Below are 46,371 nucleotides of genomic sequence, written 5' to 3'. Positions count from 1 at the left end.
TATCCASMAGTATTAAAACTTTCTTTAAAAAATCCGGTGCATTTTTTAGCATTAGGGTTTGGTAGTGGTTTAGCAGCTAAAGCCCCTGGCACGTTTGGTACGCTTGCAGCTGTTCCATTGGTTTATTTAATGGGGCACTTAAGTTTAACGCCTTTTATCATTATTACTGTAATTAGTACCCTTGTTGGTTTTTATATTTGTGATAAAGCGGCAAAGGACATGGGCGTACATGATCATGGCGCAATCGTTTGGGATGAAGTGGCAGGACTGATGATTACCATGATTGCAGCCCCAGCTGGCTTGATCTGGTTAGTGATTGGTTTTGTATTATTTCGCTTCTTCGACATTCTAAAACCATGGCCTATCCGTTGGTTAGATGCCAAAGTTCACGGTGGTTTTGGCATTATGATTGACGATGTGCTTGCTGGCATCTTTGCGTTAGTGTGTTTACAAGCTATTTATTATTTTGTGTAAACAGAAATGGAATCAACTGTGGCTAACGCAATAGCTATGCAGTGAACTACATAAAAATGCCCACCTTAAAGTGGGCTTTTTTATGAGCTAAAGGTGAGCGTTTCTAGATAGTTGTTTCTAGATAGTGGTTGGTAATAGGTGCTGTTAATAGATGCTAATAACTAATAATATTTTGACTCTGTTTATGTCATTTTTAATGAAAGACCTAATGAGTAAAAATTAGTGTAAAAGTTCTCTAGCATTCGCCAAGGTATTTTCAGTAATAACGTCACCTGCGAGAAGCCTTGCTAGCTCACTAATACGTTGCTCTTTATCGAGAGGCTTCATTTGGGTTTCAGTGCCGCCACTTTTGGTAAATTTATTCACCAACATATGCTGATGTCCGTTACCTGCAACTTGCGGTAAGTGAGTTACACAAATAACTTGCGTTGATTCTCCTAAGCTTCTCAACATTCGGCCAACCACAGCGGCTGTAGGGCCTGATATGCCCACATCAACTTCATCGAATATCAGTGTCGGGGTGGAAACCTTTTTAGCGGTTATAACCTGTATTCCCAAACCTATACGCGACAACTCTCCTCCTGAAGCAACTTTGGCGATGGGCTGTAATGGCTGGCCTGGATTAGTGGTAACCTGAAACTCTATTTGGTCACTTCCCACCAATGACTGTATGTCAGGGTTAAAATTAACAGCAATGCTGAATTTTCCTTTTGGCATGTTCAGCTCATGAATCGATTGAGTCACCAGTTTATTTAATTCTTTAGCATATCGCTGACGACTTTGACTTAGCTTTTGTGCGCTAGCAATATAAGCCAGTTTGCTATCGTCGACCTGTTGCTGGATTTCATCAAGACGAGTAGCATCGCTGCTTAATGCTGACAGTTCTGTTTTAAGCTGTTGGTGATGCTCCGTTAAGTTTTCTGTTTGGACGTGATGTTTACGGGCCAATTGCATTGCTTTTGAAATACGCTGCTCGAGATAAGCAAAATGTTCTGGGTCGAGCTCTATTCTGCTGAGGTAGTCTTGAACTTCACTACTACTTTCTTGGACCTGTATTAAGGCTTCATTGAGCATTTCTGCAATGTTTTTAAGGCTAGGGTCAAAGCTTTGTAAATTATCTGCAAATCCCACTGCTCGGTTAAGTAGTGACTCAACATTATGTTCATCATCTTCGCTTAGGAGCTGTAAGGTATTTTGACAACTTTCAATTAAGTCAGTGCCGTTAGCAAGGCGTTTATGCTCTTGCTCAATTTGTTCAAACTCACCAGGTAAAAGTGCGAATTCGTCTAACTCTTCAACTTGATACTGAACCAGCTGCTTTCTTGCAATACGTTCTTGTTGGTTCTGCTGTAATTGCTTAAGTTCATTTTCTATATTTTTACAGCGTTGATAGCTTTTACTTACGCTATCAAGCAACAGTTTATGGTTTGCATAGCTGTCGAGTAAGGTAAGTTGATGCTCACTTTTAAGCATTGCATGGTGCGCATGTTGACCATGTATGCCAACAAATAATTGCCCCAATGCTTTTAATTGAGAAAGTGGGACAGGATTACCGTTAATGTAGGCGCGCGAGCGACCATCAGCACTAATGGTTCGACGTAAAATACATTCTTCTTCAACATCAAGATCATTATCTTCAAGCCAACGCTTGGCGAAAGGAACATCATCTAGAGTAAAACGAGCGCTTACCTCTGCTTTGCTAGCACCGGGTCTTACCGTATTAGCATCTGCACGATTCCCAAGGCAGAGACCTAGTGCGTCTATTGCGATGGATTTACCTGCGCCTGTTTCTCCAGTAATACTGGTCATGCCGGCTTTAAAATCGAGCTCTAGAAAACGTACAATCGCGAAATTATTAATGCTTAATTGGCAAAGCATAATCAATCCTTGTGTGAATAATCATCAAACCACTGTATCTACAAACAGTGTACACTGTTTTTTTATACAGTAAAGTACTGGTTGAAGATTTTTGCTTGTCGAATATTTAAACGCTGAATCAGCTTTTAAAAGCTTGTTTAACTTAAGCCATGCAGTAGTTTTTCAATAATAGGCAAGGTAATAAAAGTGGCAATGGTACTGATAAGAATGCATTTAGCACTGGCTAAAGCATAGGTTTGATAACGCTGAGCAAGTAAGTAAACACTTGCCGCAGAAGGAAGTGCAGCAAGAATAACCCCCATCATTAGAAGTTCAGTGTCGACATTGAAATACCGTAACAAGCAATAGGCGATAACCGGCTGGAATACCAGTTTTAAGGTATTGAGCACGGTCATTTCGATAGCGATATGACGTCTCGGTATTGCTGGTTCTGTACTGCCGTGCATGGCTTTAGCTAATACCATACCAATTGCGAACAGGGCACAAGGGCTCGATGTGTTGCCAATAAGTCGCATCATCATGCTAAGACTATCTGGTATGGGAAGCTTAACCGTGGAGGCTGCAACCCCTAGGGCGCAACCAATAACAATTGGGTTACTGATGAGTGCATTGAGCATAATAATCACAGGATGATGTTTTTGCTGTTTATTAATGGCTAATTCCATACTGACCATCGCAAAGGCGAACATCACAATAGATAATAAACTGGCAATGGCCGCCGCAGTCACTGCGTGATTATTATCAGGGTATAGCATCATCATCAAGGGGATCCCAATAAAGGCTGTATTACCAAAACTGGTATTAAGCCCCCTGATAGCAGCTAAAGCGGGTTGCTTTTTATCAGCTGATAACGAAATGATAGCTGTGACAAAATAGGTTACCACCATGGCAAGGCCAAATGAGAAAATAAACCCCCATTGTAAGATTTCATCAATGTCTGTTTCGGCTAAGGCAATAAACAGTATTGCAGGGAAGGCAACGTAGTAGACATATTCATTAAGGGTAAAGTCAGTATCATGTGGCAAAACTTTAAGCTTTTGTATAACAAAGCCTAAAAGCATGATTCCGAAAACGGCAATAAGAGGGGTAAGAATACTGGGCATCCCTCAATCCTTGTTAATGAGTAAAGTGATAATGATAGGCGCTAGTTGCGAGTGTTTTAGCGATTAAAGCATAAAATACTCAATCTTAAAATTCTAAATATCAAGATGAATTAATAGATTACAAGCTTCAATAGCTTGTAGGTAATACAAGAAATTTTGGGTTGTAAATTGAATGAGTCATAGCCCTTAATTTCGGCTCTATTAATGAGTCTACTTTAAATAACGTAAAAGAAAATGCGATTAAGGTCTTACTTTAGATGATAAATACATGGAAAGATTAAAGGGAGTGTTGCTGGAAACACTCCCACAATTATCTCAGGTTTAACAGAGTAACCGGAGCTATTTACTGAGCGCTAATGCCAATATTAGAAACACCAGCATCGATGATTTCTTTACGAAGCTCTTTAATGAACTCTGCAGAAATCTTAGGATTACTTTCGATAATATCGAGCAGCATACCTTGAAGTTCTTTTTCTTCCTTCATCACTGGATGATTGAAAACAAACTCTTCAACGACTTCTTCATTCAGTTCGTCTTGCAATTCTTCTACGCTAATGGCTTCAATGTAATTGGCGACGGTACTTGAAGACAGTTTACTGATATTAGTAATGTCTTCTTCTATTTTGCCTTGAATGCCACCCAAAAGCGTTGTTAATGCAACAGCTGCATCCATTGCAGGGTAAACACCGTATGCTTCAAACTCACTTGGATCTGGCGTGTTGTCTTCAAGACGCTGTAAGTGAATGTCGTAGTTAAACTTAAGTTTTTTGTCGTACTGGGACTGCCAAAGTAAGTCCAATACCGTGCTTAACATTTTTGGCTCGCCAAATTCGCATACTTCTGAAAACAATTGGTAGTTAGGTAGCATGCGCTGGCAAAGTGCGGTCGCAAATAATTGCTTTTGAGGTAAAGATAACGCTTTCAAACGTTTAAAAAAGCCGGGTTTATTACTCATGGGGAACATCCGCTGATAACTGTGATATCACTTGATTTGCAGCTGATTCTACCTTAGTTAGCTCATCAAGTAACTCTAGTATTTCTGGTTCTAGATCATCAAGGCTAATTTTTTTCTTCAGGGCTGACTCTATCTCTTGGCAAAGCTTTTGGGTATTTGGCACTCCGCAGTAGCAACTCGCGCCATGAAGTTTATGGACTGTCTGCAACATTAGATCGCTATCGGCCTCTTTCATTGCGGTTTCTATATTGCTGACACTCTCAGGTAATGAAGTCACCAACATTTGCAGCATTTCGATCGCTAAATCAGGTTTTTGATTCGTTTGAGCCAAACATAATTCCCAATTGAGTGTGTGCATATCAAAATGGGTAAATTTAGGTTTACTTATCCAGCGGTTGATGACGCCCTTTAGAGCGGCTTCGTCAATTGGTTTTGGCAAGTAGCCATCCATGCCGCTGCCTAATATCAATTCGCGCTCTTCTGCAATAGCGTGAGCGGTGACAGCAATGATAGGAGTGTTTCGATTGAGTGATTCTTGGCGAATTAGCTTAGTGGCTTTAATTCCATCAGTGCCAGGCATTTGAATATCCATAAAGATGACATCAAAGGCTTGTTGCTTGGCGTATTTAACTGCATCGTCGCCATTGTTGACAGAAATGACATTGACCACAATCTCTTTTAACAGAGTGTCGATAAGTTTTAGGTTAGCTAAGTTGTCATCTACAGCCAACACACTTAGATTCTTGCGCTCATAAACCACCTCTTGGCTTTGCTCTGTTAGCAACGCCGTTTGGGTTGGTGGATGGATAAGTTGATTCGCTAAATCGTAGTCACTGATTGGCATACTCATCAATATGTCAGTATTTGGACGTAAAGCTTTATTGAGAATCTCTTGTTGCTCAATGCAGTCATGCAATAGTACTAAACAAGCGGTTTTCTCTCTGGCGATTTTCAAAAACTCGAGCAACTGTTTATCATCGTTAAAACCGTGACAGCTGATGAGGATATAATCATAGTGTATTTGGCTTGATGAAAGCGTCGATTCAAGATGATTTACTTTACCTACCGAGGTTAAGTGCAGCCCCCAGGCTTCAAAGCGGCGATTAAAGGTATCACGTGTTAATTCACGAGTTTCAAACAGTAATAGGGTCTTATCTCTTAATGTTTCAAGATGCAGCACCTCACCAATATGAAATTGACTTAATTCTAGCGGCAGCATAAACCAGAACGTTGAGCCTTTATTGGGAGTCGATGTAAAACCAATTTGTCCGCCCATCTGATTAATTAGGCGTTTAGTAATCACTAACCCAAGCCCAGTTCCGCCAAAGCGTCGCGAGATTGAAGAGTCTGCTTGGCCAAATGCTTGGAATAAATATTCTTGCTGACTTTCGTCAATGCCAATACCTGTATCAATCACTTCACAGCGCAAAGTAATGTTTTCATCTTTTTGACCAACAAGGTGAATTTTTAATACCACGCTGCCATGGTCGGTAAATTTAATCGCATTACCGATAAGGTTTGTCATGATTTGACCAACTCGCATAGCATCACCGCTAACACTTTCTGGCACGTTATCATCGATATCAATGACTAATTCGATGTTTTTCTGTTGGGCACTGCCTGAAACAATACTGACGGTTTCTGAAATAGTTTCTCTCAGTGCAAATGGCATTTTCTCAAGCACCATTTTGCCTGCTTCAAGTTTAGAGAAGTCGAGAATATCGTTAATGATACCGAGTAAGTTACTGGCACTGCGTTCAATGGTTTTAATGTAATCAAGCTGACTTGAATGCAAAGGCGTTTTAATTAATTGCCTCGAGAAACCGATAACACCATTCAGAGGAGTTCTCAGTTCATGGGACATATTAGCTAAGAATTCAGATTTAATTCTGCTGGCTTCTAGAGCACGCTTTTTGGCTAAATCTAATTCAACGTTTTGAATTTCAATTTGCTCTAAGGTTTCCCGCAAATCTGAAGTGGCTTGGTCGATGTTTTGCTGCATTTCATCATGGTATTCAGACAATGAGCTCGCCATGGCATTAATACCACGTTTCAATAAATCCAGTTCACCGATGAGTTGTCCATCTAATCTGGTATCAAGCTTACCTTCACGGATTTTTGCCACCACCCGGACCATTTCGGTAATGGGGTAGTTAACGTGTTTTACCAGTCTAAAAGTAAAAAATAGGTTTAATTGCACACCAATCAGCACTATCACAAATGCTGCAATAGCAGCGCGATGCTGCTCTAGTAAGGCATTTTCTTTATTCAGTAGAATAGAAATATAGCCAAGAATTTGCTGGCCTTCTGCATTTGTCAGCGCTGGCGCTGCTGTTTGTGCGGGCGAGGCGCTGGCAATGTAATTATTATTGCGCTGAGCAATACCGGTATGAGAAATGATAGGCACGCGGATCACCATAGTGTCGTCTATGGTTTCAAATTGGCTGCCAACCAGGGACTCAAGTGCTCTGGTATAGCGCATGCTTTCAAAATCTTTGTGGTAATGGGAGGTGACAAACAATTGGTTATCGATGTCGAAAATCGCAATAGAGTGGATTAATGCAGAATGATTAAGTTGAGATGCTGCTAATAAGCGTTTACTGGCTTCTCTATCTTCGGTGCCCAAACCAAATTCACTCGCAATGGCTAAAGGTTCAACAATACTGCGACCTTGTGCAATTAAGGTTTCTTCAAGTTCATAAAAACGGTTTATGGTGAAGTAACTTCCAAGTAGAATACCCACCATGACAGTAGGTGCTAACGCAAGTACCAGCACCCAGGAACGGAGGCTGTATTTGGTCATGTTGTTAGCATTATTCATCGTGAAGTTATTATTCCTAAAGACTTTTATCAATTATGTTGTCTAGACTGCCAGAAACACAGCACTCTTGACCAGTAATTTATTCAAAACCAGAGGCCAAAATGGCGCAATTTTTTAAAGCAAAACCAAACAAGACTAAGCAGTTATCCGCAAAGTTGAGTTTAACGGTATCACAACTCGATCACCTAGGTGCAGGTATTGCACAGCATAACGGGAAAGTCGTGTTTGTACCGGGTGCGCTCCCTGGTGAAACGGTGACAGCTCAACTCACAGAACAAAAAAAGAAATATGCTAAAGCCAAACTGATAAAAGTTGACCAGCCCACAGTCAGTCGTGTTAACGCCCAATGTCCGCATTATCATCAATGTGGTGGCTGTGATTTACAGCATATGAGCATTGAAGCTCAACGCGAACATAAACAATCCGCTCTAACCAATTTAATCAGCAAGCTGGCTACCAAAGTTGATGAATCGATTTTGACAGAAGCGGTTACAGGCAATGAGTGGCATTACCGCCGCCGTGCTCGCTTAGCCACCTTGTTTGATAAAAAGTCGAAAACCTTACAATTAGGGTTTCGAGCGGCTAACAGTAGCGATATTGTGCAAATCAAACAATGTGATGTATTGGCAAAATCATTGTCGGTACTTATCACGCCTTTCACTGAGCTACTTAACCAGTTGCAAGCTAAAACTACTTTAGGTCATTTGGAACTCACTGAAGCTGAAAATGGGCTGTTTGCAGTACTGAGAATAACCAAGCAACTTAAGCAGGGCGATCAGCATTTATTAGTTAGCTTTGCCCGAAGCCATAATATTAATTTGCTAGTTCAAGACAATGACAGTGCAATTCATTCATTACATTCTACAACTGACGCTAGTGAACACACAGATATCAAACTACCGCAATATAGTTTAGCTGATGGCCAAGTTGATTGCCGCTTTAGCCCAGGCAATTTTGTTCAGGTCAATGCTGATATTAATGAGCGTATGGTGGCGCAAGCGATAGAGTGGCTCGAGCCACAAGAGAACGAGCGGATATTAGACCTATTTTGTGGTGTCGGTAACTTTAGTTTACCCCTTGCCACCCAAGCGGCAGATGTTATTGGTGTTGAAGGGGTGCCAGAAATGGTCGCTCAAGCGAAACAAAATGCTTTAGATAATAATCTTACTAACCTAAGTTTCTTTCATGCAGATCTTAGTGCGGATTTATCAGAAGCCAAATGGCTTGGACGTATTGATAAGTTATTACTTGATCCAGCTAGAGCAGGTGCGTTTGAAAGTTTACAGTGGCTTTCAAAAATGAAGCCTAAAAAAGTGGTTTATGTGTCGTGTAACCCTGCAAGTTTAGCGCGAGACAGCCAAGTGTTAATCGAGCAGGGCTATAAATTAAAGCAGCTCACTATGCTAGATATGTTTCCTCAAACTCATCATATTGAGGCAATGGCATTATTTGAAACAAAGTGATGCTTAATTAGTGGACACAATGTTGCCGATAGAACATTAGTTACCAATCTGATGCTTTATTATTGATAACTGATATACGTTATCCTTGTTTAATCTAAAATTTGATGGAAAATTAAACCGTTTTCGATTTTTTAAGTAAGAATTTGTAAAATGATTAATATTAATTTGACATAGATTACTGAACATTCAAGATGATTCTTTTGTAATAACGCAGAGCGCATCTGCAATAGCCTTTTTATCGAAAATATAATCAGGCTTGTTTTACTGGTAGCAAATAAGTACCAATAAGGAAGTTAATTATGGTCTCAGTCCGAGAAGCACATTTTAATTCAGCCGATTTTAATATCGACGAATGGGTGACCCGTTATCTTGATAACGAAGAGGAAGCCCAAATGTTGCTGGATCTTATTAAACAGTTAGATGCGCTGCCAACTCCGACTCCAGATGTTCATCGCGGTTTATTAGACCGTGCACGTGAAATGGTGGAAATTCTTGCCCCATTGAATATGGATATCGAAACCCTCCAAGCCTCTTTATTATTTATCGTGCACGATGAAGGCATTTTGTCGATTGAAGATATCGAAGAAAAATTTGGTAAAAGCTTAAGCAAGCTGGTGGCAAGTGTCGTTACGATGGAAGCCATTGGTGCATTGAAGGTTAGTCAGGACTCACGTACTGCCGAGCCGCAAATTGATAATATCCGTAAAATGCTGCTTGCGATGGTGGAAGATGTTCGTGCAGTGGTGATTAAACTTGCAGAACGCTTACGCTTATTACGCGAGATTAAAAACGTTGATGAAGAAACCCGAGTATTGGTTGCCCGTGAAGTTGCTGACATCTACGCGCCATTGGCAAACAGACTCGGTATTGGCCAGCTTAAATGGGAATTAGAAGACATTTCATTTAGGTATCTTCATCCTGTCGTATACAAAGATATTGCGAAACAATTAGACGGTAAACGCGTCGACAGAGAAGTGTTTGTCGATAAGTTTGTGACTCAACTGCAAGAAAGATTAGATGCCGATCAGATAAGAGCCAAAGTGTATGGTCGCCCTAAGCACATTTATAGTATCTGGCGTAAAATGAAAGGCAAAGATCTTAAGTTCGATGAACTGTTTGATGTACGTGCCGTGCGTATTGTCACTGATCGCTTGCAAGACTGTTACGGGGCTTTAGGGGTAGTGCACACGCTTTGGCATCATATTCCACGTGAGTTTGATGATTATGTCGCTAACCCTAAACCTAATGGTTACCAATCAATTCATACTGTTGTGGTAGGCCCTGAAGGTAAAACGGTCGAAATTCAAATCCGTACTGAAGCCATGCATCAAGATGCTGAGCTCGGCGTCGCAGCACATTGGAAGTACAAAGAAGGTACGGCTGGTGGCAAGCAAAGCGGCTATGAAGAGAAAATAAACTGGCTGCGTAAGATTTTATTATGGCAAGAAGATGTGGCTGAAACTGGCAACCTTGTTGAGGAAGTGCGCAGTCAGGTTTTCGAAGACCGAGCATATGTATTTACTCCTAATGGCGAAGTCGTTGATTTACCACTAGGTTCAACCGTACTGGATTTCGCCTATTATATTCACTCTCATGTGGGACATAAGTGTATTGGTGCTAAAGTGGATGGTCGTATTGTGCCCTTTACTTACCAAGTTGAAACGGGCGAGCGAATTGAGATTATTACTTCAAAGCATCCTAATCCGAAACGCGACTGGTTAAACCCAAACTTAGGCTACATCAAATCGTCTCGTTCACGCTCTAAAATCCAACATTGGTTCAAGCAGCAAGACCGTGACAAAAACATGGTTGCTGGCAAAGAATTACTTGAAGCTGAACTCGCTCGTGTATCGCTAAAAATTAAAGATGCTCAAGTGGCTGTTGAACGATTCAACATGAACTCAATGGACGACATGTTAGCCGCAATTGGTGGCGGCGATCTTCGCTTAAACCAAGTTGTGAACTATGTCGAAACGAGCTTGCGCAAAGAGCCAAGTTCAGAGCAAGAAATCGTTGAAGAAATCATTAAACGTTCGCACACAAAACCTGCTCGAAAAGGTAAAGGGCAAGTGGAAGTCAATGGCGTTGGTAATTTACTGAGTCATATTGCCAGTTGTTGTAAACCTGTCCCAGGTGATGAAATATTTGGTTATATCACCATGGGCCGCGGCGTTTCCGTTCATCGCAGCGATTGTGCTCAAGTAAAAGAGTTAATGCGCGCTCATCCAGAAAGAAGTGTTGAAGTGGTGTGGGGCGAGAATTACTCTGGTGGTTATCGGATTAAGGTTCAGGTCAGTGCCCATGACCGCAGCGGTTTATTAAGAGATGTGACCACAGTACTGGCTGCGGAGAAATCTAATGTGATGGCGATGAGCTCAACATCAGATGAAAAGAATCAAACTGCTGCAGTAGACCTTGAATTAGAGCTTTATAATCTTGATGGCTTATCACGTATTCTCGTTAAACTTGGCCAGATTGAAGGCGTGATTGAAGCAAGACGCTTATAACGCTTAACAAATAAGTTAATGTGAATTGATAGATGTGGTAAATCGCTAGGGCCTGTTGATCTTTGCTGGTTAAGTTTTGTTCGAAATAAAAGCGTTTTAATCGAGGCGGATGAGTTGATGCCTAGCCATCTAAGCACCTTTTATTCACAAAGATGCATCCAACAAAGAGTAAAACGCTTTTAGTCGACCCTTTGGGCAGCGTTTGTTGGTCATTTTTACTGCGTTATCGACTTTTTATGTAGAATAACTACACCACAAAGTCTCTGCCTTGTATAAATGGCCAACAACTCGCTGCAAAAACAACCTTGAAAGATCAACTGGCCCTAGATTTTCCACCTTTTTGTTTAGTCCCTAATAATTTGGATGTTTTTCATGTCTAAAGACCCATCTCAAACTCATAATGTTATTCAGCCATTATTAACGATTATGGAGAAATTGCGCGATCCAGAAACGGGTTGTCCGTGGGATAAACAACAAAGCTTCGCGACGATAGTGCCATTTACATTAGAAGAAGCCTATGAGGTAGCTGACGCGATAGAGCAGGCTGATTTTGAGTCTCTGCCTGATGAGCTAGGAGACTTATTATTTCAAGTGGTGTTTTATTGCCAATTAGCGAAAGAGCAGGGCATGTTTGACTTTGAAGTCGTTGTGGAGAAAATCTGTGACAAACTGACTCGCCGCCACCCTCATGTTTTTCCAACTAATGATGCCAAGTCACCACTAGCTGATGCGCAAAAGGTTAAACAATCGTGGGATGCTATCAAACAAACAGAAAGGGAACAGAAACAACAGTTTTCATTGCTCGATGATATTCCTGTGGCGTTACCTGCTTTAAACCGAGCCATTAAAATTCAAAAAAGAGTCGCTAAGGTCGGGTTTGACTGGCCTGATTTAGCGCCAGTTGTAGCAAAGGTCCATGAAGAAATTGATGAAGTGATGGAAGAAGCGCAGCACTTAAAAGCGCAGCCAGAAATTTATCATGAGCGAGTTGTCGATGAGATGGGGGACTTGCTATTTGCGGTTGCGAATATGGCAAGACATTTGGGTGTTGAACCAGAACAAGCTTTAAGACAGGCGAATCAGAAATTTGAGCGACGTTTTAGAGGGGTGGAAAACTGTGCTAAGCAAAGTGGTAAGGCCATGAATGAACATTCCTTAGAGGAGTTAGATGCTTATTGGGGTCAAGTTAAGCAACAGGAAAAGACATAAAGCAGCTAAGCTGTATTTAAGCTTAGGTTCAATTAAGATTAGGTTTAATTAAACTCTGGTTCAATTAAGCTTTAGCCGATGCATAAGCGCCAGCTATCTAGGGTAATTCTACTTTGCCGTTATGGTTTTAAAACACATGGAATGAAGCTGTTGGCTTAGTAAACATTATTATCGTAATTTAATGAGTTTATTGTTTGTTGTTATCGAGCTATTTTGGTAGAATGTCGCCCCGTCCTAGTGCTTTCTTACAAGCACGTATTTTTCAAACTCACATTCTCAGGTTCAGCATGACTACAAGGTATATCTTCGTAACTGGTGGCGTTGTTTCTTCACTAGGTAAAGGCATTGCAGCAGCATCTCTAGCAGCAATTTTAGAGGCGCGTGGCCTCAATGTAACCATTATGAAACTGGACCCATATATTAACGTTGATCCAGGAACCATGAGCCCAACTCAACATGGTGAAGTATTCGTTACTGAAGATGGTGCTGAAACTGATTTAGATTTAGGTCATTACGAACGTTTTATTCGTACCAAAATGAACCGTCGTAATAACTTCACAACCGGTCGTATTTACGAGCAAGTGCTACGTAAAGAACGTCGTGGTGATTATTTAGGCGCAACCATTCAGGTCATCCCGCATATTACTAATGCGATTAAAGAGAAAGTACTTGAAGGTGGTGAAGGTCATGACGTTGCTATCGTAGAGATTGGTGGCACAGTGGGTGATATCGAATCACTGCCATTCTTAGAATCAATTCGTCAATTAAGTGCTGAGCTAGGACGTGACCGCACTTTATTCATGCATTTGACTTTAGTGCCATTCTTAGGCGCTGCTGGCGAAATTAAAACAAAACCAACACAACACTCTGTAAAAGAGCTTCGCTCAATTGGTATCGCGCCAGACGTATTGGTTTGTCGTGGTGATCGCGCAATTCCTGCAAACGAAAAAGCGAAAATTTCGCTGTTCTGTAATGTAGAAGAAAAAGCGGTTATTTCATTAAAAGATGTTGATAGCATCTATAAAATCCCAGCTTTACTTCGTTCACAAGGCCTTGATGAATTAGTTATCAAGCGTTTTGGGATCGATTGTAAAGAAGCTGATTTATCAGAGTGGGAAAACGTTATTTACCAAGAAGCTAATCCAACAGGTGAAATCACCATTGGTATGGTGGGTAAATACATTGAACTGCCTGACGCATATAAATCAGTTAATGAAGCATTAAAGCATGCAGGCCTTAAAAATCGCGTTACTGTAAACATTCAATATGTTGATTCGCAAACTGTTGAAGCAAAAGGCGAAGAGGTCTTAACTGGCTTAGACGGAATTTTGGTTCCAGGTGGTTTCGGTGAGCGTGGCGTTGAAGGAAAAATTTATGCTGCGCAATACGCACGTGAAAACAACATTCCTTACTTCGGTATTTGTTTAGGTATGCAAGTGGCTCTTATCGAGTTCGCTCGTAATGTTGCTAAGCTTGAAGAAGCTCATTCAACTGAGTTCAACTCTGAAACACAGCATCCTGTAATTGGCTTGATCACTGAGTGGATCAATGAAGAAGGTAACGTTGAGACTCGTCATGAAGAGTCTGATTTAGGCGGTACAATGCGCTTAGGTGCTCAGCTATGTCATTTAGCTGAAGGCACGAAAGCTGCTGCAGCATACAAGGCTAACACTTGTGTTGAGCGTCATCGCCATCGTTTTGAAGTGAACAACAACTACGTAGAACGTTTAGAGAAAGCTGGCTTGGTATTTAGTGGCCTGTCATCTGACCGTAAATTAGTTGAAATGATTGAGCTACCAAATCATCCTTGGTTTGTTGCTGGTCAATTCCACCCTGAGTTCACCTCAACACCACGTGATGGGCACCCACTATTTGAAGGGTTTGTAGCTGCCGCTGCTGCTCATCAAAAAGGTGATGCTAGCTAAGAATAACGAAAGCCATTGATGAACCCATCAATGGCTTTTTTTTCATAGTGTATTCCAAGTTGTCACTTTGATAGTTGAAGCGTCAAGATAATAGGTCTATGCTATGCTTCAAATTGATAGTTAATTACCAAACTGAAAGTCAAATACCAATAATCAATCTTCAATAGTAGAAATGTTGCTGATTAATGGTATTGGTTTTCTATTTTAATTTTATCTTACATTTATCGAGGAAGTTATGGCTAACATTATTAATGTCATTGGTCGCGAAATCATGGATTCACGCGGTAACCCAACAGTTGAAGCTGAAGTCCATCTTGCTGATGGTTCTTTCGGTATGGCTGCTGCTCCTTCAGGTGCTTCTACTGGTTCGCGTGAAGCTTTAGAATTACGTGACGGTGACAAAGCTCGTTACTTAGGTAAAGGCGTATTAAAAGCCGTTGAAGCTGTTAATGGTCCAATTGCGCAGGCGCTAAAAGGTAAAGATGCATTGGCTCAAGCTGAACTTGACCAAATCATGATTGACCTAGATGGCACAGAAAACAAAGCCAAGTTTGGCGCAAACGCTATTCTTGCTGTTTCTTTAGCTGCCGCTAAAGCTGCTGCTGCATCAAAGAAAGTGCCTTTATACACTCACATCGCTGACCTAAACGGTACACCTGGTGTTTACTCTATGCCGCTTCCAATGATGAACATCATCAATGGTGGCGAACATGCAGATAACTCTGTAGATATTCAAGAGTTTATGATCCAACCTGTTGGTGCTGCTAACTTCCGTGAAGGCCTACGTATGGGCGCTGAAGTATTCCATAGCCTTGCTAAAGTGCTTAAAGCTGCTGGTCATTCTACTGCAGTGGGTGATGAAGGTGGTTTTGCACCAAACCTTGAATCTAACGAAGCGGCACTTGCTGCAATCAAAGACGCTGTTGCAAACGCGGGCTACGAGTTAGGTAAAGATATTACATTAGCGATGGATTGCGCTGCATCTGAGTTTTATGACAAAGAGGCAAACATCTACGACCTTAAGGGTGAAGGTAAGAAATTCACTTCAGAAGAATTTAACTACTTCTTACAAGATCTGACTAAGCAATATCCAATCGTATCTATCGAAGACGGTCTTGATGAGTCTGATTGGGATGGTTTTGCTCACCAAACTAAACTAATGGGCGACCAAATTCAGTTAGTGGGTGACGATTTATTCGTAACAAACACTAAGATCCTTAAGCGTGGTATCGACAATGGGATTGCTAACTCAATCCTAATTAAGTTTAACCAAATCGGTTCTTTAACTGAGACTTTAGCTGCAATTAAAATGGCTAAAGATGCAGGTTTCACTGTTGTTATCTCTCACCGTAGCGGCGAGACTGAAGATGCAACTATTGCTGACTTAGCTGTTGGTACTGCTGCTGGCCAAATCAAAACGGGTTCTTTAAGCCGTTCTGACCGTGTTGCTAAGTACAACCAACTACTTCGTATTGAAGAAGCATTAGGTGAAAAAGCACCGTATAACGGTCTTAAAGAAGTGAAAGGCCAAGGTTAATCTTTGCTAAATCTTAAAAAGGCCACCACTAGGTGGCCTTTTTTGTTGTACTATAGCGTTACTAATATTAATAATTATCGCTGATAACCGATTTATGAAACGACTTTTACTATTACTGTTTATCTTAGTAGGCTTGTTGCAGTATCGACTTTGGTTAGGCGAGAACAATCTTTCCCAGTATATGAATCTGCAAAAGCAGATTGCCAGCCAGCAAGAAAGCAATAACAAACTCATCGCTCGCAACCAAGTACTTAAAGCTGAAATCATCGATTTAAAAAGTGGTACAGAAGCCATTGAAGAGCGTGCCCGTAATGAATTGGGTATGGTTAAAGAAGGTGAGACCTTTTATCGCGTCGTTGGCAATAATCCTCGTAACAATTCTACATTTGGTCAGTAATCATTATGAATTCAGAAAAGCAATCTGTTGTCGCGATTGTGCCAGCAGCTGGTATTGGCGCCAGAATGGGCGCAGCTATTCCTAAGCAATATCTTATGCTAGGTGAACAAACTATTCTTGCGCATACATTGGATAGCTTAATCACGCATCCAGACATCAGCCAAGTTATTGTGGCTTTGCACCCTGAAGATGAGTTTTTTGCTAAATTAACTCAAGCCAATCACGAAAAAATAGTGACAGTAATAGGTGGAAATGAGCGTGCTGATTCAGTCCTCGCAGCATTGAATACCTTAGATGATGACATCACTGAAATAACGAGCAAGCACACGACTTGGGCGTTAGTCCATGATGCAGCCAGACCATGTCTCACTCAAACTGATATTGATAAATTACTCAAGTCCCGTGAAATACACCCTCAAGGTGCAATTTTGGCTATGCCAGTAAGAGACACAATGAAAAGAAGTGTTGTTGCAAGTGCTGAAAACAAGGCTGGTTCTGGAGAGAAAATTGCTGAAACCGTATGTAGAGATAATCTATGGCATGCGTTAACGCCGCAATTATTTCCAAGTCAGCAACTTAAACGGAATTTGTCTTTAGCCCTTAAAGAAGGTGCCAATATTACTGACGAAGCCAGTGCTATGGAGTGGGCGGATGTAAATCCTGGGTTAGTTTCTGGCAGAGCTGATAATATCAAAGTGACTCACCCTGATGATTTACAGTTAGCTAAATTGTTTTTGACTAACATTCAGTCGCTTTAATTAAATAAGGCTGATTAAAAAGAGTTAATCATTAAAATATTTATTAATAACAGTCATATAATAAACGGTAATCTACAATAATGAATATACGTATTGGTCATGGTTTTGATGTACATAAGTTTGGCGGCGACAAACCGCTAATTTTAGGTGGAGTTACTGTACCTTATGAGACAGGTTTGATTGCACATTCAGACGGTGATGTAGTGCTACATGCTGTTTCAGATGCGATTTTAGGTGCGATGGCTTTAGGAGATATTGGTAAGCATTTCCCTGATACTGATGCTGAATTTGCTGGAGCAGACAGCAGAGTATTACTAAGACACTGCTTTAAACTTGCGACTGAAAAGCACTTTGTCATTGGTAACCTTGATGTGACTGTTATAGCTCAAGCACCCAAAATGTTACCGCATATACAAGCGATAAGAGAATGCTTAGCTCAAGATTTAGAAACATCAATTGATAATATCAATGTCAAAGCCACCACAACTGAGAAGTTAGGTTTTACAGGACGTAAAGAAGGTATTGCCGTCGAATCTGTGGTGTTGATGACTAAGTCTGTATAAAACCAATTTTAAACCGTTTGCCATTATAAACCCGATTTTTGAGAATATGACATGAGTTCGCTACATTACCTTTTTGATAAACCCACTTGCACCGCTGACTTACGCACTTTTAATAGTGATTTTATCGTGAAGGAAATGCTGCCTTTCAGCCCAACTGGCGAAGGTGAGCATCACATGATCCATGTTCGTAAAGAAGGCCTTAATACCAATCAAGTGGCTGAGATACTAGCTAAGTTTGCCAAAGTACATCAAAAGGAAGTGACATACGCTGGTCAAAAAGATAGAAATGCAGTGACTGAGCAATGGTTTGGTGTGCGTATACCTGGTAAAGAAACACCTGATTGGCAATCACTATCAACTTCAGATGTGGAGGGTGAGACGGCAAATCAATCGCGGCTAACGATTCTTTCAAGTCAGCGCCATAGTAAAAAATTACGCATTGGCGCATTGTTAGGTAATTGCTTTGAGCTGACATTACGTAATGTGTCTGATAAACAAACCCTTGAAAAACGCATCCAACAAGTCATGGAAACGGGTGTTCCCAATTATTTTGGTGAGCAGCGTTTTGGTCATCAAGGAAAAAACTTGATTTTCGGTCAGCAAATGCTCGCTGGCAAAAAGGTTAAAGATCGTAAAAAACGCAGCATGTATTTGTCTGCTGTAAGATCAAATGTGTTTAATCAAGCGGTATCATATCGATTAAACCACCACAGCGTAGCGCCTTTGACTGGCGATTGTGTGATGCTAACAGGTAGCAAAAGCTTTTTTGTCACTGAAAAATGGGATCCTGCAACGCTTAAGCGTTTAGCTGATAACGATATTCAATTATCCGCACCTTTATGGGGACGTGGCGCGATCCTTCCTCAGGCAGATGCTGCCTTGGTTGAGCAAACCGCATTGTCCAATTTAACGACGGATTTAGCTGGGCTTGAGCAGGCAGGGTTGGAGCAAGAACGTCGTCCGCTGCTGTTAAAGCCACAAGCCATGAAATATCGATTTGAACAAGATAGTTTAATTATTGAATTTATGTTGCCTGCAGGAAGCTATGCGACATCAGTGCTTAGAGAGTTACTAGACTATCAAGATGTACAAGAAGTAAAACGTCTACAAATGGTGGCAGAACAAAACGCACTTGCGCAGCAAAAAGCCCTAGCATGCTCAGCAGCTTCAGTTTCTGCCCCAGAAACTGAAGAACAATCAACACAAGATGGTAAACAAGAGCCTTCATCATGATTAATATATTAGTTAGTAATGATGATGGTGTGACAGCGCCAGGTATTAAAGCGTTGGCTGAAGAGTTAAACCAAATTGCCAATATAAAAGTCGTTGCGCCAGACCGAAATTGTTCAGCCGCAAGTAACTCTTTAACCTTGACTAACCCATTAAGAATTAATAGGTTAGATAACGGATATATTGCCGTCAATGGCACACCTTCAGATTGCGTTCATTTAGCTATTAGAGAGTTGTGTGAAGATGAACCCGATATTGTCGTTTCTGGCATTAATGCCGGTGCGAATATGGGCGATGATACTTTGTATTCTGGCACTGTTGCCGCAGCGACAGAGGGACGATTTCTTGGTTTACCAGCAATTGCGGTCTCTCTTGTTGGCAAAGAACTCAAACATTACCGAACAGCCGCTGTATATGCTGCCAAAATCGTGCAAGGGTTATTAGCGCATCCTGTTGATAAGGATCAGATTTTAAATGTGAATGTACCTGACTTACCTTTAGAAGAAATCAAAGGTATGAAGGTGACTCGTTTAGGCTCAAGGCATAAAGCTGAAGGTATGATTAAAACGCAAGACCCAGCGGGACGAGATATTTATTGGCTTGGCCCACCTGGTAAAGAACAAGATGCGAGCGCAGATACAGACTTTGGTACAGTTGAACAAGGTTATGTTTCTATCACTCCGCTAACGGTCGATTTAACAGCATATAACCAGCTTGCTGGTTTAGAGAACTGGATAAACAAACTATGAGTCAGATAGCGTCAACTGTTGCTATCAATTTAGCTAGAAAATTACATGAAGGCGGCATTAGTAATAATGCAGTGCTAGAGGCTGTGTCTAATACCCCAAGGGAGTTATTTTTAGACGGTGCACTTGCACACAAAGCCTATGAAAATACCGCACTACCTATAGGGCAGGGGCAAACAATATCTCAGCCTTACATCGTTGCGCGTATGACCGAATTACTATTGCAACATAATCCAGTTAAAGTTTTAGAGATTGGCACTGGTTCAGGCTATCAAGCAGCCATTTTGGCTCAGCTTGTACCACAGCTTTGTACTATTGAACGAATAAAAGCCCTGCAAATTCAAGCGAGACAAAGATTGAAGCGTTTGGATTTACATAATGTGTCATTTAAATACGGTGATGGCTGGAAAGGCTGGCAAAATAAAGCGCCATTTGATGCAATCATGGTGACTGCAGCAGCAGCTTCAGTGCCTGAAGCGTTATTAACTCAGCTTTCTGAAGGCGGTGTGCTAATTATTCCTGTAGGTGAAGATTCACAGCAATTATTAAAAATAACGCGTCAGAATAATGAATTTAACTCGCAAATTATTGAAGCAGTTAAATTTGTACCATTAATTAATGGTGAACTTGCTTAATTAGGGTGATATTTCCCATCTTAGCTGGAGAGAGTGTTTGAAGTATCACAATTGGCTTTGCATTATCTGTTTATTAACTTTTTTATCAGGCTGTAGTTTTCAAGCCCATAGTCCTGCGCCTGTAAAAAGTATCTCTTCTACAGCTGGCCCCAAATATAATAAAGGCTCAATTACTTCAGGTAGCTATAAAGTTAAGCGAGGCGACACTTTATATTCAATTTCATGGGGCGCAGGTAAAGATTTCAGCGATATTGCCGCGTATAACAAGCTAAAGGCTCCTTATACCATTTACCCTGGTCAGACCTTAAAACTCTACAAGCCCGCAGCGGCCAAAACAACCACTAAACCGGTCGCTGTAGCGAACAGCAAACCCAAGCCAGTAAAGAAAACTGTGCCAAAACAAACTACAGCAACAAAACAAGCAAATGCGTCAGCTAACAAAAATAGTACAAAAAAAGAGCTTGATCACAAAGCTAAGCCTGCGTATTCTGTAAAAACTACCCCAGAAAAAACAGTTCAAGTAGCGAAAAATCCTGTTTCAGGCTTACCAGACAAAGTAAGTAAGTGGAACTGGCCTAATAAAGGCAAGATTATAGGGTATTTCTCTACAACTCAGCAGGGCAACCAAGGTATTAAGGTTGCAGGTTCACGCGGCGATATTATCAAAGCTGCTGCTGATGGAAGAGTTGTTTATGCAGGTAATGCACTTCGTGGTTATGGCAATTTGGTTATTATCAAACATAACGAAGAATTTCTAAGTGCATATGCCCATGCGGATTCAATATTGGTCAAAGAAAAGCAGTATGTAAATGCCGGACAGACAGTAGCGAAAATGGGTAGCACAGGGGCAAACCAGGTGATGTTACATTTTGAAATACGTCTACATGGTAAGTCAGTTAACCCATTAAATTATTTACCTAAACGCTAACTGTTTAGTTCACATTAAAACGGAGGATAGGCAAGTGCACTAGTTACTTAAATTTACCAGGTTTGGGAGAGCACCATATGAGCCAAAAACAAAACGCTGCAGTCGCAGTAGAGCTTATGGATTTAGCTAAACAACCACAAGAGGTTGCGCCAAAGGCAGGAAGTGCCAAAGAAGGTCAGCAATCCGATATTGATCAACAAGTTCAGGATGATCTGCAAAAGAATCTTGACGCCACTCAGCTATATCTAGGTGAGATCGGTTTTTCCCCTTTGCTTAGTGCAGAAGAAGAAGTCTTCTTTTCACGTAAAGCACTCAAAGGCTGCGAGAAGTCTCGTAACCGCATGATAGAAAGTAATTTACGCTTGGTTGTAAAAATTGCCAGAAGGTATAACAACCGAGGTCTAGCATTACTTGATCTTATTGAAGAAGGCAATCTAGGACTTATTCGCGCGGTCGAAAAATTTGACCCAGAGCGAGGATTCCGTTTTTCAACTTATGCGACTTGGTGGATTAGACAAACCATCGAGAGAGCTATCATGAATCAAACCCGTACTATTCGTTTACCTATTCATGTCGTTAAAGAGCTTAATGTGTACTTACGTACCGCAAGACAGCTAGCTCAAAAACTTGATCATGAGCCAACGGCAGAAGAAATCGCAGACACTTTAGACGTCTCTACTAGCGATGTAAGCCGCATGTTAAAGCTAAACGAGAAAATCACTTCAGTAGACACCCCATTAGGTGGAGATAATGACAAAGCATTACTTGATGTCATTGCTGATGATGATTCAGTAGGGCCAGATTATAAAGTACAAGATGAAGACTTATCTCATTCAATTGTAGGATGGTTAAACGAGCTAAATACTAAACAAAGAGAAGTATTAGCGAGACGTTTTGGTTTATTAGGTTATGAGCCATCTACATTAGAAAATGTTGGAGCTGAAATTGGATTAACACGTGAACGTGTCCGCCAAATTCAAGTAGAAGCATTGAAACGATTGAAAGATGTATTAGGGGCTCAAGGCTTGTCAGTAGAAGCTTTATTTAGAAGCTAGCGCTTTTGAAATTTCGAAAAATAAGGGCATTAATGCCCTTTTTTATTGCCTGAATGTTCAGAAATTGGAGGTTTAAGATGAAAAGTAAAATTATTCTATTAATAATTCCATTAAGCTTATTAATTATTACAGCTTGCCAAAGTACTCGCGATAGCATGGTCGAGCAAGGCTACCCTTTAGCTTATGCAGATGGTTTTCAGGATGGTTGTGATAGCGGAAATAAAGCTGGGGGAAGTTTATTTGATCAATTTAAAAAGGATGTAACCCGTTTTAATACTGAAACCGATTATGCTCAAGGTTGGTCTGATGGATTTCGTCAATGTGAAACTGAGCAAGAATCCATACAGCGTCAGGTAAGAATGAGCATTGAGCAACAAAACTTACAGCAGCAGAAAAAGACTAATGAACTTGCTGAGCAGCATGCATTGGAGCGCGAAGTCATGAAAGATGTTGATACGAGTGGATTAAAATCACTTGAAAACTAATAGTTAAAGCAAATCCTCTGAATAAGAAGCCGCTACATTCTCTTGTAGCGGCTTATCATCAAGTAGTTAACCAATCGTCTTACTGATTAGCTAATCGCTTTAGTTCATACAGCATATCTAAAGCTTGTTTAGGGCTGTAATCATCGGGGTTAATTTGAGCCAGTTTATCCGTAGCAGGTGAGGTTTGTGGCTCAGGCATTGTTAGGTTAAGTGCTTCTTGTATTGGCACTTGATGAGTATTGGCTAAATCTCGGCTTTCAAGCATATGTAGTTTTTGTTTCGCTGCTTTAATAACATGGGCCGGTACACCTGCTAGTGACGCCACTTGTAAACCATAACTTTTACTCGCAGCGCCTTCTTGTACAGCATGCATAAAGGCAATAGTGTCATCATGCTCTACCGCATCTAAATGCACATTGGCTGCACTACTCATCTGTTCAGGCAACTGAGTTAACTCGAAATAATGGGTTGCAAATAACGTTAACGCCGCCACTTTTTCGGCTAAGTATTCAGCAGCTGACCAGGCAAGAGATAAACCATCATAGGTGGATGTTCCACGGCCAATTTCATCCATGAGAACTAAGCTTTTTGCGGTAGCATTATGGAGAATATTTGCCGTTTCTGTCATTTCGACCATAAAGGTTGAGCGGCCAGAGGCAAGGTCATCTGAAGCACCAATACGAGTAAATATACGGTCAATGGGTCCAATTACCGCTTTTTGTGCAGGTACAAAACTGCCTATATGTGCCATTAATGTAATCAGGGCAACTTGGCGCATATAAGTCGACTTACCGCCCATATTAGGACCAGTCACAATGAGCATTCGACGTTCTGGAGCAAGTTCTACTGGGTTTGCTATGAAAGGAGCCTGGCTAACCAGTTCAACGACTGGATGACGTCCTGAATCAATTTTTATACCAATTTCGTTACTTATTTGCGGGCAGTTATAGCCTAAGGTTTCTGCGCGCTCTGCAAAGTTGCTCAGTACATCTAACTCAGATGCAGCTTGGGCAAATTGCTGTAATTCATGTAATTTGGGCAATAGTAAGTCAAACAACTCTTCCCAAAGTTGCTTTTCAATTGCTAAAGCTTTGCCTTGGCTTGAAAGCACCTTTTCTTCATATTCTTTAAGTTCTGGGGTGATATAACGTTCAGTGTTTTTCAGGGTTTGGCGACGCTGATAACTCAGCGGTACTTGGTCTGATTGCAAACGACTGACTTCAATGTAGTAGCCATGTACTCGGTTATAGCCGACTTTTAAGGTATTGATGCCGGTTTGTTCTTTCTCGCGGGCTTCCATTTGCACAAGGTAATCATTGGCACCTTCACTAAGGCCACGCCACTCATCTAATTGCGCGTTGTAACCCGTTCGAATAACACCACCATCACGTATTAACATCGGTGGGTTATCAACTATTGCTGATTGCAATAACTGCTGTTGCTCTGGGAATTCTCCCAATAAGCCTGCAAGACGTTGCATTTCGCTTTGTTTGCAGTGGCTAAGAGTTTGTTGAATTTCTGGCAATAAATCTAATGCTTGGCGTAGGCGGGCAAAATCTCTCGGTCTCGCACTACGAATAGCAAGACGTGCCATGATACGTTCAATATCGCCTAAGGCTTTTAACTGCTGGTGTAAGTCGGCATATAACCCAGTTTCGATTAGTTCAGAGACAGCTTGCTGACGTTGACTAATGTGCTGCTGATCTCTAAGAGGCTGATGGATCCAGCGTTGCAACATTCGACTGCCCATTGGCGTAGCTGTTTTATCAAGTACCCAAGCAAGGGTATTATCTCGAGAACCAGAAAGATTAACTGTTAGTTCAAGATTACGTCTTGTTGCCGCATCTAAAATAATCGTATCGGCCTGATTAAACATGGTGATACTACTGATATGGGGCAGAGCAGTTTTTTGGGTATCTTTAACATACTGCATTAAGCAACCAGCAGCTTGAAGCGACAAGCGTGCATTGGTGATGCCAAAACCATGAAGATCTTTGGTACCGAATTGCTCGAGTAATAACTGAATACTGGTATCGTAATCAAACTCCCACTCAGGTCTTCGTCTGATCCCTTTAAGGTTTTCAATGAGGTAACGATCCGCTAAATCTTCGCTATATAGTAGTTCTGCAGGGCTTGTGCGCTGTAATTCTGCTTCTAATGTTTCTGCATTTTCAAGTTCTACCACGACAAAGCGACCAGAAGAAACATCTAATGTGGCATAACCATAACCAGATTTACCTTGATAAACAGCAGCCAGCAAGTTGTCTTGTCTTTCTTGAAGTAATGCTTCATCAGTTAAGGTACCTGGAGTCACAATTCTGACGACTTTACGTTCAACTGGGCCTTTACTAGTGGCTGGATCGCCAACTTGCTCGCATATTGCGACCGACTGACCGATTTGAACCAGCTTGGCAAGATAACCTTCGACAGCATGGTAGGGTAAGCCCGCCATCGGGATCGCGTTACCGCCACTTTTCCCTCTCGCAGTAAGTGAAATCCCTAATAGTTCTGATGCTAGCTTGGCATCTTCATAAAATAATTCATAAAAGTCTCCCATACGATAAAACAAAAGCATCTCAGGATGCTGTGCTTTTAACGTTAAATACTGACGCATCATTGGGGTATGCTTTTCTAAACTTGGGTCTTCATTTACGGTCATTAAGTAATTGCTCTTAATCTGGCTTCAATACGGAATTATCAACGGCGCTCATCTTAGCAATAATTAGTTTGATTCCCAATAAGCTATCTTCATACAGTCGTGTTTAAAGAGTTAACTAGTGGTATTTTGAGCAAGTTAATTAGTTTATATTCCAAATGTTTACAGTATTATTTACCTGTATATACAGTGGTTTTTAGTGAGTAGATTTTGATGCTAAAAATTTATATTTGTATTTAACCATTGATTTTAAAGGATTTGTTTTTATTGGGTTCAATTAATGTCAAAAAAGTATACAGTAACTATTGATACTGTATGATTATACAGTATACTGAGCTCATATTGTTAGACAGACAAATTTATTCGTTACCAAGTTCGCATGCCGAATTGAGTCACCTTAAAGGGATAAAGAGAATGAAAGCAGATCCAAATAAAGAGAAAGCGCTAAACGCCGTACTAGGTCAAATTGAAAAGCAATTTGGTAAAGGTTCAATCATGAAATTGGGCGCAGACCGCACAATGGATGTTGAAACTATTTCTACTGGTTCGCTTTCGTTGGATGTTGCATTAGGTGCTGGTGGTTTACCTATGGGGCGTATCGTAGAGATCTACGGTCCAGAATCTTCAGGTAAAACAACCTTAACACTTGAAGTTATTGCTGCAGCGCAGCGCCAAGGTAAAACTTGTGCTTTCATCGATGCTGAGCACGCTCTTGATCCTATCTATGCTAAGAATTTAGGTGTAGATATTGATAATCTTTTATGTTCTCAGCCTGATACTGGTGAGCAAGCTCTTGAGATTTGTGACGCATTAACTCGCTCTGGTGCGGTTGATGTCATCATTGTCGATTCAGTTGCTGCTTTGACACCTAAAGCTGAAATTGAAGGTGAAATTGGTGATTCACATATGGGCCTAGCGGCGCGTATGATGAGCCAAGCAATGCGTAAGCTTGCAGGTAACCTTAAGCAATCAAATACTTTGCTTATCTTCATTAACCAAATCCGTATGAAAATCGGTGTAATGTTTGGTAACCCAGAAACCACAACTGGTGGTAACGCACTTAAGTTCTACGCTTCAGTTCGTCTTGATATTCGCCGTACAGGTGCGATTAAAGATGGCGACTCAGTGGTGGGTAATGAAACCCGAGTTAAAGTAGTTAAAAACAAAATTGCAGCGCCTTTTAGACAAGCAGAATTCCAGATCCTTTATGGTAAAGGTATTAACCGTACCGGTGAATTAGTTGATTTAGGTGTAGCACATAAACTTGTTGAAAAAGCTGGTGCATGGTACAGCTACCAAGGCAATAAAATTGGTCAAGGCCGTGCAAATGCAGGTAAATACTTAGTTGAGAACCCAGCAATAGCTGAAGAGATTGAAACTAACTTACGTCAAATGCTATTAAGCAAAGAAAAAGATGCCGCTCCTGCAGAGTCTGATGAAAACATTGATTTAGAAACTGGTGAAGTTTTTTAAGTCGAGTTTAGCTTAAGTATTCTAAACTTTGTTTAAGGGGCAACTGCTAGCCACTTGATGCAAATATAATAATCGCGATAGGCATATGTCTATCGCGATTTTTTTATTAAGTAAGATTGGATATTAATGGTTTAAGTTGAATATCAGTATCAGTATTTGGAAACATAAATATGGGCCTTGCTAACGCGAGCCAGGCTGATACGAGTAAGGCTAATATGAGCAAGGCTAATATGAGCAAGGCTGATACGAGTAAGGCTAATATGAGCCAAGCTAGTACATGGTATTGTTGTTTTTAGATTCACTCGGTATTTGTTGAATTGAATCCCAATGCTCAACAATTTTTCCGTGCTCATCAAAACGGAAGAAGTCCATGGTGATATATTGATCATTTCCAGGCCAAGTTTGGTGGGTATGTAATGCAACCAAATCACCTTCAGCTATCGCTCTAACAAAACGAATGCTCTTACCCTGATACTCTGCCATTTCGGTGAAATAATCGATAAAAGCTTGTTTGCCATCACCAACAACCGGATTATGTTGAATGTAGTCTGCACCCACATATAAACCTACGGCTTTTTCTGGTTCACCTAAATAAGCCATTTCATAGAATGCGATCGCATTTTGTTTATTGCTATGAGTATCATGTGGAGTCTTATATGAAGTGTCATCTGCCATAATTATTATCCTACCAAAGTCATTATTGAATCGTTGTAGAGAAAAACTCGTTTTAATTATTCATCCTAAAATAGAGCTTATCCAACAGCTTTGTAATTGCTCAAAGTTAAAACTATTTTTGTACTTGCCAAAGGGAGTCAATGAAGTACTCCTTGTTATCACTAAAATGTCTAATGACCTCAAACCCAGTTTTTTGACTGATAAAGTTAATGTCACTTTTTAAAAATTTAAATGAAAATTCTAAGTGTATAGGTTCAAATGCTTCAAAGTGAAAATGGCGTTTTAACTCAGCGATATAAACGCTTTGCGGTTCAGTGGCGATGACATAACTTTCCATAGCCCCGAGTAACGGACTATAAACACCAAAATGCTGAAATTTACTGATATCAAAGTCACCGCCAAGTTCGTTATTGATTCGTGTTAGTAAATTTAAATTAAAGTCACTTGTCAGTCCGCTGGAGTCGTTATACGCCTTAGTTAGCACATCGACATCCTTCTTTAAGTCAAACCCCGCAAGTAAGTAATCATTGTTGTCCATGTTCATCCATAGACGTCTCAGAAAACCTTGGTTTTGGACTCGGTCAAAATTACCGATATTTGATCCAAGAAATAATACTAACAGTCGATTCTTAGATGTTTCCCTTACCTGACGTAAGCCTTCGAAATATTCAGCGACGATGCCATGACACTCAACAAATGGATGAGGACTAATGGTCTCTTTTAGCATTAACATCGCTTTTTCTGAAATATCGATCGGGTAGTAATTCACTTTACAATTGTTATCGATAAAACCATTTATGATTAACTGAGTTTTATGGCCATCTCCTGCACCTAGCTCGATTATGTCGATTTCTGATTCATTAATAAGATCTGCAAGTTGGTGTTTAACAGAATCTAATATTTCGTACTCAGTTTTTGTCGGATAATAGTCAGGGTGCTGAGTGATTTTTTGAAATATTTTACTGCCAGTATCATCATAAAAATACTTGGCCTGCAGTGCTTTTGGAGATGTGCTCAACCCTGTGAGCACATCGATAGCAAATTGCTCTTTATTCATTGCTGCAACAGCTTTTTTGCTGTTATCAATTTTAGATATTTTCACTTTTTATCCCTAATTCCTTAAATCTTTAGCAAGCCTGATACCTGAAAACATCCATTGTTGGTGTGGTTGATAAAAGTTTCGATAAGTATGACGGTAATGGTTTGATGGTGTCGCTATGCAACCCCCTCGAAGTACGAATTGATTACACATAAATTTACCATTGTATTCTTCAAGCTTTCCTTCGAATGGTTTGTAACCTGGATAAGCAGAATAATGGCTTTGGGTCCAACACCAGACTTGATGGGTTTGCGCATCTGCTTTATTGGGATGGAAGACATTAGCTTGTAAATCGGTGGGGCTAAGTTCTTTATGAGCTAACTCTCTATGAAATAGAAAGTGCTCGTATTCTTGTTCTGTCGGTAAACGGCATTGTCGCCATTGTGCATATGCGGTTGCTTCAAAATAGCTGACATGAACCACAGGAGCATTTAAATCTATCGGGGCGAGTCCATGGAAGGTATATTCATACCACTGTCCATTAACTTGTCGCCAATAAAGTGGTGATATTAGGTTATTTTCGCACACCCAATCCCAGCCCATACTCAGCCAATATTTCGCTTGCTGATAACCTTTTCCTTCAATAAATTGAAGGTATTCTCCATTGGTGACAAGGGTTTCTGATATCGAAAACCCAGTTAAATAGCTTTTATGCTGAGGACACTCATTATCAAATGCATATCCATCTCCTTGATGACCAATTTCTGTTAATTGGCTGTCAAAGCTTTGCCATGACGGCTTTACTTCTTTAGATGCTGGAAGCTGTTGCTGAATATATGGAGGCGTTGATGGGTTGCAATGGAGGATATATTTGATATCCATATAGAGTAATTCATGATGTTGCTGCTCATGATGAATTCCAATTTCAATCAGCTTTGCTACTTCACTCTGTTGGCTAGCTAACAAGTCACTATTTAGTAAGTCATTATTAGAAAAGTCACTATTTAATAAGTCATGTTCTAATAAATCTAAATCAATAAGCAGCTTGGCTATTAATTGATCTGTTTGTTCTCGGTATTGATAAATTTCTGCCACGGTCGGCCTAGAAAGGTGACCACGATTTTGTTGGGTCCAATGCAGTCCCGCAGCTTTATAGTAGGAATTAAATATTAGACTGAATTGTTCACCGAATCTTTCATAGCCTGTTAAAAATGGAACTAGAATAAGCTCTTCAAAAAACCAAGTGGTGTGGCCTAAATGCCATTTGGGTGGACTGACTTCAGCGCAAGGCTGTATGCAAAGATCTTCTATTTCTAAACGATTACAAATTTGATTAGTTTCGGCTCTGGTTGCTTTATACCGTTCAAGTAACAATAGGAGTTTTGATAATTTAGGCGACGTGCTTATCTCCATATACACTTCCTTTTCCTTAAAATTCCAGTTTTATTGCGCACACAGTAATTAATAACACCTACATATCTTCTAGTTTAGTCCTTATTTACTATTGAAAATTAACCACTCAAAATTTTCCACTCAAATACCATATAGGTTTAGTATTTTGTTATGAAGGTAAAAGCATACAAGGTTATCTCTATATTTGATTTCTGATGATTAAATATACAAGATGTTTTCTAATATAAATATAGATTATGACTCACTAATGATGACTGTTTCATTAAAGCCTATTTATGCAAACTCTAAGTCCTTTAGGCATCTGCAATCAGGGCAAAATTAACCCTCAGTGTTTAATTAAAACCATGACTAAAGAGATCTACTAAGGTGCAAGTTTGTTTCGAGCAAGCCTTTTAATTGATGGAACTTTTAAGCAATAGATAGGCTCTTCGAGCTGAATTAAACCATAATTTGCATGACTTATTCATTGGAATAGCTATGACCCAACAGCCTTTATTCAATCAATTTATTCGCCAAGTTTTTACTGGTGACACTCAAGCTGGTAACCCCGCAGCAGTAGAAGTTTGCTGCTCAATAGTGGTTTTTGAAAACGAATCAATGATGCAGAAACGCGCTGCAGAAAACCAATTGCCAATCAGTGCGTTTATTTTTAAAGACAGCAATCATACCGGGCTTGGTTATCATATTCGTTGGTTCTCACCTGAAACTGAAGTGATCTTATGTGGTCATGGCGCCTTAGCTGCTGCAGATGTCATTGTCAGTGAACTTAATACTGACATTAACCTTTCACATTGCACATTTATAAACAAGCACATTAAGGTTAAATCAAACTCAAATAGTACATACATTCTTGAACTGGCTGCCGTTGAACTTATAGCACCTTCATTATCATCTGATTTGGTCGAAGTTATCGATAATCATATTTGTTTAGATGAAACGAAAAAGTTTGAAGCTGTTGTTGATGAAGTTGTTGTTAATAATGCGGCGCAGCTTGATAAGGCGAAACAAACCGCTAATTTGAATGGTTATTTGATTGTTCCATTAGCCAGTAAAGAAGCTGTGGTGAACTTTGATTTTGATGAGAAAAAGTTTAGCGAGTTAACACAACAAGCGCTGATTGTTACTTATAAAGCAGCCAATAAAAATGAGATATTTTTTAGATACTTTTCACCACAATATGGAGCCAAAGAAGATAGTGCTACCGGTTCAGCTGCGCCAGTTATTGCCGAATTCTGGCAGTGTGAATACGGCGTTAACTACATTTGTGAGCAACTGTCTTTATCTGGTGGGATCTATCAAGTTATTCGCAATACTAACAAGATAAATGTTATTGCTAAGGTTTGTTAAAGCTAGGCGGATAAATGACAGGTTTTAGTGTTTCATTTCAATAAAATGAATTGTCGATTAGCGTAATCGCCATCCAATGCAAGAAAATCACTAATCTTAGCCGCTAGATTCTCGCACCTTCAGTTTGTTTAAGTATATAATGTTGCCAATATTCGAGCTGATATACAGCTTCATGATAAATAGAATTTATCCATTTAGGGCGATTTCATGTTTCAGACCACCACAGAATTAAGAAGCGCATTTTTAGCGTATTTTGGTAACAACGGACACCAAGTTGTCGATAGTAGCTCTTTAGTGCCTCATAACGATCCAACGTTATTATTCACTAATGCTGGTATGAACCAGTTTAAAGAAGCTTTTCTTGGCTTAGAAAACCGTGGTTACACACGTGCGACAACGTCACAACGCTGTGTTCGTGCTGGTGGTAAACATAATGATTTAGACAATGTGGGTTATACCGCTCGTCACCATACGTTCTTTGAAATGTTAGGTAACTTCAGCTTCGGTGATTACTTTAAAGAAGAAGCTATTTCATATGCATGGAACTTCCTAACTCAAACATTGAAATTACCAACAGAGAAATTATGCGTCACTATCTATGATACAGATGATGAAGCATTTGAAATCTGGAATAAAAAGATTGGTGTTGCTGCTGAAAACATTATCCGTATTGGCGACAACAAAGGTGCACCGTATGCATCTGATAATTTCTGGCAGATGGGTGATACAGGCCCTTGTGGTCCATGTTCTGAAATCTTCTACGATCACGGTGAACATATTTGGGGCGGCCGCCCAGGCACACCTGAAGAAGATGGCGATCGCTTTATTGAGATTTGGAACATCGTCTTCATGCAGTATAACCGTCAAGCTGACGGTGAAATGAAGCCGCTACCAAAACCGTCTGTTGATACTGGTATGGGGATCGAGCGTATTGCTGCAATTATGCAAGGCGTTCATTCAAACTACGAAATTGATATTTTCCAAGCGTTAATTAAAAAAGCGGCTGAGATCATTGGCGTTGAAGATTTAGAAAATAAGTCACTACGTGTTATCGCTGATCATATTCGCTCTTGTTCGTTCCTTATTGCTGATGGTGTTATGCCATCAAATGAAGGCCGTGGTTACGTTTTACGTCGTATTATTCGCCGCGCAGTGCGTCATGGTAATAAGCTTGGCGCAACAGAGACTTTCTTCTACAAGTTACTGCCGACACTTATCGAAGTCATGGGCGATGCAGGTAAAGGCCTTGTTGAAGCAAAAGCCATTATTGAAAAGTCATTAAAAGCAGAAGAAGAGCAATTTGCTAGAACCTTAGAACGTGGTTTAGGGATTTTAGATGCGGCGTTAAACGAGTTAACGACTAATGTGCTTGATGGTGAAACGGCATTTAAACTATATGACACATACGGTTTCCCTGTAGATCTTACTGCTGATGTTTGCCGTGAACGTGATATCACAGTTGATGAAGCGGGCTTTGAGTCGGCAATGGCAGAACAGCGTAGTCGTGCACAAGCAGCAGGTAACTTTGGGACTGACTATAACAGTGGCCTTAAAATTGAAGGCGAGACCGAGTTTTGCGGTTATACCGACTTGAATGGCGAAGGCAAAATCAGTGCAATATATGTTGAAGGTACTGCGGTAGATTCTTTATCTGCTGGGCAAGAAGCTGTCATTGTTTTAGATAACACGCCATTTTACGCCGAATCAGGTGGTCAAGTTGGTGATAAAGGTCAGTTATCAATTGGCGACAATCTATTTGCTGTTTCAGACACACAAATCTTTGGTCAAGCTTTTGGTCATGAAGGTAAGTTAACTGCAGGTACATTAACTGTCGGTCAAACGGTTGCTGCTGAAGTGGATAAAAAATTACGCCACCGTACTCAGCTTAATCACTCAGTCACCCACTTATTACACTCAGCTTTACGTAATGTATTAGGTACCCATGTTAATCAAAAAGGTTCATTGGTTAATCCTGAGCGCTTACGTTTTGACTTTGCACACTTTGAAGCGGTAACTGCTGCAGAGCTTAAGCAAGTTGAAGAAATGGTTAACACTCAAATTCGTCGCAACCATCAATTAAAAACGGCGGTAATGGGTATTGATGAGGCCAAAGAGCAGGGTGCTATGGCTTTATTCGGTGAAAAGTACGATAGCGAAGTACGTGTTGTCACTATGGGTGACTTCTCGATTGAGCTATGTGGTGGTACTCATGTTGGCCGAACTGGTGATATTGGTTTATTCAAAATCACATCCGAAGGCGGTATCGCTGCGGGTATTCGTCGTATTGAAGCTGTTACAGGTGCTGCGGCAATGGCGTATGTTGCTGAGCAACAAGCACAGCTTGATAAAGCGGCTTCATTACTCAAGTCTGATTCAGCTTCTGTGGTTGCTAAACTTAAAGCGCAACTTGATAAAGTGAAGCAACTAGAAAAAGAAATGTCTCAGCTAAAAGACAAGCTCGCGGCAGCTGCAAGTGCTGATATTGCAGGCGAAGCAATTGAGCTTAACGGCGTCAAAGTCTTAGTGAAAAAACTTGAAGGAGTTGATCCTAAATCTTTACGTGGTCTTCAAGATGAGCTCAAGCAAAAGCTTAACTCAGCCATTATCGTGCTAGGTATTGCCAACGAAGGCAAAGTGAACTTAATTGCTGGTGTGAGTAAAGACCTTGTCGGTAAAGTTAAAGCCGGTGAGTTAGTGGCTATGGTTGCGCAACAAGTTGGCGGTAAGGGCGGTGGACGCCCTGATATGGCGCAAGCAGGCGGCACTCAACCTGAAAATCTGGACAATGCTTTAGCACTTGTTCAACCTTGGTTAACTGAGCGCTTAAGCTAATCAAAAAATAGTAAGCCAAGCAGGTTGAATGCTTGAAGTGGGTTGGTGATGACTTTATGAAGTTAGCTTAGCCAAATGAACTTAATAAAGTGATTTGGTTTAAGTTATTTCATCATCAACCAAAGACAACCGCTTTATGGCTTGAGTGATTGTATAAGGTTTGGCATAGTATAATTATCGATGTCGATTAACGAGTTATGAGACATCGTTTTTTATTAAAATCTGGTTCAAAGCACTATAAATTAAATTAGTATAGATTTTTATGCTTTTTTGTTTATGAAAGCATCAACTTGTTTTGAAGGTTCTGTTTTAGCTTTGTCTAAAGAATGGTCTGCAAATGTTAACAGCTTGATACAAGCAGACCTTTATATTGCCAAATTTCATTGATTTTCGATTTTTTACGCTAAAAAGCTTAAAAATTTTATTGATTTAGTGTCGTAACTAATGATTTGTATTAAGCTAACACTATTAAAACGCGCATATTACGGATAGAAGCTGGTGTATGCTGATTGAACTAAAGGAGCAATCGAATGCTGATTTTGACTCGCCGTGTAGGCGAAACATTAATGATAGGTGATGAAGTTACTGTTACTGTACTAGGTGTTAAAGGTAACCAGGTACGTATCGGTGTGAATGCACCTAAAGAAGTATCAGTTCATCGTGAAGAAATTTACCAACGTATCCAGTCTGAAAAATCTGGAAACACTACCCCAGAGGGTGGCAATTTCTGATAAATCAGAATTGTTAAGCGTTATGCCATTAAAGCCAGTTTATGCTGGCTTTTTTGTGTCTGCTATTTAAGAATATCTCCTAGAAAAAGCATCAGGCCATCAATCTTCAATATTTGAACCGGTCACTTCTATCTCCGAATGACCTCGCAACTCTTTAGCCTCATAACTCTTTAGCAAAGTTCAATCGTACTTTAATAGCTGATTATACAGAGTGAATGTTTCAGCAATATCTCAAAATAATAGCTTTGCTGTGTTTGGATGCAGTTTCGTCTACCTAATCTGATTGGATGCACTTTCTACTTCTACTTCTACTTCTACTTCTTAGTTCTACTTCTACTGCTTCTACTACTTCTACTACTTCTTATTTCTACATCTACTTTTTGTTTCTATTTCGTAGCCTCTATATATAAGCAAGCAATCAAACTATCTTCTTAGGCTAGCAAAACTAACTAAAATCCTGAGCTAAAGTTATTGGAGCTTAAAATCCTATAAAAAAACATTTTGCCGTCTAAACAGTCCGATTTAGCCGTTAGAGTAAAAAATCGATTTAATTGTTTTTAACTTAAAAAACAAAAATCGGTAGGGTGAATTGAAAATTTTTGTGGCTTAAGTCGGCAATATGATTAAAAACAGTTCAAATGAATATATGTTTCTGAAAAAGGGTTTGACTTATTTTCTTCAAACAGTAATATACCGCCCAAGAAACGGAGAGGTGGCCGAGTGGCCGAAGGCGCTCCCCTGCTAAGGGAGTATGGGCTTTAACTCCCATCGAGGGTTCGAATCCCTCCCTCTCCGCCATTTCTTAAAATAGTATATCGATGCGGATGTAGCTCAGCTGGATAGAGTACCTGGCTACGAACCAGGCGGTCGGAGGTTCGAATCCTCCCATCCGCACCATTGCTATTTGTGTTTGAATTATTTAATGAGCGGATGTAGCTCAGCTGGATAGAGTACCTGGCTACGAACCAGGCGGTCGGAGGTTCGAATCCTCCCATCCGCACCATTAGATTATTCAAAAGCTTTACCATTTTATATATGCGGATGTAGCTCAGCTGGATAGAGTACCTGGCTACGAACCAGGCGGTCGGAGGTTCGAATCCTCCCATCCGCACCATATAAAATTCATACCAAATTATGCGGATGTAGCTCAGCTGGATAGAGTACCTGGCTACGAACCAGGCGGTCGGAGGTTCGAATCCTCCCATCCGCACCATAATTCGGAGAGGTGGCCGAGTGGCCGAAGGCGCTCCCCTGCTAAGGGAGTATGGGCTTTAACTCCCATCGAGGGTTCGAATCCCTCCCTCTCCGCCATTATTTGCATATATTGAATATGCAACTAAGCTCAATTAGCCTTGAGCAAAAAGTAAAAGATTTGCGGATGTAGCTCAGCTGGATAGAGTACCTGGCTACGAACCAGGCGGTCGGAGGTTCGAATCCTCCCATCCGCACCATGATAGAGAATACCCTGTAGGTAACTACAGGGTATTTTTTTGTCTAAATTTCGCCTTTTCTTTTGCTTGCTACTTCCAAGCGTTCCACTTTGAAAGCCTTTTTCATCTAGATGGAATTCATTATTAATGAAAATACCGACGTCAGTTTTTCAGTTCGCTGTGCGTTAGCTAATCTCACTCTAAAATCCAATTTATAAAGATAAACACATCGCCATTTAGCGCTATTACTAGAATAGTTGACCTGCTTTCGTTAAACCGGGTTTACTCACTTCATAATTAGTCATCTCAAAGCCTCAAAAACGACATATTTATGCTTTTTAGCAGTCATGCACAGCTTTGGGGCGGTTGGTTGTTCTTATTCTTGATATCACTTTTTATATAGATCTCGTCATAATCTTGTCATTTTTTGATTAGAACACTCAAAATTGAACGATCCTCAATAATACAGCGAAATAATTAGTGAATTATTACATAGTGAGGTTTAATTTTATTATTTTTGGTCTGACCAATTTACAAGGTGTTGGATTAATTGTTATAGATTAGTTATATTTTTCGTCGATGAAGAATTTTATATAACCAAATTGGATGGTTTAAGCCCTTTTTTATAATCTGAAATTGGTTAATATGGACTGAATAATTATTCTAAGTGACCCTCAAACATGGCTCAATGCTTAAAGATGGTGCATGAGTTAATGGTATGAGTCGCTTCATCGGCTTTACGTAATCCAAAGTGGATCCTATGTGCAATCGCTGATTGAACATTAAGACAAGAGAGGATGTATGACTTCAATATCTGAGCAGTTATTTAACGCCCTAGGCGTGATGATAATGGGGATGGGCTTAGTATTCGTATTTTTAAGTATGCTAATTGTCGGCATTAAAATCGTCGCTAGATTATGCAAGTCAGAGAATCAACCTGCCGTTGCTCACGTGCCAACACCGGCCGCAGCATCAGCAACAACACTTGATCCTAAGTTAGTAGCAGCTATTACTTCTGCTATTCATCAGTATCGTGCAAAAGATTAAAGTTTAGGAGTTTTTATGAGCAAGCCTTTAGCGTTAACAGATGTAGTATTAAGAGACGCCCATCAGTCTATTTTGGCAACACGCCTTCGTTTAGACGATATGTTACCTATCGCTCCTTTACTGGATAAAGTTGGTTTTTGGTCTTTAGAGTCTTGGGGTGGTGCTACCTTTGATTCATGTATTCGTTATCTAGGCGAAGATCCTTGGGATCGTATTCGCGAATTAAAAAAGGTCATGCCAAACACACCACAACAAATGTTATTACGTGGTCAAAATTTATTAGGTTACCGCCATTATGCTGATGATGTGGTGACCCGTTTCGTTGAGCGTGCTCACACAAATGGTGTAGATGTATTCCGTGTTTTTGATGCAATGAACGATGTACGTAACCTTGAAACTGCTGTTAAAGCAGTTAAACAAGTTGGCGGTCATGCACAAGGAACAATTTCATTTACAACCAGTCCTGTTCACACGGTTGATACTTGGGTTTCTATGGCCAAAAATCTTGAAGATTTAGGTTGTGACTCACTGTGTATTAAAGACATGGCGGGTTTACTTAAACCAATGGAAGCCTATGATCTTATTAGCCGTTTAAAATCTCAAACTGATTTAACTGTTTCTATGCATTGCCATGCAACCACCGGCTTAAGTACAGCAACGTATCAAAAAGCGATTGAGGCTGGAATTGACGTCCTTGATACCGCTATCTCATCAATGAGCCAAACCTATGGTCACTCGGCAACAGAAACGCTTGTCGCGATGGCTGAAGATAATGGTCGTTCGACTGGCTATGACATGGCAACTTTAGAAGAGATTGCTGCTTATTTCAGAGACGTGCGTAAAAAATATGCTCGTTTTGAAGGGGCCCTTAAAGGGATTGATTCTCGTATTCTTCGCGCGCAAGTACCAGGTGGCATGTTAACTAACATGGAAAACCAACTTAAAGAGCAAGGCGCTGCAGACAAAATGGATGCTGTGCTAGAGGAAATCCCCCGCGTACGTGAAGATTTAGGCTTTTTACCTTTAGTGACACCAACCTCACAAATTGTTGGTACTCAGTCAGTGATTAACGTCTTAATGGGCGAGCGTTATAAAACCCTTGCTAAAGAAACTGAAGGAGTATTAAAAGGCGAGTACGGAGCAACTCCTGCACCTGTTAATGCAGAGCTTCAAGCGCGCGTGTTAAATGGCGCAGAAGCAATTACCTGTCGTCCTGCCGACCTGATTGAACCTGAACTGGATAAGCTCCGCTCAGAGCTCAGTGAGATAGCTAAGAAAGATAACTTTACCTTAGCAGCTGATACAGATGACGATGTAATGACCTACGCGTTATTCAACCAAATTGGCTTACAGTTCCTCTCAAATCGTGGCAACCCTGATGCCTTTGAGCCAGTACCTAGTGCAGATGATATGGCAGTACCTGCAGCTAAGGCTGAGAAGGGGCCTGAAACTTATACAGTAAATGTTCAAGGTCAAAGCTTTGTTGTTGAAGTGAGTGAAGGCGGCGATATCAGCCAAATAGTGCCAGCTGCTGCGGCATCTGCAGGCTCACAAGCGCCAGCTCCATTAGCACCGCACGTAGCTGTTAGTAATGAAATCAAAACAACGATGAACGCGCCACTATCAGGCAATATTTTCAAAGTATTGGTCAAAGATGGCGATCAAGTGAACGAAGGTGATGTCGTCATTATTCTTGAAGCGATGAAGATGGAAACAGAAGTTCGAGCAGAAACTGCGGGCGTTATCCGTAATGTGTCAGTTAAACAAGGTGATGCTGTGACAGTGGGTTCTCCTCTGTTGGCATTAGCGTAGGAGATAGCATGGAAGGATTAATGGCCTTTTGGTCTGAGACGGGCATTGCTAACTTCGCACCTGATCAATTATTCATGATGGCGATAGGTGGCTTACTACTTTATCTGGCTATTAGTAAAGGATTTGAACCACTGCTTTTAGTGCCTATTGGTTTTGGTGCAATTTTAGCGAACATCCCAAATGCAGGGTTTACCGATGAAGGTGGACTGCTGTGGTATGCCTATTATGTTGGTATTGAAACGGGGATTTTCCCATTATTGATTTTCATGGGCGTTGGCGCACTAACAGATTTTGGGGCACTGATTGCAAACCCTAAAACCTTGTTATTGGGCGCCGCAGCGCAGTTTGGTATTTTCGCCACTTTGCTTGGTGCTATTGCACTGAACTTAGTACCAGGTTTTGAATTTAGCATGCAAGATGCTGCCGCTATCGCCATTATTGGCGGTGCTGATGGGCCCACGGCGATTTTCTTAGCCTCTAAGCTTGCTCCTGACTTATTGGGTGCGATTGCCGTTGCTGCTTATTCTTACATGGCGTTAGTTCCGTTAATTCAGCCACCAATCATGCGTTTACTGACAAGTGAGTCAGAGCGTACGATTAAGATGGAGCAACTGCGTGAAGTGAGTAAGAAAGAGAAAATTATCTTTCCGTTGATGGTTGTCGGCATGACTATTTTGTTTTTACCTGCTGCTACACCATTAGTCGGTATGTTTTGTCTTGGTAACTTAATGCGTGAATGTGGCGTGGTTGATAGACTTTCAAGCACTGCGCAGAATGAGTTAATTAACGTTGTGACGATCTTCCTTGGTTTAGCTGTGGGCTCAAAACTGCAAGCAGAAGAATTTCTACGTATCGAAACATTAGGCATTTTAGTGTTAGGCGCTGTTGCTTTCAGTATCGGTACTGCTGCTGGTGTGATGATGGCAAAACTGATGTCTAAAGTCTCAGGTGGTAAGATCAATCCGTTGATCGGTGCTGCAGGGGTATCTGCGGTGCCTATGGCTGCTCGAGTTGTAAATAAGGTGGGTCTTGAGGCTAATCAACAAAACTTCTTGTTAATGCATGCTATGGGACCTAACGTTGCCGGTGTTCTCGGTAGTGCTGTTGCTGCTGGTGTACTACTAGCGGTATTAGGCTAAGCTGTTGTTGATGTTGTACACTGTTTATTATTAAGTACATTGCTTATCATTAAGTCCATTGCTTATCATTAAGAAGTGATAAGGTTTTGAAAAGCCACTGCATGTCAGTGGCTTTTTAATGCCTGTCATTTGACCTGTCACTCTATCTCACAAACAGAGTTCTCTGAAGTTGTCATTAAGACTCAATCATTTGTATATGCTCAGTTTGCGAAATCAGCAGAAACTATATCTCTATCAATGCAATGTGCGGTGTTCATTAATAACTGATTTATGCTTCGCACCTTTTAGGAGCCAATGTGGATGTTAAGTACCCATTTAGGTGCGGTTAAGCTGATATCGCACTGAATTGGAACACCTCTTTATGAGTAGTACCTAATCTAAAATCACTACATCCTTATAAAACAATGACTTATTAAGTTGGCACGGTTGCTGAATAGTAATATATAACAAATACATATTCGAACATTTTCAAAATACAGTACAAATCGTTGTTTAATTAAACGATTTGAATGGTTTTTGAGAGTTAAAAGCTAATTTTACATTTAAGCAAAGGCGCTTAATTATTCCTAAAGGAGTAATTGGCGCCTTTTTTGTTTTCTCTTTTTAAATTTTACAAGGATATAAAGATGAATTGGAAAAAAGCACTTAAACATACCTTACTGGCGGTATCGTTTACCACAGTAGCGCCAGCGATGGCTGAAGTCGGTTTTCCTGAAAAAGAGGAGCTAACGTTTGGGTTTATCAAATTAACTGATATGGCGCCGATTGCGATTGCTTACGAAAATGGCTACTTCGAAGAAGAGGGCTTGTACGTCACAATTGAAGCTCAGGCAAACTGGAAAGTGCTATTAGATGGTGTTATCGACGGTCGTTTAGATGGTGCGCATATGTTAGCGGGTCAGCCTATCGCTGCCACCATTGGTTACGGAACTGAAGCTCATATTATCACGCCTTTTTCAATGGACTTAAACGGTAATGCAATTACGGTTTCAAATGATATTTGGAAAAAAATGAAGCCAAATATTGCTAAAGATAGCGAAGGTAAGCCTGTTCACCCGATTAAAGCTGATGCATTAAAGCCTGTGGTTGAACAATACACTGAAGAAGGTAAGCCTTTTAAAATGGGTATGGTATTCCCAGTATCAACTCATAACTATGAATTACGTTATTGGTTAGCAGCAGGTGGTATTCACCCTGGTTATTATGCACCACATAAAGGTGATACTTCAGGTCAGTTAGATGCTGAAGCTTTTTTATCAGTGACACCTCCACCGCAAATGCCTTCAACACTTGAAGCGGGCACTATTTATGGCTACTGCGTCGGTGAGCCATGGAACCAACAAGCGGTATTTAAAGGCATTGGTGTACCAGTGGTTACCGACTATGAGATCTGGAAAGATAACCCTGAGAAAGTATTTGGGATCACAGCTGAGTTTGCTGAAAAATACCCTAATACCACAATTCGTTTAACTCGCGCGTTAATTAAAGCTGCAAAATGGTTAGATGATAATGACAATGCTAACCGCCCAGCTGCAGTAAAAATCTTATCTCAATCTAACTATGTTGGCGCCGATTACGACGTTATCGCAAACAGCATGACTGGTACGTTTGAATATGAGAAAGGTGATAAGCGTGCAGTACCTGACTTTAATGTGTTCTTCCGCTACAACGCGACATATCCATATTACTCAGATGCTATTTGGTACCTAACTCAAATGCGTCGTTGGGGACAAATCTCTGATGACAAGCCTGATGCTTGGTACAAAGAAGTAGCAGCAAAAGTTTATCGTCCTGATATTTACGCAAAAGCAGCGCAATCATTGATTGATGATAAAACCATTGCAGCAAAACACTTCCCAGACTTTGCCACAGAGACAGGTTTCAAAAAGCCACAGCAGCACTTTATTGACGACATCGTGTATGACGGCAGTGCACCAAATGATTATTTAAGTAAGTTCGCTATTGGTTTAAAGCAAGGCGACAAACTATAAGCGTTTATTCGTAAGCCATTGGTAAGCAGCATGATTAACCATGTTGCTTACGATTAATGTTAAGTAGTTAAGGAAAACATTATGACAACCATCACACGGTTAACAGATCGATTAATGATAGATAAAAGCAAGGTGACTTCTTTCCTATCTTTAATGACCCAAGCCAGCAAAGCGTTATTACTACCTGTTATTGGTATCACGGTATTTTTAGTGATTTGGTCAATTGCAGCAAACAGCATTAATACTTCGCTAGGTAAGTTCCCAGGACCTGTTGCCGTGGCAGGGCAGTTTGGCGCTTTATATCAAGAGCACACTGCAGAGCGAGTGAAAGCTGAAGCTTTTTACGAGCGCCAAGACAAACGCAATGCTGCAAGGCTAGAAGTTGATCCAAGCTATGTAGTAAAAATTCGAGCTTATACAGGTAAAGAAACCTTTGTTGATCAGATTTTTACTAGTCTTGTCACGGTGATGTCGGGATTCTTTCTTGCGGCTGTAATTGCAATACCTATGGGGATTTGGATGGGCTTAAGTCCCACACTGAATGCGGCATTAAACCCAATCGTTCAAGTGTTTAAGCCAGTCTCTCCCCTTGCTTGGTTGCCTTTGGTGACAATGGTTGTGAGTGCGCTGTATGTCTCGCCAGATCCTATGGTGTCTAAGTCATTTATTAACTCACTACTGACGGTCACTTTATGTAGCTTGTGGCCAATGATGATTAACACATCATTGGGTGTAGCTAACATAGATTCTGACTTAGTGAATGTGAGCCGAGTACTGCGTTTATCGCCTTTGACTCATGTGCAAAAAATCGTTTTACCAGCTTCGATCCCACTGATATTCACAGGTATGCGTTTATCGCTAGGTGTTGCTTGGATGGTGTTGATTGCCGCTGAAATGCTAGCGCAAAACCCTGGTTTAGGTAAGTTCGTCTGGGATGAATTCCAAAATGGTAGCTCAGAGTCGTTAGCCCGCATTATGGCCGCAGTTGTTGTGATTGGTTTGATTGGATTTTTATTAGACCGAGGTGTGCTGGCGCTACAACGCTGGTTCTCGTGGGATAAAACTAAATAATCATTGAAATAAGTAACCAATCAAAGAAGCAGTCATTAAAAGAAGTCGTGATTGAAAGAGGAAAAGTCTGATGAGCACCTTTTTAGATATTAGTAACATTGATATGGATTTCCCCACTCCTAATGGGCCATTTAAAGCCCTTAAGGAAGTGAACCTTAAAATCAATAAAGGCGAGTTTGTCTCATTAATTGGTCACTCTGGGTGCGGTAAATCTACGGTATTAAATATTGTGGCGGGTTTGTATCAAGCGACCAAAGGTGGGGTGATTTTAAACAGCACCGAAGTAGCCGAACCAGGCCCTGAACGCGCGGTCGTGTTTCAAAATCATTCGCTTTTACCTTGGTTAACAGCCTATCAAAATGTGGAGCTCGCGGTTAAACAAGTATTTCAAAAGAAAATGAATAAGGCTGAAATGAAGCAATGGATTGAGCATAACCTCAAGCTAGTGCACATGGATCATGCCATGCATAAACGTCCAAGTGAAATATCAGGTGGCATGAAGCAGCGTGTAGGCATTGCACGTGCATTGGCGATGCAACCAGATGTTTTATTGATGGATGAGCCTTTTGGTGCACTTGATGCGCTAACACGTGCTCATATGCAGGACTCGCTAATGGAAATCCAAAATGAGCTAAACAATACCGTCATTATGATCACCCATGATGTGGATGAAGCGGTGTTGTTGTCTGACAAAATTGTGATGATGACCAATGGGCCCGCAGCAACAGTTGGCGAGATTTTAGACGTTAATCTTCCAAGGCCAAGGGCACGCTTAGCACTGGCAGAAGACAAAGAATATAACCGTCTAAGAGCAGAGGTACTTAAGTTCTTATACGAGAAACAACGTAAAGTTGAGAATATTAATATTAGCAAGTCATCAATTAGTGATGGCGAAACTGCTAATGTTGGCTAAGACTTATTGATGGATAAGATTTATAAAAACTAAGGGAACTATGATGAAAAAGAATCAACTTGCAGCCTTAATTAAAGAGAAGTTGGCAAAACCTGCTTTAACTTTGCTTGCTCCAGCATCGCTAGCCATCCTTTCGATAGGTCAAGTGAATGCAGCTGAAGCAACCAGTATTGCAGAAGCTGTAACTGAAGGAAAAATGAAGCTAGACATGAACCTTCGCTATGAAATGGTGGAACAAGACAATGCATTGAAAGATGCCGATGCTTTTACACTTCGAACCAGACTGACTTATGCCACAGCTGATTACTATGGCTTCTCATCGTTAGTGGAGTTTGAAGATTCACGCGTTGTAGCGGGTGTTGATGATTACAATAACACCTTAGGGAAAAATCCTGATTACTCTGTGATCGCAGATCCAGAAACCACAGAGCTGGACCAATTATTCCTTAAATACAAATTCAAAGGTTTTAGTGTTAAAGGTGGTCGTCAGGTGATCACCTTTGATAACCAACGTTTTGTGGGTCATGTGGGCTGGCGCCAAGACAGGCAGACATTTGATGGCGTGATGCTTGATTATCAATTCAATGATATTTTCAAAATTGACTATGGCTACATCACTCAACGTAACCGTATTTTTGCTGAAGAAAAAGATATAGATTCGAAGGATAGCCTGATCAATGCATCGCTTAAAACAGGTTTTGGTACCTTGAGTGGTTATGGTTATCTGCTTGAAGTGGATAATGATACAGACAATGGTTTAGACACCTATGGTCTTCGTTTTGCTGGTAGCACAGACGTCGGTGATATTAAGGTTTTATACTCAGCAGAATATGCCACCCAGGATTCAGATAGTGCTGGTCAGTCCTACTCGGCAGATTATATGAGTGTTGAAGGTGGGGTTGGATTTTCAGCTATTACATTCAAAGTGGGTTATGAACTATTAGGTTCTGATGGCGGTGATTATGGTTTCTCAACTCCACTTGCTACATTGCACGGATTTAATGGTTGGACAGACCAATTCTTAACGACACCTCAGCAAGGTTTAGCAGATTTATACGCATCTATTGGCGGTAAAGTCTTAGGCGGTAAATGGGCTGTGATTTATCACGAATTTGAAGCTGATGAATCGTCTGCACTTGTGGATGATTTAGGTTCAGAAATTGATGCAGTATTCAGTGTACCTGTGTATGACAATTACACCTTAGGGATTAAATACGCTGCATACTCTGCAGGTGATGTGGCTGCAGGTAAAGTTGATACCGATAAAGTCTGGTTATGGGCGAATGCTAAGTTTTAATGCTGTGTTTTAATACTATGTTTTAATACTATGTTTTAATACTAAGTTTTAATGCTGAGTGATGACACTTTAACTAATAAAAATGGCAGATGATTTCATCTGCCATTTTTGTTTAATACTCGATTCAAATAAAGCCAGCTATTCGCTGCTGGATAAACTCACCATTAAGCGGCTTGTTCAACCACCTTTTCATTAGAGTTAAATTGCTCCACGTCGAGCTGACCTTCACTTTTACCAATTACTACAGCAGTCATCATATCGCCAGTCACGTTTGTTGCGGTGCGGATCATGTCAATGACACGGTCAATTGCGGCAATGAAAGCGATACCTTCAAGTGGTAAACCCACAACACCTAAAGTTACAGTTAACATCACCATTGCGCTACCAGGAACACCTGCCGTACCGACAGAGGCTACTGTTGCTGTAACTGCAATTAACATGTAGTCAGTCATGTCTAATGGAATGCCGTAAATCTGTGCAATAAATATTGCTGCAATTGCTGGGTAAATACCGCCACAACCATCCATATTCATGGTAGCGCCAAGTGGAAGAACAAATGCACTATAGCGTTTTGACACACCCATAGATTCAGTACATTTGCTACTTGCAGGCAAGGTACCAAAACTTGATGCAGTACTAAATGCCACTAGCTGTGCAGGCATTGCTTTGCGGAAAAACTGCACTGGACTTAAACGTGCAACAAACTTAACCAATCCGCCGTACACAAAAATGATATGGATTAAGGCAGCGACGTATATGGCAAGAATGAACTTACCCAGTGGCAATAGCGTAGATAGGCCGTACTCACCAACAACCCATGCCATTAAACCAAATAC

The 46,371-nt window shown here is 40.7% G+C and carries 36 protein-coding genes, 7 tRNA genes and 1 pseudogene (1 of these 44 cut by a window edge); 35 read left to right on the top strand and 9 right to left on the bottom strand.

Translation table 11 applies throughout. From position 1 onward, the window contains the following. A partial coding sequence (locus tag FNZ24_RS05160) for a phosphatidylglycerophosphatase A (RefSeq protein ID WP_153913395.1) occupies positions 1-474 on the top strand: 474 nt, incomplete at its 5' end. 219 nt (positions 475-693) lie between these two features. On the opposite strand, the gene recN is transcribed toward FNZ24_RS05160, so the two are convergent. The 4 genes from recN to barA form a co-directional block, all read right to left on the bottom strand. Next, a complete protein-coding gene (gene recN, locus FNZ24_RS05155; RefSeq protein ID WP_153913394.1) occupies positions 694-2,352 on the bottom strand; it encodes a DNA repair protein RecN in 1,659 nt (552 codons plus the stop codon). Positions 2,353-2,489: 137 nt separating this feature from the next. Then, positions 2,490-3,455 (bottom strand): AEC family transporter, encoded by a 966-nt coding sequence (locus FNZ24_RS05150; protein ID WP_153913393.1) that lies wholly within the window; start codon positions 3,453-3,455, stop codon positions 2,490-2,492. Positions 3,456-3,798: 343 nt separating this feature from the next. Continuing rightward, on the bottom strand, positions 3,799-4,410 hold the full coding sequence (locus FNZ24_RS05145) for a YjaG family protein (protein ID WP_153913392.1): 612 nt from the start codon (positions 4,408-4,410) through the stop codon (positions 3,799-3,801). Continuing rightward, positions 4,403-7,231, bottom strand: a complete 2,829-nt coding sequence (gene barA / locus FNZ24_RS05140) for a two-component sensor histidine kinase BarA (protein WP_153913391.1) — start codon at positions 7,229-7,231, stop codon at positions 4,403-4,405. The genes FNZ24_RS05145 and barA overlap by 8 nt, the downstream gene beginning before the upstream one ends. Before the next feature lie 101 nt (positions 7,232-7,332). Here barA and rlmD point away from each other — a divergent pair, with 101 nt between their 5' ends. The 15 genes and pseudogenes from rlmD to FNZ24_RS05070 all read left to right on the top strand — a co-directional run bounded on the left by rlmD (position 7,333) and on the right by FNZ24_RS05070 (position 22,669). Continuing rightward, the gene (gene rlmD / locus FNZ24_RS05135; protein WP_153913390.1) at positions 7,333-8,694 is read left to right on the top strand and encodes a 23S rRNA (uracil(1939)-C(5))-methyltransferase RlmD; all 1,362 of its coding nucleotides are present in this window, start codon (positions 7,333-7,335) and stop codon (positions 8,692-8,694) included. 299 nt (positions 8,695-8,993) lie between these two features. Then, the gene (relA, locus tag FNZ24_RS05130; RefSeq protein WP_153913389.1) at positions 8,994-11,201 is read left to right on the top strand and encodes a GTP diphosphokinase; all 2,208 of its coding nucleotides are present in this window, start codon (positions 8,994-8,996) and stop codon (positions 11,199-11,201) included. A gap of 152 nt (positions 11,202-11,353) precedes the next feature. Next, positions 11,354-11,556, top strand: a pseudogene (locus FNZ24_RS21940) (hypothetical protein). Positions 11,557-11,573: 17 nt separating this feature from the next. Beyond that, a complete protein-coding gene (mazG, locus tag FNZ24_RS05125) occupies positions 11,574-12,410 on the top strand; it encodes a nucleoside triphosphate pyrophosphohydrolase (RefSeq protein WP_153913388.1) in 837 nt (278 codons plus the stop codon). A gap of 287 nt (positions 12,411-12,697) precedes the next feature. After that, on the top strand, positions 12,698-14,335 hold the full coding sequence (locus FNZ24_RS05120; RefSeq protein WP_153913387.1) for a CTP synthase: 1,638 nt from the start codon (positions 12,698-12,700) through the stop codon (positions 14,333-14,335). A 235-nt stretch (positions 14,336-14,570) separates the two neighbouring features. Further along, positions 14,571-15,872 (top strand): phosphopyruvate hydratase, encoded by a 1,302-nt coding sequence (eno, locus tag FNZ24_RS05115; protein WP_153913386.1) that lies wholly within the window; start codon positions 14,571-14,573, stop codon positions 15,870-15,872. A gap of 94 nt (positions 15,873-15,966) precedes the next feature. After that, on the top strand, positions 15,967-16,269 hold the full coding sequence (ftsB, locus tag FNZ24_RS05110) for a cell division protein FtsB (protein ID WP_153913385.1): 303 nt from the start codon (positions 15,967-15,969) through the stop codon (positions 16,267-16,269). Positions 16,270-16,274: 5 nt separating this feature from the next. Beyond that, the gene (gene ispD / locus FNZ24_RS05105; RefSeq protein ID WP_153913384.1) at positions 16,275-17,027 is read left to right on the top strand and encodes a 2-C-methyl-D-erythritol 4-phosphate cytidylyltransferase; all 753 of its coding nucleotides are present in this window, start codon (positions 16,275-16,277) and stop codon (positions 17,025-17,027) included. A gap of 80 nt (positions 17,028-17,107) precedes the next feature. Further along, positions 17,108-17,590, top strand: a complete 483-nt coding sequence (ispF, locus tag FNZ24_RS05100; RefSeq protein WP_153913383.1) for a 2-C-methyl-D-erythritol 2,4-cyclodiphosphate synthase — start codon at positions 17,108-17,110, stop codon at positions 17,588-17,590. 51 nt (positions 17,591-17,641) lie between these two features. Then, on the top strand, positions 17,642-18,823 hold the full coding sequence (gene truD / locus FNZ24_RS05095; protein ID WP_153913382.1) for a tRNA pseudouridine(13) synthase TruD: 1,182 nt from the start codon (positions 17,642-17,644) through the stop codon (positions 18,821-18,823). Further along, positions 18,820-19,569 (top strand): 5'/3'-nucleotidase SurE, encoded by a 750-nt coding sequence (surE, locus tag FNZ24_RS05090; protein ID WP_153913381.1) that lies wholly within the window; start codon positions 18,820-18,822, stop codon positions 19,567-19,569. Before truD ends, surE begins: the two co-directional genes overlap by 4 nt. Further along, entirely contained in the window at positions 19,566-20,201 is a 636-nt protein-coding gene (locus FNZ24_RS05085) for a protein-L-isoaspartate(D-aspartate) O-methyltransferase (RefSeq protein WP_153913380.1), read from the top strand. Before surE ends, FNZ24_RS05085 begins: the two co-directional genes overlap by 4 nt. Before the next feature lie 37 nt (positions 20,202-20,238). Beyond that, positions 20,239-21,129 carry a peptidoglycan DD-metalloendopeptidase family protein gene (locus tag FNZ24_RS05080; protein WP_153913379.1) on the top strand — a complete coding sequence of 297 codons (891 nt, stop codon included), beginning with the start codon at positions 20,239-20,241 and terminating at the stop codon, positions 21,127-21,129. Positions 21,130-21,206: 77 nt separating this feature from the next. After that, on the top strand, positions 21,207-22,184 hold the full coding sequence (gene rpoS, locus FNZ24_RS05075; protein ID WP_153913378.1) for an RNA polymerase sigma factor RpoS: 978 nt from the start codon (positions 21,207-21,209) through the stop codon (positions 22,182-22,184). 77 nt (positions 22,185-22,261) lie between these two features. Beyond that, positions 22,262-22,669 (top strand): hypothetical protein, encoded by a 408-nt coding sequence (locus FNZ24_RS05070; RefSeq protein ID WP_228768381.1) that lies wholly within the window; start codon positions 22,262-22,264, stop codon positions 22,667-22,669. 79 nt (positions 22,670-22,748) lie between these two features. On the opposite strand, the gene mutS is transcribed toward FNZ24_RS05070, so the two are convergent. Next, positions 22,749-25,328, bottom strand: coding sequence for a DNA mismatch repair protein MutS (mutS, locus tag FNZ24_RS05065; RefSeq protein WP_153913376.1), 2,580 nt, complete (start codon positions 25,326-25,328; stop codon positions 22,749-22,751). 411 nt (positions 25,329-25,739) lie between these two features. Here mutS and recA point away from each other — a divergent pair, with 411 nt between their 5' ends. Continuing rightward, positions 25,740-26,798, top strand: coding sequence for a recombinase RecA (gene recA / locus FNZ24_RS05060; RefSeq protein ID WP_153913375.1), 1,059 nt, complete (start codon positions 25,740-25,742; stop codon positions 26,796-26,798). A 170-nt stretch (positions 26,799-26,968) separates the two neighbouring features. Then, the gene (locus tag FNZ24_RS21935; RefSeq protein WP_153913374.1) at positions 26,969-27,094 is read left to right on the top strand and encodes a pentapeptide repeat-containing protein; all 126 of its coding nucleotides are present in this window, start codon (positions 26,969-26,971) and stop codon (positions 27,092-27,094) included. On the opposite strand, the gene FNZ24_RS05050 is transcribed toward FNZ24_RS21935, so the two are convergent. The 3 genes from FNZ24_RS05050 to egtB all read right to left on the bottom strand — a co-directional run bounded on the left by FNZ24_RS05050 (position 27,069) and on the right by egtB (position 29,925). After that, positions 27,069-27,473, bottom strand: coding sequence for a nuclear transport factor 2 family protein (locus FNZ24_RS05050; RefSeq protein WP_153913373.1), 405 nt, complete (start codon positions 27,471-27,473; stop codon positions 27,069-27,071). The genes FNZ24_RS21935 and FNZ24_RS05050 overlap by 26 nt on opposite strands. 112 nt (positions 27,474-27,585) lie before the next feature. Continuing rightward, a complete protein-coding gene (locus tag FNZ24_RS05045) occupies positions 27,586-28,575 on the bottom strand; it encodes an L-histidine N(alpha)-methyltransferase (RefSeq protein ID WP_228768380.1) in 990 nt (329 codons plus the stop codon). Positions 28,576-28,584: 9 nt separating this feature from the next. Next, a complete protein-coding gene (gene egtB, locus FNZ24_RS05040; protein ID WP_153913372.1) occupies positions 28,585-29,925 on the bottom strand; it encodes an ergothioneine biosynthesis protein EgtB in 1,341 nt (446 codons plus the stop codon). A gap of 477 nt (positions 29,926-30,402) precedes the next feature. Between egtB and FNZ24_RS05035 the strand changes: the two genes are divergently transcribed. The 17 genes from FNZ24_RS05035 (at position 30,403) to FNZ24_RS04955 (ending at position 45,535) form a co-directional block, all read left to right on the top strand. After that, entirely contained in the window at positions 30,403-31,272 is an 870-nt protein-coding gene (locus FNZ24_RS05035) for a PhzF family phenazine biosynthesis protein (RefSeq protein WP_153913371.1), read from the top strand. A gap of 207 nt (positions 31,273-31,479) precedes the next feature. Beyond that, positions 31,480-34,104, top strand: a complete 2,625-nt coding sequence (alaS, locus tag FNZ24_RS05030; protein WP_153913370.1) for an alanine--tRNA ligase — start codon at positions 31,480-31,482, stop codon at positions 34,102-34,104. A gap of 530 nt (positions 34,105-34,634) precedes the next feature. Next, on the top strand, positions 34,635-34,835 hold the full coding sequence (csrA, locus tag FNZ24_RS05025) for a carbon storage regulator CsrA (RefSeq protein ID WP_055023781.1): 201 nt from the start codon (positions 34,635-34,637) through the stop codon (positions 34,833-34,835). 706 nt (positions 34,836-35,541) lie between these two features. Beyond that, a tRNA-Ser gene (locus tag FNZ24_RS05020) sits at positions 35,542-35,633 on the top strand. Positions 35,634-35,655: 22 nt separating this feature from the next. Further along, a tRNA-Arg gene (locus FNZ24_RS05015) sits at positions 35,656-35,732 on the top strand. A 29-nt stretch (positions 35,733-35,761) separates the two neighbouring features. Then, positions 35,762-35,838, top strand: a tRNA-Arg gene (locus FNZ24_RS05010). 34 nt (positions 35,839-35,872) lie between these two features. Further along, a tRNA-Arg gene (locus tag FNZ24_RS05005) sits at positions 35,873-35,949 on the top strand. Positions 35,950-35,971: 22 nt separating this feature from the next. Next, positions 35,972-36,048 (top strand) — tRNA-Arg (locus FNZ24_RS05000). 6 nt (positions 36,049-36,054) lie between these two features. Further along, a tRNA-Ser gene (locus FNZ24_RS04995) sits at positions 36,055-36,146 on the top strand. A 63-nt stretch (positions 36,147-36,209) separates the two neighbouring features. After that, a tRNA-Arg gene (locus FNZ24_RS04990) sits at positions 36,210-36,286 on the top strand. Between the two features lie 780 nt (positions 36,287-37,066). Next, positions 37,067-37,312: an OadG family protein gene (locus FNZ24_RS04985; RefSeq protein ID WP_153913369.1), complete on the top strand. Its 246-nt coding sequence runs from the start codon at positions 37,067-37,069 to the stop codon at positions 37,310-37,312. Between the two features lie 15 nt (positions 37,313-37,327). Further along, positions 37,328-39,124 (top strand): sodium-extruding oxaloacetate decarboxylase subunit alpha, encoded by a 1,797-nt coding sequence (gene oadA / locus FNZ24_RS04980; RefSeq protein ID WP_153913368.1) that lies wholly within the window; start codon positions 37,328-37,330, stop codon positions 39,122-39,124. Between the two features lie 8 nt (positions 39,125-39,132). Continuing rightward, positions 39,133-40,263, top strand: coding sequence for a sodium ion-translocating decarboxylase subunit beta (locus tag FNZ24_RS04975; RefSeq protein WP_153913367.1), 1,131 nt, complete (start codon positions 39,133-39,135; stop codon positions 40,261-40,263). Positions 40,264-40,889: 626 nt separating this feature from the next. Next, positions 40,890-42,254: a CmpA/NrtA family ABC transporter substrate-binding protein gene (locus FNZ24_RS04970; protein WP_153913366.1), complete on the top strand. Its 1,365-nt coding sequence runs from the start codon at positions 40,890-40,892 to the stop codon at positions 42,252-42,254. 114 nt (positions 42,255-42,368) lie between these two features. Then, positions 42,369-43,325 carry an ABC transporter permease gene (locus tag FNZ24_RS04965; protein WP_416384815.1) on the top strand — a complete coding sequence of 319 codons (957 nt, stop codon included), beginning with the start codon at positions 42,369-42,371 and terminating at the stop codon, positions 43,323-43,325. A 70-nt stretch (positions 43,326-43,395) separates the two neighbouring features. Continuing rightward, complete coding sequence (locus FNZ24_RS04960) at positions 43,396-44,238, top strand: ABC transporter ATP-binding protein (protein WP_153913364.1); 843 nt, start codon at positions 43,396-43,398, stop codon at positions 44,236-44,238. A gap of 43 nt (positions 44,239-44,281) precedes the next feature. Then, positions 44,282-45,535, top strand: coding sequence for an alginate export family protein (locus FNZ24_RS04955; protein WP_153913363.1), 1,254 nt, complete (start codon positions 44,282-44,284; stop codon positions 45,533-45,535). A 164-nt stretch (positions 45,536-45,699) separates the two neighbouring features. Here FNZ24_RS04955 and FNZ24_RS04950 read toward each other — a convergent pair whose 3' ends face one another. Then, positions 45,700-46,371, bottom strand: partial view of a dicarboxylate/amino acid:cation symporter gene (locus tag FNZ24_RS04950; RefSeq protein WP_153913362.1) — the 3' portion only. It continues 576 nt past the right edge of the window; the window shows 672 of its 1,248 coding nt (coding positions 577-1,248); its start codon lies off the right edge, out of view; its stop codon occupies positions 45,700-45,702.

Source organism: Shewanella sp. TC10 (assembly GCF_009663145.1).
Classification (GTDB): domain Bacteria; phylum Pseudomonadota; class Gammaproteobacteria; order Enterobacterales; family Shewanellaceae; genus Shewanella.
This window is presented reverse-complemented; position numbering and strand designations above follow the sequence as displayed.

Coding starts and splice junctions, on each gene's coding strand:
- recN (WP_153913394.1), bottom strand. CDS start 2,352: ATGCTTTGCCAATTAAGCATTAATAATTTCGCGATTGTACGTTTTCTA.
- FNZ24_RS05150 (WP_153913393.1), bottom strand. CDS start 3,455: ATGCCCAGTATTCTTACCCCTCTTATTGCCGTTTTCGGAATCATGCTT.
- FNZ24_RS05145 (WP_153913392.1), bottom strand. CDS start 4,410: ATGAGTAATAAACCCGGCTTTTTTAAACGTTTGAAAGCGTTATCTTTA.
- barA (WP_153913391.1), bottom strand. CDS start 7,231: ATGAATAATGCTAACAACATGACCAAATACAGCCTCCGTTCCTGGGTG.
- rlmD (WP_153913390.1), top strand. CDS start 7,333: ATGGCGCAATTTTTTAAAGCAAAACCAAACAAGACTAAGCAGTTATCC.
- relA (WP_153913389.1), top strand. CDS start 8,994: ATGGTCTCAGTCCGAGAAGCACATTTTAATTCAGCCGATTTTAATATC.
- mazG (WP_153913388.1), top strand. CDS start 11,574: ATGTCTAAAGACCCATCTCAAACTCATAATGTTATTCAGCCATTATTA.
- FNZ24_RS05120 (WP_153913387.1), top strand. CDS start 12,698: ATGACTACAAGGTATATCTTCGTAACTGGTGGCGTTGTTTCTTCACTA.
- eno (WP_153913386.1), top strand. CDS start 14,571: ATGGCTAACATTATTAATGTCATTGGTCGCGAAATCATGGATTCACGC.
- ftsB (WP_153913385.1), top strand. CDS start 15,967: ATGAAACGACTTTTACTATTACTGTTTATCTTAGTAGGCTTGTTGCAG.
- ispD (WP_153913384.1), top strand. CDS start 16,275: ATGAATTCAGAAAAGCAATCTGTTGTCGCGATTGTGCCAGCAGCTGGT.
- ispF (WP_153913383.1), top strand. CDS start 17,108: ATGAATATACGTATTGGTCATGGTTTTGATGTACATAAGTTTGGCGGC.
- truD (WP_153913382.1), top strand. CDS start 17,642: ATGAGTTCGCTACATTACCTTTTTGATAAACCCACTTGCACCGCTGAC.
- surE (WP_153913381.1), top strand. CDS start 18,820: ATGATTAATATATTAGTTAGTAATGATGATGGTGTGACAGCGCCAGGT.
- FNZ24_RS05085 (WP_153913380.1), top strand. CDS start 19,566: ATGAGTCAGATAGCGTCAACTGTTGCTATCAATTTAGCTAGAAAATTA.
- rpoS (WP_153913378.1), top strand. CDS start 21,207: ATGAGCCAAAAACAAAACGCTGCAGTCGCAGTAGAGCTTATGGATTTA.
- FNZ24_RS05070 (WP_228768381.1), top strand. CDS start 22,262: ATGAAAAGTAAAATTATTCTATTAATAATTCCATTAAGCTTATTAATT.
- mutS (WP_153913376.1), bottom strand. CDS start 25,328: ATGACCGTAAATGAAGACCCAAGTTTAGAAAAGCATACCCCAATGATG.
- recA (WP_153913375.1), top strand. CDS start 25,740: ATGAAAGCAGATCCAAATAAAGAGAAAGCGCTAAACGCCGTACTAGGT.
- FNZ24_RS21935 (WP_153913374.1), top strand. CDS start 26,969: ATGGGCCTTGCTAACGCGAGCCAGGCTGATACGAGTAAGGCTAATATG.
- FNZ24_RS05050 (WP_153913373.1), bottom strand. CDS start 27,473: ATGGCAGATGACACTTCATATAAGACTCCACATGATACTCATAGCAAT.
- egtB (WP_153913372.1), bottom strand. CDS start 29,925: ATGGAGATAAGCACGTCGCCTAAATTATCAAAACTCCTATTGTTACTT.
- FNZ24_RS05035 (WP_153913371.1), top strand. CDS start 30,403: ATGACCCAACAGCCTTTATTCAATCAATTTATTCGCCAAGTTTTTACT.
- alaS (WP_153913370.1), top strand. CDS start 31,480: ATGTTTCAGACCACCACAGAATTAAGAAGCGCATTTTTAGCGTATTTT.
- csrA (WP_055023781.1), top strand. CDS start 34,635: ATGCTGATTTTGACTCGCCGTGTAGGCGAAACATTAATGATAGGTGAT.
- FNZ24_RS04985 (WP_153913369.1), top strand. CDS start 37,067: ATGACTTCAATATCTGAGCAGTTATTTAACGCCCTAGGCGTGATGATA.
- oadA (WP_153913368.1), top strand. CDS start 37,328: ATGAGCAAGCCTTTAGCGTTAACAGATGTAGTATTAAGAGACGCCCAT.
- FNZ24_RS04975 (WP_153913367.1), top strand. CDS start 39,133: ATGGAAGGATTAATGGCCTTTTGGTCTGAGACGGGCATTGCTAACTTC.
- FNZ24_RS04970 (WP_153913366.1), top strand. CDS start 40,890: ATGAATTGGAAAAAAGCACTTAAACATACCTTACTGGCGGTATCGTTT.
- FNZ24_RS04965 (WP_416384815.1), top strand. CDS start 42,369: ATGATAGATAAAAGCAAGGTGACTTCTTTCCTATCTTTAATGACCCAA.
- FNZ24_RS04960 (WP_153913364.1), top strand. CDS start 43,396: ATGAGCACCTTTTTAGATATTAGTAACATTGATATGGATTTCCCCACT.
- FNZ24_RS04955 (WP_153913363.1), top strand. CDS start 44,282: ATGAAAAAGAATCAACTTGCAGCCTTAATTAAAGAGAAGTTGGCAAAA.